This window comes from Streptomyces mesophilus, from assembly GCF_040300965.1.
In the GTDB taxonomy this organism is placed as follows: Bacteria; Actinomycetota; Actinomycetes; order Streptomycetales; family Streptomycetaceae; genus Streptomyces; species Streptomyces mesophilus_A.
In genome coordinates, this window is record NZ_JBEPEW010000034.1 from 1 (window position 1) to 57,671 (window position 57,671).

Genomic DNA, 57,671 nt, shown 5'->3' on the forward strand with positions numbered 1-57,671 from the left:
GCGCCTTGCTCGCCGCCCTCACCGAGGCCCTCGACGGTGACCGGCGGACCGCGCGGATCCTGGCGCCGCTGGTCGAGGACGTCACCTTCGACTGGGAGCCCCCGACCGCACGCCTCGACGAGCTGGACTTCATCGTCGCGTACGGCTTCGGCAACCGTCCGCCGGCCGGCGGCGGTGACCCCACGAAGGTGCTGTTCGAGCCGGGTCCCGTGAACGAGGAGCTCGCCGACACCGTGGCCCGGATCCGTGCGCGGCGCGACATACCGGTGTACGCACAGTGGGAGATCGCCCGGTTCCTGGAGTCCAAGTACCGGATGAAGAACGTCACTTCGATCGAGCCGGTGATCGCCCCCGACGGGACGATCACCTATCTCAGCACCGACGGTGTGGCCCAGCAGGTCGCCGAGGCCCGCAAGGACCTGCCGGGCGGGACGGGCACGGCGGGTGTCGTCGGCTTCCGTGACCATCACAAGCGCTGCGTCCTCACCACCGAGGGCCGCGGGATGCGCGCGTTCGCGCCGCGCGGATTCGACATGCCGCAGACGTACGATCCGCAGTCGGGCCAGGCCTGGACGCGCCGCCGTGACCTGTACCTGGTGAGCGACATGACCGCGCAGTGGACGATGCTGCAGCGCAAGCTGATCGCGGAGGCCTACCCCAACGGCTGATCCCCAGGCGGCTGCAACCGCTGGCCCATGACGTCTACTTCGACGGACGCAACCACACGGTGGTGTCTCCCGGCAGTCGGCCGTCCTCCAGTGGCCCGCTGCTCAGTACGACGTCCGTCCCCGCGGGCAGCTCGATCGGGTCGGTGCCCGCGTTGACCAGGCACCGCACCCCGGACGACCGTGCGAAGGACACGGTGTCCGGGCCGGAGTCGAGCCACTCCAGGGTCTCGGGCAGAGGCGCGAACAGCTCCGCGCGCAGCCGGAGCGCTTCGCGGTACAGCCGCAGGAACGAGTCGGGGTCGGCATCCTGGCGTTCGGCGCTCCACCGGGCCCACTCCGCGGGCAGCGGCAGCCAGGACGCTCCGCCCGCGGAGAAGCCGAGGGTCTCCCCCGCCGCCGTCCACGGCAGCGGGACCCGGCAGCCGTCCCGTCCGCGGTCGCGGCCTTCGGAACGTACGAAGGTGGGGTCCTGGATGAGGTGGTCGGGGAGGAACTGGACTTCGGGCAGGCCCAGTTCATCGCCCTGGTACAGGTACACCCCACCGGGCAGCGCAAGGGTCAGGAGTGCGGCCGCCCGGGCCCGGCGCCGGCCCAGGGTCACATCGCTCGGGTCGGCGAGCCGCTTGTCCCCCATGTCGAAGGAGGTGTCCGCCCGGCCGTAGCGGGTCACGTGGCGGATGGTGTCGTGGTTGGAGAGCACCCAGGTGGGTGGTGCGCCGACCGGCTCGTGCAGGGTGAGCGTCGAGTCGATGACATCGCGCAGCGCGGCGGCGTCCCAAGGGCAGCACAGGAAGTCGAAGTTGAAGGCCGAATGCAGTTCGTCGGGGCGCAGATAGCGCGCGGACTGCTCCGGGCTCGGCAGCCACACCTCGCCAACGAAGGTGCGCTCACCGTCGTAGGAGTCGAGGATCTTCCGCCACGCGCGGTACACGTCGTGCACCTCGTCGACGTCCTGATACGGCAGGTCGGTCGGGTCCGGGTCGGGGCCGGCGTCCGGAAGGCCGGGCTTCTTCACGAGCCCGTGGGCGACATCGATACGGAAGCCGTCGACCCCGCGCCTCAGCCAGAAGTGCAGGATGTCCTCGAACTCGGCCCGTACGTCCGGTTGTTCCCAGTTCAGATCGGGCTGCTCGGGCGCGAACATATGCAGATACCAGGGGCCCGGTGTGCCGTCGGCCTCGGTGATACGGGTCCAGGCGGGCCCGCCGAAGTACGACTGCCAGTCATTGGGCGGCAGTTCGCCGTGTGCCCCCTTGCCGGGGACGAACCAGAAGCGGTCCCGGGAGCCCGGTTCGTCGGCCACCGCCTGACGGAACCAGGGGTGCTGGTCGGAGCAGTGGTTGGGCACCAGGTCGACGATGACGCGCAGCCCGTGCCCGTGCGCCTCGTCGATCAGCGACTCGGCCTCAGCGAGCGTGCCGAAGACCGGGTCGATGTCCCGGTAGTCGGCCACGTCGTAGCCGCCGTCCGCCATGGGTGACACGTACCAGGGGTTGAACCACAGGGCGTCCACGCCGAGTTCGCGCAGATACGGGAGCTTCGCCCGCACTCCGGCCAGGTCTCCGATGCCGTCGCCGTTGCCGTCGGCGAAACTGCGGAGGTAGATCTGGTAGATCGCGGCGTGCCGCCACCAGGCGGGTGCGGGCGTCAAGGTCACAGGTGCTCCTCAGGAGGAAGGGCGGGTCCGGCCCGTCGGCCGGACCCGTCGTGAGTGCGAAGGTGGTGCTACCAGCCGGAGTTGCCGGATCCGCGGCTGATCTGGAAGCCGCCGGAGAGTGACAGCCCCCCGTCCTTGGTGCCGGTGACGGCGACCCCGGAGAAGGTGCCGGTTCCGGCCGCGTTGATCTCGATGCCGTACGCGCCGGTCTTCTCGATCCGCGTGTCCTCGACGGTGAGATCGCCGACGGTCTTCTGCCAGGACACGAGCAGTCCGCTGTACGTGGAGTCGAGGATGTCGTTGCTCTCGATCCGTACCGGTGTGGTGATGTCCGAGTGGTCGGCGTAGATCCAGATCGCGCCGAACTTCGACTGCCAGTTGGGTTCGTAACCGCCGGTCCGCTCAAGGGTGTTGCGGGCCACGGTCGTGGGTCCGGAGAAGGGCAGCGGTGCGGGCGGAAAGTTGCGGGTGCTGATCGCGATGCCGGCGGAGGCGTTCACGGTGTCGGACAGAAGGTTGTCCTCGACGCGGTTGCCGCTGCCGCCGTAGACCGCGGCGGTGTTGGCGAGCATCGGCAGCTGCACGGTGTTGAAGCGGAAGGCGCAGTCGGTGACGGCCTGCTGTTCGGAGAACATCGCGAGTCCGTCGTCGCCGGTGCCCCGGACGCTGCTCTGCGAGACCTCGCTGTTCTTCGTCCCCTTGTGCAGGTTCACGCCGTCGGCGAAGGTGTCGCGGATCCGCAGCCCGGTCGCGAGCAGACCGTCGGTCGGCGCGTCGATCCACAGCCCGACCTTGGCGTGCTCGATCCACACGTTCTGCACGGTGGATCCGCTGCCGAAGTCGCCCTCGATCGCCGTGTGGCCGCCCGCGTCGTCGCGGTAGGTGGCATCGCCGGCGAACATCAGGTCCTGGATCGTGCTGGTGCCGCCACGGCCGAAGAACCCGCCCTTGTTGTCCTTGCCGCGCACCACGGTGTGCCACTCCCCCGCGCCGCGCACGGCGACGCCGCTGAGGTTGATGTGGTCGGAGATGTTGTACGTGCCCTTCGGCAGCCACAGGCCCTTGCCCTGCGATGTGGCCGTGTTCAGCGCGGAGTTGAGGGCGGCGGTGTCGTCGCCGCCGTCGTCCGGGGTGACGCCGAGGCCGGTCGCCGAGACGTAACCGGCCGGCATCGCGTAGGCGGCGGGTGCGGTCTCCGTCTCGATCAGGTCGAGGGTGTACGAGGGTGCGGTGTCGCCCGCATCCTTCTGCAGCTTGAGTTTCGTACCGGCCGGGAAGTCGCCGATGACCGTCCGGGTCTCGTCGAAGAAGCGGTGCGCGGAGCCGCCGGACGGATCGTTGTCGTAGGGGTAGGCGCCGTACACCCAGCTGTAGGCGGAGGTGAGGTCGAGGTCGCGCAGGTGGGTGCCGTTGGCGTACAGGCTCAGGGGCCTGTCGATGCCGGTGCCGTCCGCGCTGTCGGGGATCGAGTAGCGCAGGGTCAGTGCGTTGGCGGGCTTGGTGAGCGTGAACTCGACGTACTCACCGGTGGCGTCGAGCACGACGGCCTTGCGGCCGGAGGCCTCAGACGACACCTGGAGGTAGGTACGGTCGGGGCCGATCGTCGAGGCGTTGGTCGTGGCCGACTCCGCCTCGTACGGGGTGTACGGGAGGGTCGCGCCGCGGCTCGCGTTGGCGGCGGCGGTCGGCAGGTCGAGGCCGTCGAGCTGGAAGGCGCCGTTGTCGCCGGATTCGGTGCGCAGGGTCACCGTGTTGAGACCGGCGCGCAGGGGGACGCCGGTGCTGACCGTCTGCCAGGAGCCGGAGGTGCCGGGCAGGGTGAGCTGCCGCAGGCGGGTGCCGTTGACCGTGAGGGAGACGGTGGCCTGACCCGCGTCCGGGGTGCGGTAGCGGATCTGGGCGGTGTGCTCGGTCGCCGCTGCGGAGGTCACCGAGAAGACCGCGCGGGAGCCGTGTCCGGTGAAGCGGTCCAGGTAGCCGGCGCCTTGGTAGCCGCTCACGGACGTGGACTTCTCCGGGCCGCCGGAGAAGAAGGCCTGCTCGGCCTCGTGGGTCAGGCTTCCGCCGCCGCCTTCGGAGGGCGTGGCGGGGGTGAGGCTGTCGAGGTTGATGTTGCCGCTGTCGTCGGCCGTGAAGGTGAGGGCCAGCGTGTTGGCCCCCTGCCGGTAGTCGACCGGCGCGTCGACCGTCGACCAGGTGCTCCAGTTCGCCGTGGCGGGCAGGCTCACCCGGCCTGCCCTGGCACCGTTCACGTACAGGCTGAGTGTCATCGTCGCCGTGGTGCCGTTGGCGTACCGGATCCTGGCGGAGCCTGATCCGGCGGTGGGCGAGCTGACGGTGAACGAGGTCGAGGCGCTGCCCTTGTTGCCGTCGGTGTAGCCGCCGACATAGCCGGTGCCGGTGTATCCGGAGTGCTCGCTCTCGGCCTTCGTACCGCCCGAGAGCGCGGCCGATTCGGCCTGGAGTACGTCGGCGGCATGCGCTGCCGGAGCCCCGTACAGGAAAAGTGCCGCGAGCAGGCTCAGCAGGAGTCCGGGGACGAGAAGCAGTGATCTTGGTCGTGCGGGGGTGTTTTCGGGCATGGCGGAGCGTCCTTCCGTGTGGGGGTGCACAGGACGGCTGAGGGGGTGGCTCGAGGTGGGCTCAGCCCTTGAGGCTGCCGGCCGTGAGACCGGCGATGATGTGGCGCTGGAAGATCAGGAAGAGCACGAGCAGCGGGATGCTGGCGATGACCATGCCCGCGAGCAGCTGGTTGGCGGGCAGGAACTCCGACAGCCGGCTCAGCGCCACCGTGATCGGCTGCTTCGCCGGATCAGGGAGCACGATCAGCGGCCAGAGGAAGTCCTTCCACACACCGACCACCGCGAAGATCGACACCACGGCGAGCACTGGGCGCGACAGCGGCAGGATCACCGACACCAGGACCCGCACCGGTCCTGCGCCGTCGATGCGTGCGGAGTCCATGAGCTCCTGCGGGATCTGGTCGAAGAACCGCTTCAGGATGAAGATGTTGAAGGCATTTGCCGCGGCCGGCAGCCAGATCGCCCACGGGGTGTTGATCAGATTCACATGGATCAGCGGGACGTCCGTGACCGTCAGATAGGTCGGGACGAGCAGCGCGGAGACCGGCAGCATCAGCGTCGCGAGCATCATGCCGAGGACGATGTTCCCGAGCACCGGCCGCAGTTTCGACAGCGCGTACGCGGCGGCGACATCGATGATCAGCTGGATCAGCCAGGCGCCGAGCGCCAGGATCAGGGTGTTGAGGAAGTGCTTGCCGAGCCCGGTGTTCGTCCAGGCTTCGGTGTACGCCTCCGGATGGAAGCTCCCAGGGAACAACGTCGGGCTCGGGTCGGCCAGTTCACGCGAGGACTTCAGGGCGCCGCTCGCCATCCAGTAAAGCGGGAAGACGAAGACGACCGTGAAACCGATGAGGGTGGCCGTGAGCACGAAGCGGTAAAGGAACTTCCCCGTACGCCGGTTGAGCTCGCTCGGCGCGATCAGGGTGCGTTCCGCGGTGTCGGACATCGTCGTTCCTCTCAGCCCTTGCTCCGGGCCATCAGCTTTTGCTCCGGGTCATCAGCCTTTGCTCCGGGTCAGCCGCAGATACACCAGCGAGAACAGTCCCAGCACCACGAAGAGCAGCATGCTCATGGCGCTCGCCAGGCCGAAGTCGTTGTAGACGAAGGCGTACCGGAACAGGAGCAGCAGAACGGTGACGGTCGCGTCGTTCGGACCGCCGCCGGTCAGGATGTACGGCTCGATGAACACCTGCATGGTGCCGAGCACTTGGAGCAGGAGCGTGATCATCAGAATGAAGCGCATCTGCGGCAGGGTCACGTGCCAGAGCCGCTGCCTGATCGAGGCTCCGTCGAGTTCGGCCGCCTCGTACAGCTGGCCGGGGATGCCGCCGAGCGCCGCCAGATAGATCAGCGTGGTGGTGCCCATGTTGGCCCAGGTGGAGACCAGGACCAGCGAGACCATCGCCAGGTTCTCGGACTCCAGCCACTGCTGGGCCGGCAGATGCAGCACCTCGAGGGCGCTGTTGAACAGGCCCGGGCCCGGATCGTAGAACCAGCGCCACAGGAGCATCGTGACGATCGGCGGCAGCATCACCGGCAGATAGACGGTCATCCGCAGATAGCCGCGCGCGCTGCGGAACTCGTTGAGCACGATCGCCGTCGCGAGCGGGGCCGCGAAGCCGAAGACCAGCGCGAGCGCGGTGAACCGGGCCGTGTTCTGCCAGGCGGTGACGAACAGCGGATCGTCGAAGAGCCTGCGGAAGTTGTCCAGGCCCACCCACTGGGCGGGTTGGGCGAACGTGACCTGCTGGAAGCCCAGCAGCCAGCCGCGCACGATCGGGTACCAGGAGAAGACGGCGAAGACGACGATGCCGGCGCCGAGGAAGGCGTACGCGACGAGGTTCTCGCGGATACGGCGGGCGCGGTGCGAGCGGGCCGCCTCGGGTGTGCCCGTGGGCTTGTGTTCCTTGGGCCTGCCGGAGGGCGCCGCCGTGGCGCCGGCGCCCTCCGGACGGGCCGTGGTCTTCATATCGGTGGTCGCCATCGGTCACTTGACCGTCGCGAGGAGCGCGTCGACCTTCTTCGACGCTTCCTTCAGGAGCTGGTCGATGTCCGCGTCCTTCTTGGTGAGCACGGACTGCATCACGCCGTCGAGCACGGTGTAGATCTGCTGGGCGTTCGGCGGCTCGACCTTCTGCTCCAGGCTGCCGTTGCGCTCGGTGAACGGCTTGAAGTTCTCGGTGGGCACATTGGCGTACTTGGCGTGCACCGCGTCGACCTTGGCCTGCACGTCGTCCGTGTACAGCCGGTCGAGAGGCAGACCGACCGGCACGTCATCGCTGATGATGCGTTTGTCGTTGAACTCGGTTCGGTCCGGGTTGAGGTACTTGAACTGCAGCCACTTCAGACCGGCCTTGATCTCCTCAGGGGAGGCCTTGGGGTTGAACATGAACCCGTTGCCGCCGCCGAGGGTCGCCTGTCCGGGCAGCGCGCCGACCCCGTACTCCTTGTACTGGCGCTCGAACTGCTTGACGATCGTGGGCACATTGTCGGGCCCGGCCATATACATGCCGAGCTTGCCGGCGCCCATCATCTTCTGGACGTCGGGGATCTCCAGGAGCTGGCGGCTGCCCATGCTGTCGTCGGTCCAGCGCATGTCGTGCAGCATCCGCAGCGCGTTGCGTGCGGCGTCACTGTCGAGGGCGGACTGCCACTTGCCGTTGCTGCCGTCCTTGACCGCCACGTCTCCGCCCATGGAGTAGATCCATGAAGTGAGGTGCCAGCCGCCCTGGTTGTTCTTGCTGTACTCCGCGTAGCCGACGGTGCCGTCGCCGAGCTCGCTGATCTTCTTGGCGGCGCTGCGCACCTCGTCCCAGGTGGTGGGCGGCTTGTCCGGGTCGAGTCCTGCCTTCGCGAACAGGTCGCGGTTGTAGACGAGTCCTAGCGAGTACTGCCCGTTGGGCAGCCCGTAGACCTTGCCGTCCTTGCCCTTGAACACGTCGAGGAACTCGGGCCGGATCTTGTCGAGATACGGGATGTCCTTCATGTACGGGGTGATGTCCGCGCCCTGGCGTCGCTCGATGAGTCCGGCGGGGTCGGTGAAGTACACGTAGTAGACGTCCTCGAGCTGACCGCCCGCGAGCTTGGCCGCAAAGGTCTTCGGATCCATCTGACCTTCGCGCGGATCGATCTTGATCTTGGGGTTGGCCTTCTCGAAGGCCTTCACATCGGCCTCGAAGATCTTGCGGTCGAGCGGCTGCGTCTTGGGCGGCATGTCGTTGACGGTGATGGTGACGACACCGTCCTTGCCCGCCCCCTCGCCCGAGGAGGAGCCGCCGCAGGCGGTCAGGCCGAGGGCCATCGCACCGACGAGGGCTATGCCGGCGCGTCGGCGCGCGTCGAAGCCGGACGTGAAAGTCATGGGTGTGCTGCCTTCCTGCTACCTGGGAAAGCGGATCGTTGCCGACTGTCCCGGTCGGCGCCCCAGCGTTGACGCAGAACGTAGAACCGCCTCACGCAAGAAGTCAACGCCTCTGCGCAAAATTCGAAGCAGTGGACCCGCGGACGATCAACTCGGTTTCGAAGAGGATGGGTTCGTCGTCGACCACATGGCCGTCCATCTGCGCCACCAGCGCGGTCACGGCCGCGTCCGCCATGGCCTGCACGGGCTGGCGCGAGGTGGTGAGCGGCGGATCGGTGGCGACCATGAACAGCGAGTCGTCGAAGCCGACGACGGAGAAATCCCTGGGGACGGCGAGGCCGAGCCGGCGAGCGCCGCGGATCGCACCGAGGGCGAGGGTGTCGCTTGCGCAAACCACCGCGGTGACACCCGCGTCGACGAGGCGCGGTACGGCGGTGGCGCCGCCTTCCATGGAGAACATCGCGTGGGCAACCCAGGGACGCCAGTCACTCTGGGGCACATCCTTCGCTTTCCAGAACGCCGCGTACCCGGCGAGCTTGCGGGCGCTCGGCACATGTCCGACCGGGCCGATGAGGAGGCCGATGCGCTCATGCCCGAGGGCCTCGAGATGGCGGGCCGCCTGGAGTGCGGCATGGGTGTCGTCGGCGGCGACCTGGGCCACTTCGCGGTTCTCGTCGGCCGCGTTGACCAGGACCATCGGCATACGGCGTTCGCGCAGCACACGGCCCTGTTCGGCGCCGGCGTCGGCGTAGCTGGAGCCGACGAAGACGATGCCGCCGGTGTTCTGCCCGAGCAGCATGTCGATGTAGTGCGATTCGGAGACACCGTCGGCGGTACGGGTGCACAACACGGGTATCAGACCACGCTTGTTGAGCCGCCCGGCGAGCGCTTCGGCGAACGCGGGGAACACCGGGTTCTGCAGTTCGGGCACCACCAGGCCGACCAGCGGTGCGCGCTCCCTGCGGCTGACGGCGGGGCGCTCGAATCCGAACACATCCAGGGCCGTGAGCACGAGGTCCCTGGTGGCCGGTGCGACCTCGGGGCTGCCGTTGAGCACACGGCTGACGGTCACTTCGCTGACGCCGGCGAAGGCGGCCACCTTGGAAAGTCGTTTCGTCATGCGCTGACCGTACAGCGCTCGACGCAAGACAGAATCAGTGTCGCGCAAATTATTTGCAACCAACTGACGAGCGGGGCGCCCCTCGGTCGAGGAGCGCCCCACGGATTCACTCCGCCCGGGCGAACACCAGGCTCACGTTGTGCCCGCCGAACCCGAACGCGTTCGTCAGGGCCGCACCCCAATCGCCCTCGCGCGGGCCGCCCTTGACGAGGTCGAGGCGGACCGCCGCATCCGGGGCGTCCAGGTTGCGGATCGCGGGGACGACGCCCTCGCGCAGACCGAGCACGGTAGCGACCGCGGCCACCGCGCCCGAAGCCCCGCAGAGATGACCGATCATCGACTTGGCCGCGGTCACGGCGACCTCGCCACCGAGCGCGGTCGCGATCGCCTCCGCCTCCACCACATCGCCCGACGGTGTCGAGGTGGCATGGGCCTGGACGACGCCGATGTCGGAGGGGGCGAGGCGCGCGGAATCGAGAGCGGCGCGCATCGCCTGCGTCTGCCCCTCGGCGTCCGAGGCCGTGATGTGCGCGGCACTCGACGAGACACCGGCGCCCGCCAGCCATCCGTGCACCCGCGCCGCACGGGCCCGGGCGAACGAGGCCCGCTCGAGGAGGACGATCCCCGCGCCCTCCCCCATCACGAATCCGCTGCGGCCCGCGTCGAAGGGCCGCGACACCGCCTCGGGATCCGCGTCCTGGGTGGAGAGGGCCTTCATCTGCGCGAAGGCAGAGAGCGTGAACGGGTGCAGACAGGCCTCCGCCCCGCCGGCGACCACGACATCGGCGCGCCCGGCCCTGATCAGATCGAGCCCCATCGCGATGGCCTCGGATCCCGAGGCGCACGCGCTGACCGGCGTATGCGCGCCGGCCTTCGCGCCGAGCTCCATGCTCACCCAGGCCGCGGGGCCGTTGGGCATCAGCATCGGGACGGCGTACGGGGAGAGCCGCCGCGCCCCGGAACGCTCGTACATGTCGTCCTGACCGAGCGTGGTGAGCACACCTCCCGTACCGGTACCGATGACCACCGCGAGCCGCGTGCCGTCGACCTCCGGCGCACCGGCGTGCTGCCAGGCCTCACGGGCGGCGAGCAAGGCGACCTGTTCACAGCGGTCGAGCTTGCGCGCCTGAACCCGGCCGAGCAGCTCGGCGGGGTCGCCGGGCAGTGGCGCCGCGACCCCGACGGGCACGTCGGCGGCCCACCCCTCTTCGATCCGCCGCACTCCCGAGGCACCCGCGAGCAGGCCCTCCCAGGTCGTACGGGCATCCATGCCCAGCGGAGTCAGCGCTCCGAGTCCCGTGACGGCCACCGCGTCGTCGTACATATCGCGCCCCTTCTCGGGTGTGAGTAGGAAGTCCACAAGATCTGGCCGCCTCTCGGCGCAGGATCTTGATCACCTGAAGGCGACACTTCCAGACAACAAGGGCACCTTTGGATGCCGGAAGCCGCAGAGCCTCAAGAACGGATCTTGTAGGGTTACGACAAGCGGCGAGGGGTGAGAACGATGCTTCGAGGGCGTGCGCGCGTAAGGGCTCGAACCAGCCAGTTCCGTTGGACGCACGAAGCGCCGCTCCACATGCCGGGAGCGGCGCCTTTCAATTCCCTTAAGGATGAGGCCGATTGACTTTCGGCCAACTCGAAGACCGGGCCTCCGGGTGGACTTTGACATATGCCAGAAGCACCACCGTATCGTGTCTTGCCAAATCCCTTACGGGGCCCACTGACCTGTGCGACAGTCATAACCGGCCCTTCCGTCAGACTTGGTCGTACCGCGCCTGTATCGGAGTACGAGATGCCGTCCCATATCTTCGCGGACCGCCCCGCCGCACAGCCGCCTGAGCGCGGCACGGTCGACGCGCTGATCCAGCAGACGCGCCGGCTGCGTGGCGAGGTCGACGCGGTGCGCCGGGACACGCTCACGGACGACGACGATGACCCGCAGGGCCGCTGGCAGCGCGCCCTGTGCGAGCTGGCCGTGCATCAACTCGACGACCTGGACGAGCACTTGGCGCAGCTGCGCGACGGCGCTCCCCTGGACACCGACGAGCAGGAGCTCCTCGAAGGCCTGGAGGCCGAGCTCACCCCGGGGCCGAGCCGCGGCTCGCTCCTCAGCAGGGTGGGCAGCGCCGAGTGGAACCTGCTCACCGACGAAGTCGTCTGGTCTGGCGAGCTCTACCAGATCTTCGGACGCTCCCCCGACCGTCCGCCGCTCACCCTGGACGAGCTGCCCACGTTCGTCTTCGCGGAGGACAGGGACCTCCTCACCCAGATGGTCACGGACTGTCTCATCGACGGCCGGCCCATCGACGGCGAGTTCCGCATCGTGCGCGAGGACGACAGCGTGCGCACCCTGCACATGATGGGCGAGCCCGTGCTCGACGCCGACGGCAGCACCGCCTCCATGTGGGCGGTGGTCAGAGACGTCAGCGAACTGCGGCGCAGCCAGTCGGCCCTGCGCGAGACCCGTGACTCGCTTCAGCGCCAGCGGCACATCGCGCAGACCGAGCACCGGCTCGCGGTCGAGCTGCAGGAGGCCGTGCTGCCGCCGTGGCGTGGCCCCCTGCGGTTCCCGCACGGCTCCCCCGACGCACTCGACCTGGCGGCCCACTTCCTGCCCTCCTCGCGCAGCGCGCTCATCGGCGGCGACTGGTACGACGCGCTGCAACTCCCCGACGGCGACACCCTGTTGAGCGTCGGAGACCTCACCGGCCACGGTGTGGCGGTCACTTCGGGCATGGCGATGCTGCTCGGCGCGGTGCGCGGCATGGCCGTCGCGGGCGCCGAGCCGGGCAAGCTGATGGGCTGGCTGAACCAGCTCCTCGACGCCTCCGCCCAGCCCGCCCTGGGCAGCGCGGTGTGCTGCCGCTACAACCCGCACACCCGTGTCCTCACCTGGTCGCAGGCCGGCCACCCTGCCCCGCTGCTGTTCCGCAACGGCACGGGCCGCGCCCTCGACGCCCCGGACGGCGTCCTGTTGGGCGCGACGGCGGGCGCGGTCTACGAGCAGGCGGGCGAGCAGCTGGAACCGGGCGACCTGTTGGTTCTGCACACGGACGGCCTCGCCCCGCACCGCGACGGCGAAGCCTCCCGCGACCGCCTCCTCTCCCTGGCCCCCCGTTTCGCCGCCGCCCGCACGGCGCAGGACTGCGTCCGCGCCGTGATGGAGGAGTTCGGCGAGCGTGGGGAACGGGAGGATGACGCTTGCGTGTTGGTGGGGATGGTGGGAAGCGGCTGACGGCCCGTCCCGGGTGACGGCTGGTCGGGGCGGTTGAGTAGGACTGGCCGGGATGGCCGGGCCGGACGGGCAGAGGTGAGGACGGTCTGCCGGTCAGGTGACGGCCGTCGGTTGGTCGGCAGGGGGAGGGCGAGGCGGGTCAATGACGGCCCGGCGGTTGGCCAGGGTCCCTGCGGGAGCCGGACCCACAAAGGGGCCGAACGTCCAGCACGTACCAGCCAAATCGGTCATTGCGCAGGACACACTTGGTCCCTTTCTCACCCCACCCGCCCGGATCGCCCTCGCCCCCTCATACCCGGGCCGTCCCTCCGCTCCCCTTGACCACCTTCGGCAACGCCAGCTGGATCTCCTCCCGGAGATCCTGGATCTTCGGGTAGCCCGAGTACTGAGCCGTCAGCCGGTACATCTCCCGCAGGCGGTCCCACGTGCGATGGGACGAGGTCTCGCCCATCGACATCAGCGCCAACCGCGCGTACCGGTCCGCCTGTTCGGGGTCGTCGGCGATGAAGCAGGCCGACGCCAGGGAGATGTAGTCGAAGATCTGGGAGCGCTGGCGGCCCTTGGCACGCAGCTTCAGCGCCTCCTTCGCGTGACGCTGCGCGATCGCGGCGGCCGAGGGGTCGTGGTCCGCGAGCGTGCGGTACGCCAGTGCCTGCATACCGTGCATGTCCGCCTCGTCGAACATCTGCATCCAGCTCGGCGGCGGTACGTCGCCCTTGTCCGAGACGAAGAGGTCCTCCGCCTCGCCGAGCGTGCGGCGCATGGCCTGGCCCTTGCCCATGGACGCCTGTGCCCAGGCCTCGATGGTGTAGAGCATGGCCTTCGTACGCGGCAGGACTTCCTCGCCCGAACCGGATTTCGCCAGGTTCATCAGGTCGAGGGCGTCGTCCGGCCGGCCCAGATGCACCATCTGGCGGGCCGCGCGTGACAGGGCTTCGCCGGCGCGCGGCTTGTCCCCGCCTTCGCGTGCCGCGTGGGCGGCGATGACGAAGTACTTCTGGGCCGTGGGCTCGAGGCCGACGTCGTGCGACATCCAGCCCGCGAGGACGGCCAGGTTGGCAGCGACGCCCCACAGGCGGCGCTGGAGGTGGTCGGGGTGGCGGTACGAGAGCATCCCGCCGACTTCGTTGAGTTGGCCCACCACTGCCTTGCGCTGCAGCCCGCCGCCGCGGGCCGCGTCCCAGGCGCGGAAGACCTCCACGGAACGCTCCAGCTCTTCGATCTCCTGGGACCCGATGGGGGCGGCCTCATAGCGGTCGTACCCAGCGGGGTCGGCGTGCAGGGGATCGTTGATACGGGGAGCGTCGGCGGAGAGGGCCGGATCGGTGTGCAGCCAGTCGTGCATGGCGCTGCTGAGTGCGGAGCCCGCGGCAAGCGCGGCGCCCGCGCCCACCAAGCCGCGTCGGTTGAGCATGAGGTCCATTCCCGTGAATTCGGTGAGGACCGCAGCCGTCCGCTCGGGCGCCCACGGCAGACCGTCGGGGTGTTCGACCTCGTGGCCGCTCTGCCGTTTCCCCGTGCGCCCGTGCCGGACCAGACCTAGGTCCTCGATGGTCACGACACGGCCGAGGCGCTCGGTGAACAGTGCCGCAAGTACCCGCGGCACGGGATCGCGCGGAATCTCTCCCATGTCGATCCAGCGACGCACTCGCGAAGTGTCGGTCGCCAGCTGCGGATGGCCCATGGCCGCCGCCTGCCGGTTGACCAGCCTCGCGAGCTCACCCTTGGACCAGCCGGCCAGGCCGAACAGGTCGCTGAGTCGGGCGTTTGGTTCGCTGCTCACGTCAAGCCCCCAGGTTCTCGGCTGAGTTGACAGTAACCCTCTGTCAGTTGCTGAGCGACTATTCGCCAGGGTTCGCCAGGGTGCGCCAGATGGTGTGCCATGTGCGACCGGGTGTCAGGTAGGAATGCGCCACCCCGACCCGGCGGCCGACCGCATTCCCCAGGGTGCGAACGGAAGTCGGGCCGGGCAGCGCACGTGACTCGTCGGCGCACGAAGGGATCTGTTTCGCCCATGTACACAGCATCGTCCTCCGTGTCCGCCCCGCCCCGGCCGTCCACCACACGGCAGGCCGGGGGCCCTTATCTCGCCCCCTCCCGCCCGGCGGCCCCCGTGTTGGGCACCGGTCGGACGCGGCGGGCTCCGGGGGCCGCAGGCTCAGCGGGGTTCGGCACTCAACCGCTCAGCGGGAGACTCGACTTGTCCGGCCCTCAGGGCGCCCAGTTGCGTACGGCTGTCGCCTCGGTGCACCGCATCTGCCCGGAGTTCAACCCCGTACAGGTGCTGCGCCGCAGCGGCCGCTCGGTTCTGCTCGTCGGCACGACGGGACGTATGACTGCGGTCGCGAAGTGCTTAGTTGACCACTCCCCCGCATGGTCGGAGCGCATCCGCCATGAAATAGCCACATACCGTTCGTTCGTGCGGCACCGTCCTCCGGTACGGGTGCCACGGCTGATCGCCGCCGATCCCGAGAATGGCACGCTGGTGATCGAGCGGATGCCCGGCCGGGTGGCGGCCCTGCAACGCCATCCGGCCGAGGCGCCGCCGCGCGCCGACATCAGGGCCGCGCTCGGGGCGATCTGCCGGCTGAACGCATGGCGGCCGCCGGCCGGCATGTTCGAGGCTCCGCTCGACTATGCGGCGCGGATCAACCGGTACCACGAGCTGGGGCTGCTCACGGACCGGGACTTGGGCGATCTGCAGAAGCTGCTGCACGGCATCGCGCAGTCGGCGGGCAGTGGTTCCATGGGCCAGTTCTGCCATGGTGACGCTCTGTTGTCGAATGTCCTTCTTTCGCCCGCGGGCCCGGTCCTCGTCGACTGGGAGCACGCCGGCTGGTATCTGCCGGGGTACGACCTGGCGACGCTGTGGGCGGTGCTCGCCGACGCACCGGTCGCGCGGCGCCAGATCAGTCAGCTCGCGCAGTCCGCGGGCCCGGCGGCCCGCGACGCCTTCCTGGTCAATCTGATGCTGGTGCTGACCAGGGAGATAAGGACGTACGAGATGGCGGTCCAGCGCACGATGCGCGAAGCGACCCCGGCGGCACCGGGCCCGGCCCATCCTGGTGCTGCGCCGTCCGGCGAGGAACAGCGGCTGCTGCTCAGGCGGTTGCACGACGACTGCGCCCTGGCCCGCAGGGCCGTGAGGGCTGCGGTCGGCACTCGCTGACGGGGAGCGAAGGCCCCTGGGTGCGCCAAGGGTTGGGCGCACCCAGGGGCCTTCGTCTGCGGTCCCGGCTCCCTTGATGATCAGGGGGAAGCAAGGGAGCCGGGACCGCGCGTCTCCATACGGCGCCAGGGGGCGGCAACTCCGTATGGAAGGACTCCAGGGCTACTCCGTATGGAAGGTCACCGAGTCCAGGTCGTACGGACCTGCCTGTGGCGAGGTGAAGACCAGGTACAGCTTGTGTGTCCCGGCCAACGCCTCCACCGGCACCTTGGCGGTGTCCTGGTAGATGTCCCAACCGCCCGTGTTCTGCACGGGAGTTGTGGCGAGCAGCTTGCCGTCCGGAGCGTCCGCGCGCAGTTCGATCGCGCCGACGCCGTACGGTGAGGACACCTTGTAGCTGACCGAGGCGATGCCCTCGACGCTCATCGGCTCGAAGGCCACCCAGTCGCCGTTGCTGATGTCACCGATGCGCTTGCCGTTCTCGGCACCGGCCTGCGAGACGATCCGGGTCCCCGACTGGTCGTCGTAGTACTCGGCCTGCTTGTGCTTCGGGTGCATCACCGAACGGCCGTAGCCGGTCAGCGCGCCGGCGCCATTGCCGCCCTTGTCCGTGTACTTGGCGTTCAGGACGTACGTGAGATCCGCGCCCTCGGGGTGACCGCCGAGGTCACCGGTGTCCACGGTGCCTTCGCAGCCGGGGATGTCGGTGGTCGGGTGCTCGTGGTCGTCATGGCCGAGCGCCGGGTTGACGGTGACCTTGGAGCAGTCGATCGCGCCGTCCTCCGGGTCGGTGACCGTCACCTTGTACGGGATCTTGTCGCCGAACTGGATGAGCTTGCCGTCGACGGGCGTCTCGATCTTCACGACGGGCGCGGTGTTGCCGGCCGTGATCGGGATGTTGGCGAAGCCCTCCTTGCCGGTGGAATCGGTCACCTTCAACTGGGCGTTGAAGTCACCTGCCGTGGTGTACGTGTGGGACGGGTTGGCCTCGGTCGAGTCGGCGGTGCCGTCCCCGTCGAAGTCCCAGGCGAAGGTGAGCGCGTCACCGTCCGGATCCTTGGAGCCCTCGCTGGAGAAGTCGACCTTCAACGGCGTGGGCCCGTTGGTGACGGAGGCCGTGGCCTTGGCGACCGGGCTGCGCTTGCCCTGGGCGTAGTCGATCCGGAAGAGACCGGAGTCGTTGTTGCCGCCACCGAACTCCGAGCCCCATTCGAGGACATAGAGCGAACCGTCGGGTCCGAAGGTCATGTCCATGGGCTTGGCGAACTTCATGGACGAGAACAGGTCGTTGATCTTGAGCAGCTTCCCGTCCTGGTCGAAGCGCATCTCCTTGACGTCGTTGCGCGCCCACTCGTAGAAGAAGTTCGCCCCGTCGTAGTACGCGGGGAACTTGGTCTCCGATGTGCTCTTGGCGTCGTAGCGGTAGACAGGACCGCTCATGGGCGCGGAGCCGCCGGCGCCCATCTCCGGGAACTCCTCGGACTCGCCGTATCCGTACCAGACTTCGGGGAGCTGGATCGGCGGCAGGTCCTTCAGGCCGGTGTTGTTCGGGGACGGGTTGGTGGGCCTGGTGCAGTCGAACTTGGCGCCGACTTCCTGGGTGTCCGGGTTGTACGGGGCGTAGGCCTGGTTGTTGCCGTGGCAGAACGGCCAGCCGAAGTTGCCCGGCTTCTTGATGACGTTGTACTCGACCAGTCCCTCGGGGCCGCGCTCGGTCGTCGGGGCGCCGCGGTCGGGTCCGTAGTCGGAGACATGGGCGTAGCCGGTCTTCGGGTCGACGGTGAAGCGGAACGGGTTGCGGAAGCCCATCGCGTAGATCTCGGGGCGGGTCTTGTCCGTGCCCGGGGCGAAGAGGTTGCCCTTAGGGATGGAGTAGCCGCCGCCGTCCTTGGGCTTGAGCCGCAGGATCTTGCCGCGCAGGTCGTTGGTGTTGGCCGAGGTGCGTGCGGCGTCCAGGCGCTCCTTGCCGGGCCGCCAGTCGATGGGCGAGTAGCCCTGCCAGTCGGGGTCGAGGTTCGGCGGGACGTCGTCGCCGGTCGACAGGTAGAGCGTGCGGTTCGGGCCGAACTCGACCGCGCCGCCGGTGTGTCCGGGCTCGGGGAAGGAGCGGTCACGGTAGGCGGGGACGTCGATCAGCTTCTTCTCGCTGGCGGCGTCGAGCTTGCCGTCCTTGATGGTGAAGCGCGACAGGCGGTTGATGTCCTCGGTCGCACCCGCGGGTGCGTAGTAGAGGTAGATCCAGCGGTTGGTGGCGAAGGACGGGTCGAGTTCCAGGCCGACGAGTCCGTCCTCGCCGCCGGTGTAGACATCGAGCTTGCCGGCCGTGGTGGTGGCGTGGCTCGCCGGGTCGAAGACCTTCACCTCGCCGCTGCGCTGGGCGTAGTAGACCTTGCCGTCCTTGGCGACGTCGAGCTCCATGGGGTCGGCGGTGTTGTCGTCGAGGGTGACCTTCTCGTACCCGTTCCAGACGGTGCCGCCGCAGTCGCCGGCCGCGGTGCCGGAGGCCCACTTGAGTCCGCCGATGACATGGTCGCGGAAGTACGCCTCGGTGTAGGAGGCCTTGTCGTGGCCCATGGCCGTGGCCCAGACCTTGCCGCCTTCGGTGTTGCGGCACCAGGAGATCGGGTGGTCGGCGCCCATCGCGTCGCCGCCGGGGTTGTACGTGGTCTCGTCGGCCGTGACGAGGACGTGCACATCACCGCGGGGGTTCTTGTCGAAGTTGTACCACTCCTCCGGGCGCTCCCAGCGCTGCGGAAGTCCCTTGGTGGAGGGGTGCACATGGTCGGCGACCTTCGCCGTGCCCTGGAGGACGCCGGGCGAGTGGGAGGGCATGTGCGCACCGGCGTTGATGGTCTCGTCCCACCACGGGAACTGGTCCTCGCCCTCGACGCCCATGTCGAGGGTGTTGTGGATGGCCACGACGCCCTTGCCGGAGCGTACGAACTTCTGCAGCCCCTCCTTCTCTGCGTCGGTGTCCCAGACCATGCCGGAGTTCTGCAGCATGACGATCGCGTCGAAGTCGTTCAGGGCCGGATCGGCGAAGATCTTGGAGTCGGCGCTCTTCACCAGCTCGAAATTGTTCTCGGCGGCCTCCTCCTCGAACATCTTGATGCCGGCGGGGATCGAGTCGTGGACGTAGCCCACGGCCTCGGTGAACAGGAGGGCCCGGAAGGCGGGTTCCTTCCGGTCGACGATCTCGGCGGCGGTCGCGGGCAGGACGCCCGAGACGAGCAGCAGTCCGCCGAGCCCTGCGATGAGGCCTCGGCGCATTCTTCGGGTGTCACGGACATGACATCCCATGGGGGATTCCTCTCTGTCGTAACGGCCATGCGGGGGTGCCGGATGTCAGAGCGGTGGTGCGGTGCCGGATGTCGGTGCGGTGCCGGATGTCGGTGCGGTCGTACGTGGGGGGCGGGTCAGGAGCGGCCGTATGTGGGCGGGTCAGGTGCGCTCGGCCAGGAGCCGGCGCAGGAAGCCGAGGCCGTCGGTGGCGATGGCGTCCTGGGTGGGGGCGAGCGGCCGCCAGACGGAGGCGGCCACCGCGATGGTCGCGTTGTGCGCGGTGAACGACTCGATGCAGAGCGGCCCGTGGAAGTCCACCTCGTCCAGGGCGTCGAGGAAGCCACCCCAGTCCAGATGGTCCGCCCCGGGCGCGCCCCGGTCGTTGGCGCACACCTGGACGTGGGCGATCCGCCCGGCCGCCGTACGGACGGCCGCGGCGAGGGAGCGTTCCTCGATGTTCTGGTGGTACGTGTCGAGCGCGACGCCGATGGACTGCGCCGGCAGTCCGTCCAGGCCCTCGAGGGTCTGCTGGACGGTGTTGAAGAGGCTGGTCTCGTACCGGTTGAGCGGCTCCACACCGATCCGGACGCCGGCCCGCTGGGCGTACTCGAGGACGGGGGCGATGTTCTCCCGCCACTCCTCGTACGCGGCCTCTCGCTCGCACCGGTCCATCCGCCAGGTCCGGCCGACCGCCGCGTAGACGGGCCCGGCCACCACGGGTGCGCTGATGGCGTGGGCCGCGTCGACGCAGCGGCGCAGATAGTCCTGGGTGTCCCGCACCGTTTGGGCGCTCGCGCGCACGAGGTCGCGGTCCGGCGGCATCACGGCGATCACCGCGGCCGGGCGCAGGCCCGTGGCCTCGAGGAGTCTGACGGCCGCGGCCGGCTCCCAGTCCTCGGCCTGCTCCAGCGGCAGTTCGACACAGTCGAAGCCCCAGCCGGCCAGGCGGGGCAGCACTTCGGCGAGTGCCGCCGGCCCGACCGGCGAGTGCCAGATCCACGGGTTGGCGCCGATCCTGCGTACGGAGGAACCGGAAGAGCTCACTTGCCGCCCCACTCCTTCGGGAAGCCCGGCAGGTCCTCGCAGCCGCACATGGCGTAGTGCAGCGGCGGCATGCCCTCCTGGAGGTAGTCGTCCAGGTTCTCCTCGGTGACGGTGGGCTGCGGGAGCTTCCACTCCTTGGGCACCTGCTTGCCCGCGAGGATGTCCAGGGCGGCGATGACGGGGGTGCGCCACTGGAAGGTGGGGTAGGTCGGGGCGATCGCGGTGAGCTTCTTGTCCTTCCAGGCCTTGAGGAAGTCCTGCTGGTCCTCGCCGGTGATCGGCGGGACGTCGACGCCGGCGTCCTCGAAGGCTTCGATGGCGGCGACGGAGGTGGCGCCCGCGTCCATCCATACGCCGTCGATCTGTCCGTGCCGGGAGATGGCGTCGGCGACGATCGACTTGGTCTTGGCGGTGTCCCCCTCGGTGAACTTGATGTCCACGACGTCGAGTTCACTCTTGTCGAAGGCGACCTTCGCGGCCGACCAGCGGTTCTCGAGGACGTCCACGCCGGGCGAGATCCGCAGGGCGAGGATCTTGCCCTTGGGCTTGACCTTCTCGACGAGGAAGTCGGCGGCGACCGAGCCGTACCCGTATCCGCCGATGGGGTTGATGAACGTGACGGGGCAGTCGGTCTGCACGCCGCGGTCGAAGACGATGACCGGGACCTTGGTGCAGGCGGCCTCGACGGCCGGGGTGAGGGTGGCGGTCGTGTTGGGCGAGACGATGAGCGCGTCGCAGCCCTTGCCGGTGAGCTCCTCGATGTCGGAGATCTGCTTGTCGTCCTTGCCCTGCGCGTCCAGGACGGTGAACTTGGTGATCTCCTTGTGGAGTTTCACCTCGGCCTGCATGTTCTTCAGGCCGACCTGGCGCCACGGGTTGAAGACACCGGCGTTGGAGAAGCACAGGTGGGTGCCCGCCAGACCGCCCTTCTTCTTGAACTCGGCGGTGTCGCGCATCTCGGGTTCGAGCATCTGCACCCAGGGCTTGTCCGCCGGGCCTTCGGGCGTGACGTCGGCGAGCTTGATCTGCCGGTCGTACTCGGCCTGTTCGAAGAACTTGGACTGTTCGGTGGCCTTGTCGTCCTGGCTCCCGGAGGCGGAGGCGCCGGGTGATTCGGGCGGTGCGTCGCTGGAGCAGGAGGCGAGCAGGGCGGCGGCGAACAGGGCCGCGCCCGGTGCGAGGAGTCTGTGCTTCCTGAGGGGTTTCATGAGGGTGTCCCTCCCGGGGAGTCGGTACGGCGGCGGATGCGGGACCAGTTGGCGGCGCCCAGACCGACGGCGGCGATGACGATCACGCCCTGGACGGTGGATTCGAGGGCTCCGGAGACGCCTTGGAGGTTGAGCAGGGTGAACAGGGCCTGCAGCGAGAACGCGCCGGCCATCGCGGCCACCACGGAGCCACGGCCGCCGCCGAGCACCACTCCGCCGAGCACGACGGCGGTGATGGCCTCGAACTCCAGGCCGCGTCCGGCTTGTGCGGACACACCGGAGAAGCCGCCGACAAGGATGGCGGCGAGCGCGGCGGCCACCCCGGAGAGTACGAAGGCGAGGACCCGGACGCGGTGCACGCGCACACCGGAGAGCGCCGCGGTGCGCTCGCTGTCGCCCGTGGCGATCAGGGTGCGGCCGAAGTCGCGGCGCATCAGCCACACCGCGAACGCGCCGACCGCGAGGCAGACGAGTACGGCCCAAGGGAGCCAGCCGAAGGCCGAGTTGCGGCCGAGCGCGCGGAAGTCCTCGGGCAGGACGCCTGTCGGTGAGCCGCCGGTCCAGTAGAAGACGGCACCTTCGAGGATCAGCATCATGCCGAGCGTGGTGATGAAGGAGGGGACGCGAAGAGCTGTGGTGATGAGCCCGTTGGCGAGGCCCACGAGCGCGCCGCCGATGACAAGGGCGAGGCTGATGACGAGCCAGTGGGAGTCGGTGAAGGAGCCGTAGAGCTCGGCCGCGACGACGACTGAGGCGGTGACGATGGCGCCGACGGACAGGTCGAACTCGCCGCTGACGATGACCAGGTACTGGCCGGCGGCCAGGATCACCAGGGGGGCGGCGCGTTTGACGAAGGCGAGGAAGCGGTCGAGTTCGTAGAAGCTCGGGTCGGTGATCGCGATCGCCAGGAGGAGCACTACGAGGAGGGCGTAGACGGGGATGCCGGTACCGAGGGCGGCGACAAGGCGCTTGTACGGCGCGGGGGTCGATGTCGCGGTGGTCGATGTCGTGGTCGTCATGCGGTCCTCCTTCCGCGCCGGGCGTACAGGGCGACGGCGGCGATGATCACGACGCCGCGTACGACGTTCTTGAAGAAGGGGTCCACGGAGAGCTGGTTGAAGACGCTGTCCAGGACGGCGAGGATCAGCACGCCGCCGAGCGTCCCCGCCACTCCCCCGCGCCCGCCGGCGAGCGCCGTGCCGCCGAGCACGACGGCCGCGATCGACTCGAGGTCGTAGCGCGCTTCGGTGCCGGCCCAGGGGGCGCCCGCGCCGAGCCGGGAGGCGAGGAAGAGGGCGGCGGCGCCCACGCACAGGGAGCAGATGATGTGGGCGATGACCACGGTGCGGCGGGTGCGGACGCCGGAGAGCCGGGCCGCGTGTTCGTCGCCGCCGGTGGCGTACATGTGATGGCCGAGCCTGGTGCGTTTGGTGAGGAACCAGGCCGCGGCCGCGACGGCGGCGAGCAGGAAGATCGAGACCGGGATCGGTCCGATGCGGTCGTAGCCGAGGTGCCGGAAGGATGCGGGGACCTGTCCCGCGGGGCCGGTGTAGTTGTCCTCGATCCAGCCGCGCAGGATGAACGCCGTACCGAGGGTGGCGATGAACGCGTTGACCTTGAGCCCGGTGACGATCAGGCCGTTGGCGAGACCCACCGCGATGGACAGGGCGAGTACGGCGAGGATGCCGGTGACGACGCTGCCGTCCTGCATCGTCTCGGCCGCCACGAGGGTGCCGAGACTGATCAGGTACGCGACGGAGAGGTCCAGGGAGCCGGTGAGGATCACCGCGCTCTGGCCGACCGCGACGAGGCCGAGTGCCACGCAGTTGGACAGGATCGTGGTCAGGTTGGCGCGGACGAAGAAGCTGCCCCCGTCGATGGTGACGATCAGCCAGCCGAGCACGATCACCACGGCGGCCGCGAGCCAGACGCCGACCGCCGGGTCGGTGAGCTTCGTGCGGCGCCGGGCCGGCTCGGGCTTGAGCACGGACGGGGCCAGTGCCGTCGGGGTCATGCGGCGTCGGTCCCTTCTTCGGCGGGGCCCGTGGCGAGGCGCATGATGTCCTCCTCCGAGGCGCCGGCGGGGAGTTCACCGGCGAGCCGGCCGTCGCTCATGACGAGGATGCGGTCGCTCATGCCGATGAGTTCGGGCAGTTCGGACGAGATGATCAGGACGGCGAGTCCTTCCTCGGCGAGTTCGCGTACGAGCGTGTGGATGGCGGCCTTGGCGCCCACGTCCACGCCGCGGGTGGGTTCGTCGAAGAGCAGCACCTTGGGTCCCGCGGCGAGCCACTTGGCGATGACGACCTTCTGCTGGTTGCCGCCGGACAGGAACTGCACCTGCTGGTCCGGGCCGCCGCGTGCTTGGAGCCGTACGCGTTCCAGGAGGTCCGCCAGGTCGCGTGCGGCCGTGGCGCGCTGCTGGCCGGGTACTGCGCGGGTGACGAGCAGGGCGTTGTCGCGTACGGACTGGCGCAGGGCGAGCCCTTCGCCCTTGCGGTCCTCGGTGACGAGCGCGATGCCGGCGCGGATCGCCTCGCGGGGGTTGCCGGGTCTCAACTTCCGTCCGCCGACGGTCATGTCACCGGAGCCGAACGGTGCGGCGCCGAACAAGGCGCGGGCCAGGGAGGTCCGTCCCGAGCCCTGCAGTCCGGCGATCCCGGTGACCTGGCCCGCGCGCAGTTCGAGGTCGATGCCCTTGAGCCGCTTGTTCGTGCCGCCCCGCAGGGCGAGTGCCACCTCACCGGCCGCGTCCGACGAGGCGCGCGGCGGGTAGTACGCGCTGAGGTCGCGGCCGACCATCGCGCGCACGATCGCGTCCGTGTCGGTCGAGGCGGTGGCGACGGTCGTGATGTGCCGTCCGTCCTTCAACACCGTGATGCGGTCGGAGAGTTCGAAGACTTCGCGCAGCCGGTGCGAGATGTACAGGATGCCCAGGCCGCGGCCGGCCAGCCGCCGTACGAGGTCGTGCAGGAGCCGTGCCTCGTGGTCGGCGAGCGGGGCCGTCGGCTCGTCCATCACAAGGACCCGGACCTCGGAGGCGAGCGCCTTGACGATCTCGACCGTCTGCCGGCGGGCCACGGACAGCTCGCGGATGTGCGTCCGCGGTGAGATACCGGTTTCTCCGAGCTCGGCGAGCAGTTCACCGGTGCGCCGCTCCATGGCGCGGCGGTCCACGAGGCCGAAGCGGGTGGGTTCGCGGCCGAGGAAGACGTTCTCGGCGACGGTGCGGTGCTCCAGGAGCGCGAACTCCTGGTGGATGATGCCGACCCCGGCAGCCTGCGCCTGCTGGGGGTGGCTGAACGCGTGGGCGGTGCCGTCGAGTTCGATGGTGCCGGAGTCGGGGATGTGCTCCCCGGCGAGCACCTTCATCAATGTGGACTTGCCCGCGCCGTTCTCGCCCACGAGCGCGTGCACCTCACCGGCGGCGAGGTCGAGGCCGACGTCGTGGAGCACGCGGACCCCGAGAAAGCTCTTGGACACGTTCCGCATGGTCAGCAGCGGGACTGCTCCGCCCGGTGAGTGCGGTGACTCGCGTGTGGCCGGCATGCGCGGGGCTCCTTCGGCAGACAGCGTTTTCTGCACACCATCGCGGAGCAATGTCCTGGCACCGCTTTTTCCTGTCAAGGGTCCAAGCACCGTTCTGCACAAGCTTCTTGACGGAGACTTAGGTCGATCGCCGAACAGACTGAGCCTTGTACGCAGCAGAAGTGGCCCTCTATGGTGACGGCATGCCGACGGCCCCCGATGTGTCCTCCGCCTCCGCGGGCGATGTGCTCGCGCTCATCCGCTCCGGCTCGGTGGAGACCCGGGCCGATATCGCTCGCCTGACGGGTCTGGCTCGCTCCACGGTGTCGCAGCGCGTGGACGCGCTCATCGCGCACGGCTTCGTCGACGAGGACAACGCGGACGGCGGCTCCACCGGCGGGCGGCCGCCGCGCCGCCTTCAGCTGCGTACCGGCGAACACGCCGTCGCGGGCGTGGACCTGGGCGCCTCGCACTGCCGGGTCGCCCTGCTCGATCTCACCGGCGCGACCCTCGCCCAGCGCGAGGACCCGCTGTCGATCGCGGACGGACCGCAGGCGGTGCTCGGGCATGTCGAGAAGACCCTGCACGCGCTGCTCAAGGAGGCGGACCACGCCCCGCAGTCACTACAGGCGATCGGGGTCGGCGTGCCCGGCCCGGTGGAGTTCACCACGGGCCGTCCGGTCGATCCGCCGATCATGCCGGGCTGGCATCAGTACCCGATTCCGGAGTTCTTCGCCGACCGCTTCGGCGTGCGCGCGCTCGTCGACAACGACGTGAACGTCATGGCGCTCGCCGAGCAGCGTCTCGCCTTCCCGGAGACCCGCTATCTGCTGTACATCAAGGTCGGCACGGGCATCGGCTGCGGGATCATCGCCGACGGCCGCCTGCACCGCGGGGCGCAGGGCAGCGCCGGCGACATCGGCCATATCCGCGTGGCCGACGACACCGAACCCTGCCGCTGCGGCAACTCCGGCTGCCTGGAGGCCGTCGCGGGCGGCGCGGCCCTCGCCCGCAGGCTCGCCGAGCTCGGTCTGGACGCGGCGAGCGGCAGTGATGTCGTACGCCTGGTGAAGTCCGGCAATCGCGACGCCGTACGGATGGTCCGCGAGGCCGGACGGGCCGTGGGCGAGGTCCTGGCCGGTCTGGTGAACTTCTTCAACCCGGACACGGTGGTGGTCGGCGGCGCGCTCGCGGCTGTGCACGACCAGCTGCTCGCCGGGGTACGCGAGGCGGTCTACCGGCGTTCGCATCCGCTGGCCACGCATGTGCTGCGGATCGAGCCGAGCCGTACGGGAGAGAACGCTGCCGCCATCGGCGCGGGCATCCTTGCGATCGAACACGCCCTCTCACCCGATCAGGTGGACCGCACCCTCGCTGCCGCCGCCGGCTGACCATATGCCGAGACGCCCGGCCCACCGAAGGACCCGTCATTCTTCCTGCTCACCAGGGCGCATTGGTCCATTCCACTGACGCATCGCAGGCCGCCGTGCCACCGCGCCGGAAACCGCCGAACCCCGCGCTGACATGGGAAATCCCCTTTGCTGTCGCATGATTGACGGATCGTCGGGCAAGCGATACCACTGACCTCGCCCGGCCCCGTACACCCCACGCGCGCCCTTGGCGCCCCACCGTCCCGGAGGCTGCTTTGCGACGACGACCCGATGCTGCACGGACTTCTGCCCCTCGCAGACGGCTGACCGGAACGGCGGGTGCCCTCGCAACGGCCGCGCTGCTGCTGCCCCTCGTGGCGGCGGCCCCGTCCGGCGAGCAGAGCACGGCACCGTCCGCCCGGCTGCAGGGGGCGTTCAGCGCGGCGGCCGCCGAGTACCAGGTGCCGCAGAGCGTGCTGCTCGGCGTGTCGTATCTGCAGTCCCGCTGGGACGGACACGCCGGAGCGCCGAGTGTCGCCGGTGGCTACGGCCCCATGCACCTGACGGACGCGGCGACCGCGCTCAAGGCCGAGGCCCCGCATCACAGCCACGGCGACGAGGACGCGCGCGGGGACTCCTCCCGCCCCGCGCGCGTCCCCGAGGCCAAGCTGCCGGACGCCTCCGAACTGCCCGCGCGGCTCAGGACGTTGACCCGTGCCGCGGAGCTGACGGGCATCTCCGCCGATGAGCTGCGCACCGACCCGGCGGCGAATCTGCGCGGCGGCGCGGCGCTGCTCGCCGAGGCGCAGAAGAAGGCCGGCAAGCCGCTCAGCGAGGACCCCGCCGACTGGTACGCGGCCGTCGCCGCCTACTCGGGCGCCGACGACGAGGCCACGGCCGCCTCGTACGCGAACGAGGTCTTCGCCGTGATCCGCGACGGCGCCACGCGCACCACGGACGCGGGCCAGCGGGTCGCCCTGGAGGCCACACCGGCCGCCGCGCCGGACGCCGAGCAGCTCGAAGGGCTCGGGCTCCGCCGCGCCGCGAAGGGCGGGACCGACTGTCCGCCGACCATCGCCTGCGAGTGGATCCCGGCTCCGTACGAGGAGTTCGGCGAGGGCGACTACGGCAACCACGACAAGGCCAACCGGCCCGAGGACCAGTCGATCGACTACATCGTGGTCCATGACACCGAGGGCCGCTGGGACACGGTGCTCAAGCTGGTCCAGGACCCCACGTACGTCTCCTGGCAGTACTCGCTGCGCGCGACCGACGGGCATATCGCACAGCATCTGAAGCTCAAGGACGTGGGCTGGCACGCGGGCAACTGGTACATCAACAGCAAGTCGATCGGCCTGGAGCACGAGGGTTTCCTCACGCAGCCCGACACCTGGTACACGGAGGCGATGTACCGGACCTCGGCGCGCCTGGTGAAGTACCTCTCCAAGCGCTACGGCATTCCGCTGGACCGTCAGCACATCCTCGGCCACGACACGGTGCCCGGGCCGACCGCGGCCAACGTCCCGGGGATGCACACGGACCCCGGCCCGTACTGGGACTGGCAGCACTACTTCACGCTGCTCGGCAAGCCGTTCCACCGCAGCGCGGGACCGTCGGGCGGCCTGGTGACGATCCTGCCCGAGTACGACGAGCACAGCCCCGAGTTCACGGGGTGCACGAAGGCGGGCGAGAAGTGTCCGGCGCACGGGTCGAGTGCGGTGCGGGTGTACACCGAGCCGCGTGAGGACGCTCCGCTGATCAAGGACATCGGTCTGCGTCCGGGCGGCGGCCCGTCGACGACCGGCGTGAACGACCTCGGCTCGCGGGTGTCGACCGGCCAGCGCTACGCGGTCGCGGAACGCAAGGGCGACTGGACGGCGATCTGGTACCTAGGGCAGAAGGCCTGGTTCAAGAACCCGAAGAAGCAGCCCACGGCGGTGGACGCGGCAGGCCTCGTGGTCACACCCAAGGCGGGGCGCACGGACGTGCCGGTGTACGGCCGCGCCTACCCGGAGGCGGCTGCGTACGAGGGGACGGGCGTCGCACCGCAGCCGGTGTCGGCACTGCCCTACAAGCTGCTCGCGGGGCAGGAGTACGCGGCGGGTGACAAGACACCCGGTGAGTACTACTTCGCGCCGGTGTTCGACACCAGCGGGCACAAGGTGGTGCGCGGCAAGGACGAGTACTACGAGATCCAGTTCGGTCACCGCGTGGCGTTCGTGCGGGCGGCGGATGTGGACGTGAAGCCCAGCAGCTGAGGCAGCAGCGAAAGAAAGGGGGGCCGTGGCACTCGCCACGGCCCCCCTTTTCTTTCGCTGCTAGTCGAGTACGTACCGCTCCCCCGCCCGCGCCTTTAAGGTCCGCTCGCCGCCGTCCAACAGGCTGCTGCGGACGGTCAGTTCGCGGGTTCGGGAGGCGTGCAGCACGATACGGGTGGGCTTGCCGCCGGCCCAGGTGATGTCGACGGTGACGCCGCCGCGCGCCCGCAGTCCTCGTACGGAGCCTTCGGGCCAGGAGGCCGGCAGCGCGGGCAGGATGTCGATCACGTCGTGCTGGCTCTGCAGCAGCATCTCCACCACGCCCGAGGTCGCCCCGAAGTTGCCGTCGATCTGGAACGGCGGGTGGGTGTCCCAGAGGTTGGGCAGGGTCGAGTGCTCCAGCTGTTCGGCCAGCATGGTGTGGGCGTGGTCGCCGTCCCGCAGCCGCGCCCAGAAGTTGATCTTCCAGGCCTTGGACCAGCCCGTGCCGCCGTCGCCGCGTGCCGTCAGGGACACTTTCGCGGCCTCGGCCCACGTGCTGCCCGGCGCTATCTGGCGGCCGGGGTGCAGGGCGTACAGGTGGGAGACGTGGCGGTGTTCGTCGGCCGGGTCGTCCAGGTCGGTCTTCCACTCCTGGAGCTGCCCCCATGAGCCGATGCGCAGGCCGGGGTCCAACTTCTCCAGTGCGGCGGCCAGTTCGTCGCGGAAGGCGCGGTCGTCGCCGAGGGTGCGGGCGGCTTCGAGGGTGTTGGTGAACAGTTCGTGCACGATCTGCTGGGACATCGAGGCGCCGGCGGTGAAGTCCCCGTGCTCGGGCGAGTAACTGGGCGAGACCACCGCCGTGTTGTCGCGCGGGTCGGTGTGCAGGTTGGCCAGCCAGAAGCGTGCCGCCTCCTTGAGCACCGGATAGGCGGTGGTGCGCAGATAGTCCGTGGAGCCGCCGAAGCGGTAGTGCTCGTACATCTGCGAGGTGAGCCAGGCGGCGGCCTCGGGGAACCAGAAGGCCGTCGCCCAGTCGTGCACGCCCGTGAAGCCGTAGGTGTTGGTCTCGTTGTGCACCACCCAGCCGTCCGAGCCGAACATCTCGCGTGCGGTGTTCCGGCCGGGCGGGACCAGCGCCCGCACGAAGCGGTCGTACGGGGCGGTGGTCTCGGCGAGGTTCGCGGCCTCGGCCGGCCAGTAGTTCATCTGCAGGTTGATGTTGACGTGGTAGTCGGAGCTCCAGGGCGGGGTGGTGCTGTGGTTCCAGACGCCCTGGAGGTTCGCGGGGAGCGATCCGGGGCGGGAGGAGGCGATGAGGAGGTAGCGGCCGTACTGGAAGAAGAGAGTCTCAAGGGCCCGGTCGGCCGCGCTCGCCCCGCCCGTGTACTGCGTCAGAAGCTGGTCCGTGGGGACCTGGGGCGGCCCGGCCGCAAGGTCGAGGGAAACACGGCCGAAGAGGGCGCGGTGGTCCTCGATGTGGCGGGCACGCAGCGCCGCGTGGCCCCGGCCGGCGGCCCGCTCGAGGGTGCGGCGGACGCGCTGCGCCGGGTCCTGTCCTCGATAGGTGGGGTGTACGTCCGCGTAGTCGGTACCGGCCGCGAGGACGAACCAGGCGCTGTCCGCTCCGGTGACGGTGAGGGCGCCGTCGGGGCCCGCGGTGACGGTGCCACCGCTCGTGCGCACGGTGAGCCCGGCCTCGAACTTCAGACCGTTGTCCGCGAGCGCGCCGCGGACGGTGAGTGTGCTCCCGTCGGAGCTTGCCGCGTAGTCGGCGCGCGGCGAGGTGTGGCGCAGGGTGAAGGCGACCTTGCCCGGCCGGTCGGCGGCAAGGCGTCCGACGATCACTCCATCGGGGTACGAGGCGAAGAACTCCCTTTCATGGCGCACCTGTTGATGGGTGTACGTGACGGTCGCGACGCCCGTGGCCAGGTCCAGCGCCCGGCTGTACGACGCGTCCGGCACCGTGGGGGCGTCCGGGATGTCGAGGTACAGGTCGCCGAAGGTCTGGTAGGCACCGAAGCCTCGCTTGGGCTGGCCGAGCTTCGCCGCGACGGTCTCCGGGTCGAGCCGGCCCTGTGCGTCGAGCAGGCGCCGCACCTCGGCGAGGGCTCCGGGGCGCGGCTCGCGCCAGTCGCCGTGGTCGTATCCCTGCCGCGAACCGGGGCCGCCGGTCCACAGGGTCTTCTCGTTGAACTGGAGCCGCTCGCTCGCGAGCGTGCCGAAGACCATCGCACCGAGCGCGCCGTTGCCGATGGGCAGGGCCTCGCGCTCCCAGTCGGCGGCGGGGGCCGTGTACCAGAGCCGCAATTGATCGGATGCTTGTGGGGCGGCGTGGGCCTCACCGGCCAGGGCACCGGTGGCCGCCGCTGCCACTCCGCTTCCCAGTACTAACGCACCGGCCCCGCCAACCGCTGATTTCACGGTGGTTCTTCGCGATATGCCGGAAGACGCCGATGCGGGCGTGGAAGGTGTTTCAGGCATGGATGACATGCCCCCGGACGCTAGAGGTCCGATGACTCGGCTACAAGGGTGCGTGCAGCATCAGCTGCCCCGCGGGGCACGGTGCTACGGGAACGGCTCGGGCTCAGCCCTGCTGGAACAGCTCCGCGGGCAGCGGCTTGAGCAGCGCGTACAGGTCGTCGGTGATGGGGCGGTCCCAGGCGGCGATGGTCACCAGGACCTTGTCGCTGCGGTCGAACTGGACGCAGGAGATACGGCTCTCGGAGAGCTTGAGGCGGCGCACGATCAGCAGGTTGTCCCCCTGCATCACCGGCATGTCCTCGGTCGAGACGACCTCGACCTCCTCCTCGTTCTCCAGCGCGAGCAGCAGCTGGGCGACCTCGAAGGGCACCTGCTTCTCACCCAGGTCACGGGCCGGGGAGCCCTCGGGGAGATTGCCGATCACCATCGCGGGGCCGCGGCCGCCGAACAGGTCGTAGCGCAGGAAGACGCCCTGGCAGCTGCCGTCGGGAGCGGGCAGCAGGCCCGCACCGAGATTGCCCGGCCAGTCTCCCGGGTCCATGGCGAGGACGTCGAAGTCCGGCCCGGCGGGGATGGGAGCGCTGCGGCGGCGGAGGAAGGACATGCGCCCATGGTACGTGGCCGCGGACCGTTCCCGACGCCGGGGACCGGGCCGCTGCCCAGCCCCCGCAAGGGTGCGGTGGAACTGATCTTGCACCTGCTCACGCCCGGTCCGTGGGCAGCTCTCCCAGGGCCGCGCCCAGACCGCCGAGGTCGGTGCCGACCTTGCGGAACACGACTGACAGAAGCCGCCCGGCGGCCGGCTCGTCCAGGCCGAGCTCCTTGCCGATGTCCGCCGTGGACGCTCCCCGCACGGCGAGCGCGGCGGCCGTCCGCTCGCGGGCGGTGAGGGTGTCGGTCCCGGTGCTGTGCAGCCGCCGGGGGCGCTGCCCCATCGCGGCGAGCTCGTCGCGTGCCTGCTCGACGAGGCCGTCGGCGCCGCATTGCGCCGCGGCGTCGAGGCCGCGGTACAGATGGTCGGCGGCTTCCGCGGTCCTGCCGATGCGGCGCAGTTCCGCGCCCAGGTCGACCAGCGAACAGGCCAGCTCGTGGCCGGCCGGTGAGCGTTCGAGGTGGGCGAGGGATTCCTCGAGGAGCTTGGCGCGCTCGCCGGGCGGGCCCACCTGGGCGTGGATCCGCAGGGCCTGTCCGATCGCGGATGCGGTCCCGTACTGCCGCGCGCGCTGAACGGCTTCCTGCGCGAGCGAGGTGGCGCGCGCCGGGGTGTCATGGGACTCGGCGCGCGCGAGGTGCAGCAGCCAGGGGCACCAGGCGGGGTTGCGTATGCCGCGCGGGTCCAGGCGCCGTCCGGCCGCGGAGAGTTCGACGGCCGCTTCGCGCACCTTGCCGCGCGCGAGGAGGAGTTCTCCGTACACGGTCTGCGAGTCGGGGAACGTCACGGCGGCCGGGAACGGCGGTCCGAATCCGTGCTCCTCGCCGATATGTGCGGCCTCGGTGATGCGGCCGCGGGCGAGGAGGATCTCGACGAGGATGCTGACCGCGTACCAGTGCGCGGGCGTACGGCGGCCGACGCGTTCGGCCAGGCGCAGTCCGGCGCGTGCGAAGTCCTCCGCCTCGGCGAGCCGTCCGCGGCGCAGCCGGACATAGCCGAGCAGGGTGTAGCCGAAGGAAAGATGGCCGCCGCGCCAGCCCTGCTGTTCGAAGTCCGCGATCCCTGCCGCGAACAGCTCTTCGGCGCGGCCCGGCCGGTCGGCGTAGAGGAAGGCGAGGGCGACGAGGACGGGCACCTCGAAGCCGCGGTCCTCCTCGGCGGCCCAGCCCAGACCGCCGGCAAGGGCGCGTTCGGCGTGGTGGACGGCGGTCTCGGCGGGTTCGCCGCGCAGGGTGGCGTCCCAGGCGCGCAGCCCGATGATGTACCGCTCGGTGAGATCGCGTCCGGTCAGCCGGTCGGCGAGCCGGGCCAACCTCCTGGAGCGGGCAGGCGAGTTGGGTTCGTCGGAGCGGAATGCGTCCCACATGAACTGCTCGGCCTGCATCCGCAGCCGCACGCGTGCGTCCTCGGCGAGCTGGATCTCGTGGCCGAGGGTCGCGGAGGCCTCGGCCAGCCGGTCGGAGTGGGCGAGGACCTGGGAGAGCCGGATGACGATGCCGTGCCGCAGCTCGGGGTCCGCGATCCGTTCGGCGAGAGCGGCCCGAAGGTGGTTGACGGTGGTGGCTGGTTCGGTGAGCAGCGAGGCGCAGCCCAACTCGTAGAGGACACCGGCCCGTTCCTCGCACGGCGGCGGCTCGCGCAGGGCGCGGGCGAGATAGCGGCGGCCGGCGTCGGGGGCGCCGGCCCGCTGGACCTCGCGGGCGGCGACGCGCAGTTGCTCGACCACCCAGGGGTCGTCGTCGGGGTGGGTCTCCAGGAGATGGCGTGCGGCGGCGGCCGCGCCGAGCCCTTCGTTGATGACCGCCCAGGCGGCCTGGCCGTGCAGGGCGACGCGGACTCCGCCGGGGATGGCACGGTAGACGGCAGTGGCGATCAGCGGGTGCACGAACTCCAGGGTGTCGGCGCCGGTGAGGATACGGGCGCCGCGCAGCCGGTCGGCGCAGTCCCCGGCTTCCTCACCGCCGAGTCCGGCGACGGATGCGGCCAGGTGCGGGGAGATCTCGGTGCCGAGCACCGCGCAGGCCCAGGCGAAGCGCACGGTGGAGGTGCCGAGCCGCTCCAGACGGGCGATGAGACCGCTGCCCTTGACGGCGGCGGCCAGGTCGCGCAGCAGATGGGCGCCGGCCTCGTTGGGTTCGAGACCGCGGTCGCACACCTTCGCGGTGACCTCGACCGCCTCGAAGGGGTTGCCCGCGGTGACGGCCCAGGTCTCTCGGCAGAACGCGTCGTCGGCATGCGCGCCCACGGACTCGCGGACGAGCCGGGCGATGGCGGGTGCGCTGAGCGGTTCGAGGTCGATGGGCCGCTGTCCGGCGCGCCCCGGCAGGCCCCTGAACTCGTCCGCGTAGTCAGGGAGTTCCTCGGGCCGGTAGGCCACGACGAGAAGCATCGGGAGCTGTTCGGCGCGGGGCGCGAAGGCGGCGAGCCAGCTCAGGGACTCGCGGTCGGCCCAGTGCGCGTCGTCCAGGACGAGCACCATCGGCGCCCGCTGTACGGCGAGGTGGGTGAGCACCCAGTCGAGACCGTCGCGCAGACCCTGGGGGTCGGGCGGGGCGCCCTCGGCCGGGGCGCACAGGCCGAGGGCGGGGCCGACGATGTCGTACCAACTGCCCAGCGTCGCACGGAGTTCGTCCTGCGAGGCCCCGGCGAGCAGCGGCTGGACGAGCTGGCGGGCGACGTGGAAGGCGACATGCTGCTCCTGTTCGCCGCCGCGCGCGGCGAGCACGGTGCAGCCCCTGGCGTGCGCACGCCGGCGCACTTCGCCGATCAGGGTGGTCTTGCCGAGCCCGGCGCGCCCGGAGAAGGCGAGCAGGGCGCCGCTCGGGCGGTCCAGCGGGTCGACGCCTTCGGGGACGAGACCGGCCAGCTCGGCCAAGGCCTCGTCCGCGGCGGTGAGTTGGTCCTCGCGCTCGTACAGCGTGCGCCGCAGCCGCGCGCCACCGGTCTTGGGACCCGACGGCCCCGACGGTATGCCCTGGTTCATGCCGCACCCCCTGCCCCGGTGGTGCGCGGGCGCGGGGAGCCGGTGCACGCCGTGGCTTCAAGGGACCTCAGGGTACGCCTGTACGGGGGCATGGTGCCCTGCTGTTCGGGGAGTTGGACCGGGAACGCGCGGGAGGCCCCCGTACGGCTCAGGGCGTGACGATCGGAAAGACGGGGTCAGGCGCGTCCAGGACGGAAAGGAGGCGCTTGAGAAGGGCCGGGGCTCCGGTCATCGTGATGCCGTCCGTGCCCTTCCCGGCGAGCAGGGCGAGCAGCTGCGGTTTGGTCATGGTCATCGTCAGGCCGGCGTCCTCTGCCGCGTCGGCGGAGGTGGTCCAGGTGAGCAGGCCGTTCGCGAGGCGGAGGTGCCAGTAGGTGTCGCCGATGTGCCAGTCGACGGCGAGGCGCAGGTCCCAGGCCTTCGGGCCGTTGACCCGTACGGCCATCGAATCGATCAACTGGCCGACGGTCAGGGCCATATACATGTCGGGGCCGAGGGTGGCGCTGGTGGCCGGCTTGATGCCCTCCTTCAGCTCCTGCGCGGCCATGAGGTAGAAGTTCCGCCACACGGCGTTCTCCATGCCGTGCCCGAGCCGGGTGTAGAGGCCGGCGAGCTCGCGCTTGGCGTCGCGGTCGCCCGGGTCGTTGAAGACCGCGTGGTTGAGCAGGGTGACCGCGAAGCGCAGATCGCCGCGCTCGGCGTAGCGACGGGCCTGGCGGCGGGCCGCGCGCTGTCCACCGAGACACTCCACCCACCGCTTCGCCTCCTCGACGGGCGGGTGCTGCCACAGGTGTGCGGGGTTGGCGTCGAACCAGCCCATGTACCGCTGGTAGATCCCCTTGACGTTGTGGCTGATCGAACCGTAGTAGCCGCGATTGGCCCACACCTGGTCCAGCTGCGGCGGCAGTTTCAGGGTCTCGGCGATCTCGGGGCCCGTACGGCCCTGGTTGATCAGGCGTACGGTCTGGTCGTGCAGGTATCCGTACAGGTCGCGCTGGTGGGTGAGCAGCGCGACGATCGACGCGTCGCCCCAGGTCGGCCAGTGGTGGGAGGCGAAGGCGACATCGGCCTTTCCGGCGTACAGGCCGATGGACTCGGTGAGGTAGCCGGCCCAGGCGTGGGCGTCGCGGACCTGGGCGCCGCGCAGCGTGATGATGTTGTGCATGGTGTGGGTGGCGTTCTCCGCCATGCACACGGCGCGCAGGTCGGGGAAGAGGAAGTTCATCTCCGCCTGGCTCTCGGTGCCGGGCGTCATCTGGAACTCGATGCGCACACCGTCGAGGGTGACCTCCTGCCCGGTGGCGGTGATGTACCGGGTCGGCGGGATCAGGCCGACGGTGCCGAGTGAGACGTTGAGGCCCAGTCCGCAGCCCACCTGCGCCTTGACGCCGATGGGGAGTTGGGCCCCGTACATGTAGGCCGAGCGGCGGGCCATGGCGGGACCGGCGTACACATTCTCGCTGACCGCGTGCTCCATGAAGCCCTCCGGCGCGAGGATCTCCACGCCCTCGGTGCCGTCGGGCAGCACTCCGCGGCAGCCGCCGAAGTGGTCGACGTGGGGATGCGTGTAGATCATCGCCTTGACCGGGCGGGCACCCTTCGGGTCGCGGTGCTCACGGTAGAGCCGGAGCGCGGCGGCGGCGGTCTCCGCGGAGATCAGCGGGTCGATGACGATGAGTCCCGTATCGCCTTCGACGATCGTCATGTTGGACAGGTCCAGGCCGCGGACCTGGTAGATCCGGTCGGTCACGCGGTACAGGCCCTGGCGCGAGAGCAGCCGCGCCTGGCGCCACAGGCTCGCGTCCACGGAGTCGGGCTCGCTCTTCTGCTCGCCAATGAAGCGGTACGCATCCGGGTCCCATGCGACCTTCCCCGCGGCGGTCTTGATGGGCCCCCCGGCGAAGGCCGCGATGAATCCGCGGTCCGCGTCGGCGAAGTCGCCCTCGTCCTCGTACGGCAGGCCTTCGGTGTCCGTCGGCGCGGACGGCAGTGTCCCCCGCGTCTCCGAAACCGCCACCGCGGTCTGCGGGTTGAGCGCGACGGCGGCCGCTGCGGCACCTGCCGCAGCGGCGACGAATCCGCGCCGGTCCATCGACGTCATGGCGCCTCACCTTTGGTGGTCGGTCCGGTACGGGACGCAGCGGTCGACGCCCCTCGGGGGCCACTATTGCAGTCGGACTGCAATAGGAGTCAAGGGTTGGGCGGGTGGGGAGTGCGATACGTGGCGTGATGAGCGCCAGGTGTCTCGGGCAGCGGGTGCAGCCACTATTACGGGGCGCCGAAGAAGAAGCAGATCGCCGTCTGCCGCTCCGATGCCTTCTGGGACACCTGCACGGAGCACGGCATCCGCTGGTGGTGACTGGCCGGCAGGTCAGAACCCCGTGATTCTCGGGTGGAGCGCGAGGACGACGCCGAAGCATCGGATGGAACGCGTCGGGGCCTGCGCCGATCCAGGCGCTCCTACGAGCCCAACAGCGCCCTCAGCGTCCGGGACAGCGCGGTGCGCGCCGTCGCCACATCAAGTCCCCGGCGCGCCCGCAAGTGGTCCCAGGCGGCCCAACCCGACGCGGCCTCCAGGGAGTCGAGGAGGCCTCCGGGACGGCGGGCGGCGGACACGCGTGCCAGTTCGGGGGCGAAGGTGCGGGCCAGGTCGTCGCGGAACCAGGTGTCGCCTTCGGCCATCACCTTGCGCAGACCCGGTGATTCCGGCTCGAGTTGCAGTCCCACCTTGCGGATGGGCGACATCACTTCGTACATGGCGCCGCGCTGCTCGAGCAGCGCCCGCACCTTGCGGCGCACCGGCCACTCGGTCGGCACATCGACGGCGAGGGCACGCCACCGCTCGGCCTGCTGTTCGGCCGCGGTGACGTACAGCGCCTCGCGGTCCGCGAAATGGACGAATACGGTCCGCTCCGAGACGCCGGCCCGCTCGGCGATGGCTTTGCGGGTGGGCTCGCGCTCCCCCTCGGCGACCAGATCGAGCAGCGCCTCCACGAGCACGGCGCGTGTACGCTCCGGGTCGCGCCATCGGCGGCGTCCTGCCGGCGGCGTCGAGCTGCCCGGGTCGTTGTCCTCTGCTGCGGTCACGCGTCCCATCGTGGCAGAGCCGCGCGACCGGTCCGCAGCCATGTGCGGGTCAGCGGACCCGGTCGTAGACGAGGGCGAGTTCGCCGGTCTTCCCGGTCTCCTGGCTGGTCAGCTCCCAGGTCGACGCGGGCAGGCCGTCCTCGAAGAGCCGCTCGCCGCCGCCGGTGATCTCGGGGCAGATCATGAGGTAGAGCCGGTCGACGAGATCGGCGGCGAGCAGCGGCTTGAGGATGCTGGGTGCGGTGTTGACCAGGATGTCGCCCTCGCCGGAGGACTTGAGCTCACGGATCACGTCCACGGCCGGTCCGTCGACCACGCGGGTGCGGTCCCAGGGCGCTTCTGTCAGCGTCCTCGAGAACACCACCTTCTCGGCCCCGATCAGCCACTGCGCGTATCCGCGGTCGCGCGGATCGGCGTTCTCGTCCTCCGCGACCGTCGACCAGTAGCCGACGAACCCCTGCGCGTTGCCCCGGCCGAGGACGGCCGTGGTCTTGCCCTGCCAGATACGGGTGAGATGGTCGCGGGCGACCTCGGTGACGGCGTAGGGGACGATCGCGCCCATGTCGCCGGGCCCTCCGGCCCCGTGGTAGCGGCCGTCGAGCGTGAGGCCGATGTTGGCGGTCACCTTGCGTGCGGTCGGCTTGTTCATGGGTCTTTCCCTTCCTTGGGTCACTGTCTCGTGGTGGCGCTGCGATGGCCGGCTCTTCTTTCCCGTACGGGGAGTTGAGCCGTGGACGCGGTCGAGCCGAAGGTCGAAGAAGTGGTCGCGCTAGCCGAGGACGCGGTCGAGCTGGTCGAGCACCTGCCCCCAGCCGGTCTCGATGCCGGCGATGAACTCCGCCGCGTCGACGACGGTGTCGGTGAGGTGGAGGCCGAGGCGCAGGCGCGTCGCGCCGTCGGCCTCGGTGAGTGTCAGGTCGTACTGGGCGGAGAAGGAGACGCCTCCCGCGGCGTCGCGCACCGCGAGGTCGAAGACGAGGCGCTCGGGTTCCTGCGCCGCGTGCACCCGGCCGGCCGAGCGGTACGTGCCCTCCGCGTCGCGGTAGTCGAGGACCGCTCGACCGCCGGCCTCGGGTTCGAGGAGGCAGTCGGTGATCGTCATGGACGGCGGGGCCCACCAGGAGCCGAGCAGCTCCGGCTCGGTCCAGTGCCGCCAGACCAGGGCGCGGTCCGCTTCGAGGCGGCGCTCGAACACAAAGGTCCGCCCGTCCGCCCAGCGCTCCCCGCCCTCGTGGGCGGCGGCCGACTCCGCCTCGATGGCGGCCTGGTAGCGGGCCAGGACATCGAGCTCGCCCTGCTGCCCGCCCGCCGCCGCGACCAGCGACTGCAGCCTCCGCCCGAAGGCTTCGAGAGGTGCGGCCTCGATCGCGTACACACGCCGCTGACCCAGCGGGTGGACAGTGGCGAGCCCGGCGCGGACGAGGGTCTGCAGGTGCTTGGTGGTCTGCGGCTGCCGCAGTCCGGTCAGCTCGGCCAGTTCACCGACGGACCGGGGACGCCCGGCAAGCAACTCGACGATGCGCCAGCGTGCGGCGTCGCCGAGTGCGGATGCGATGTGCTCCATGCCCCGAAGTATTCTCCAGGTCGAATATACCTGTCAAGGAATATCTCGGAGCAACTGACTTGCCGGCTGCGGTACTTACGCGCCGATGCCCGTCCGCTCGCCCTCACCACCGACCTCACCCGGCAGGAACAGCCGCATCCGCACTTCATCCTCGGGCTCGACGGTGACGGGGATTCCCCAGTGCTCGCTCAGGGCGCGCCCGACTTCGATCAGCCGGAGGCGCTCGGGCGGGGTGTGGGCGGGGTACGAGACGCGGCCGCGGTCGGCGAGCTCGTTGCCGAGCTCCGTGAACAGCGTCCGGCGTACGCGCCGCTCCTCGTCGGGGGTGAGCGGGGTCGTCCCACCTCCGTCACCCACGGGACGGACGTTGTACAGGTCTCGGATCACGGAAGCTCCCGATTCACGGCTGGACTGAGCGGTGCCTTTCATGATGCCTGGCCACGCGCGCACGGTTGCCGCAGGAGGGTTTGCACCACTCCTGGCGGGGGTGCTCCTTGAGGAAGTAGCGCACACAGCGCGGGGCGTGACAGGCGCGGAGCTTGGCGCGGTCGGGGCCGGCGAGGAAGGCGATCGCCGCTCGCGCGAGCACGGCGGTCAGCAGTGCGGCCGGCTCCGCAGGCGCCGCGGGGCGCAGCTCGGCCAGCGGCTCCGCGTCCCAGGTGAAGACCGGCACGACCGGGACCCGGGCCGCCGCTCCGTTCAGCCGGGCCAGCGCCTCGGGCTCCGGCAGCAGGCGGCGCGCGTCGGCGGGGCTGGGCTCTCCCGGGCGTACGGCCTTGGCGAAGAGCGCGCGGACGGCGGCCCGCAGCTCCCGTACGGAGGCGAGGGTGGCCGGGTCCGCGGTGAACTCCCCGATGTCCGGCAGATGTTGACGCACCCAGGCCGTCAGCCCGGCGGGTTCGGTGAGGTCGTCGGCGACGCCTCCGTGGCCGTCGTGGCGGATGGTGAGGGTGAGGTCGAGGACCAGCTGACTGTCCGGCATGGCTCTAATGCTAACGTCCCCATGAACCGTTAACGCTGGAGGTATGGGTGGCCGAGGATCTGCGTCAGCTGCTGCGGGGCATTGAGGTGTTCGCCGATGAACTCCCCGCGTTCGACCCGTCCACCGCACCGGCGACACCCGAGGCGCTCTTCACCGAGTGGCTGCTGCACGCCCTGGACTCCGGGGTGCGCGTGCCGCATGCGATGTCGCTGTCGACGGCGGGGGCGGACGGCAATCCGACGGCGCGGGTGCTGATCCTCAAGAACGTCGATGCCGAAGGCTGGCAGTTCGCCTCGGACAGCGGCGGGGTCAAGGGCCGCGATCTGGCCGAGCGCCCCTTTGCCGCGCTCACCTTCTACTGGCCCGAACTCGCCCGCCAGGTCCGCGTGCGCGGTCCGGTCGTCGCGGCGGGGCGGGAGGCCTCCCGTGCCGACTTCCTCGCGCGGGGCATCGGCGCCCGCGCCGAGTCCCTGCTCGGGCGGCAGTCACAACCGCTGAGCGATCTCGCCGAACGGGACAGCGCGGTGGCCGCGTCCCTCGCCCGCGTCGAGCGGGAGCCCGATCTCGTGGCCGAGGGCTGGCAACTGCTCACGGTGCGGGCCGAGTCGGTGGAGTTCTGGCAGGGCGACAAGGGCCGCCGCCACACCCGCCTGACGTATCTCGCCACCGAGGACGGCGGCTGGCAGCGGCGGTTGCTGTGGCCGTGACCCATGTCGACCACTGGCGCGCCGGACTCACGGAGATCCCCGAGGACGTCTGGCGGCCCGAGGTGGAGGTGCTGCAGCTCGCGGACAACGCGCTCACCGAACTCCCCGCCCGGATCGGCACCCTGCGACGGCTCCACACCCTGGACCTCGGGCACAACCGGCTGACCGAGATCCCCACGGAGATCGGCGAGCTGCCGGGCCTTGCGCGCTTCCTCTATCTGCACGACAACCGGCTCGCCACCCTGCCCGCCTCAGTGGGCCGCCTGAGCCGGCTGCGTTATCTCAATGTCGGCGAGAACCGGCTCACCGAACTCCCCGCCACCCTGGGCGGCCTGACCTCCCTGATCGAGCTGCGCGCGCAGCACAACCGGCTGACCGTCCTGCCGGACGGTCTAGGTCACCTCGGCGCGCTGCGTGAACTGTGGCTGCGCGGCAATCTCCTCGCCGAACTGCCGGACAGCACAGGGCGCTTGACCGAGCTGCGGGAGGTCGAGCTGCGCGAGAACCGGTTCGCGGAGGTCCCCGCCGGTCTCCGGGACCTACCGCGCCTACGGAAGGTCGATCTCCGTTCCAACCAGGTCCGCGATCTCCCGTACTGGATGAGCGAGCTGCCCGCCCTGGAGAAGCTGGACCTGCGCTGGAACCCGCTGGGCGGGGACTGCGCGGTCGTGGACACGCTGGAGCGGCGGGGGTGCGTCGTCCTGCGGTGAGCCCGGGACACCGAGCGCCGGCCGCCGGATGGACTCACCCCCTGGCTCAGGCGCGGCAGCGCAGCAGCTCGAGCGGCGGGTTGACGAACAGGTCCGCCCAGAACTCTTCGCCGTACTCACGGATACCGGCGTCGGAGATGTGCAGCGGCACCCACTCCAGATCGCGGAAACCGCCCGCGGTCAGGGCGTTCTCGTACACCTCGCGGCGCGGGCGGGTGCTCACGAAACTCACCGGGTGGTTCTCCAGGTGCGCGGTCAGGCGCACCCGCGGCCCCATCTCGATCTCCTCGCCGGTCAGTTCGCTGCGGAAGCCGTACTTGTCGATGGAGGGCCCGTCGAAACGGAAGTCGGGTGATTGGTTGAGGAGGTAGAACGCGCCGCCCGGCTTCAGGCTCCGGTGCACATTGCGGCACATCCGCTCCATGGCGGCGCCGTCCTCGGCGTAGTTGAGCAGCTGTACGCCGACGGCGAGGTCGAACTTCCGGTCAAGCTCCCGCAGTTCGGCCGCGTCGCCCACCTCGTAGCGCACGCCGAGCGGCGCGGCCTCCTCCAGTCGCTGCGCCACGGCGACCATCTCGCCGGAGATGTCGATGCCGAGCACGTCCGCGGCACCGCGCCGCTTGAACTCCCGGCTGTAGAAGCCGGTCCCGGACGCGAGGTCCAGGACCGACTTGCCCCGCACGTCCCCGACCAGGGCCAGGACGCTGGGCACCTCTCCGTACTGCGCCAGCGGCAGCGCCTTGAAGCCCTCGAAGGCCTCACCGATCCCGTCGTACAGCTGCGTGCTCTGCGTGCTCATCTCTTGGGCCCCCGCACATCGTCGGTCGCGGCGTGTGCCGCTCGGTGTGAGGAGTACATCGCCCGCCGGGACGCGGCAGCCAGGAGTCGAAGGCATGAAGAGGTCACCGGACCGGGGCCCGGTCTTCGTAGGGATCTACAGGAGACAGCGCCCTGCCGGACTGGCGGTACACACGGCCGCCCGCCCCCTTGGCTCACCTAAGTGAGGTCGAACTCGCCGTCCCGTGCCCCCAATACGAACGCCCGCCACTCGGCGGGCGTGAAGATCAGGGACGGGCCCTCGGGGCGGCCGCCGTTGCGCATCGCGATGAAGCCCTCGACGAAGGCGATCTGCACATCTCCCTGATTGCGGGTGCCCGACTGCCAGTCCGCGCGGCTCAGATCGAGTTCGGGCTTCTCCCAGCCCTCGAAGGGGTGCTGTCGGGTGGTGGTGGTGCTTTCGGCCACGTCCCTGCTCCTCCCGGTATGTCGTCCGCCCGCCAGCCTAGCTTTCGGCGGAGGTGCCGGACAGGCCACGGAAGGAGTACGGCCTGTCCGGCATGGTCCACGTCGGCGCTAGGGCCCGTCCGCCACCGTTCACGTCAGCTCTGCGGCGGCTGCGAGCTCACCGGCGGCCTCAGCTCTGCGGTGGCTCGGATCCCACCAGCCACATGGCGAAGAACTGCGAACCGCCGCCGTACGCATGGCCCATCGCCTTGCGCGCGCCGTCGACCTGGTGCTCGCCGGCCTGACCGCGCACCTGCAGTGCGGCCTCGGCGAACCGGATCATCCCGGAGGCGCCGATGGGGTTGGTGGAGAGCACCCCGCCCGACGGATTGATGGGCAGATCGCCGTCGAGTTCCGTGACGCCGGCCTCGGTGAGCTTCCAGCCCTCGCCCTCCTCGGCGAAGCCCAGGTTCTCCAGCCACATGGGCTCGTACCAGGAGAACGGCACGTAGATCTCGGCGAGGTCGATCTCGCGACGCGGATCCTTGATGCCGGCCTGCTGGTAGACATCGGCGGCGCAGTCCTTGCCCGCCTTCGGCGAGACGAAGTCCTTGCCCGCGAACATGGTGGGCTCCGAACGCATCGCCCCGCCGTGCACCCACGCCGGTGCGTGCGGTGAACGGGCCGCGCCCTCACGGTCGGTGAGGATCATGGCGCACGCGCCGTCGGAGGACGGGCAGGTCTCGGAGTAGCGGACCGGGTCCCAGAGCATCGGGGACGCCTGCACCTTCTCCAGGGTGATGTCTTTCTCGTGGAGATGCGCGTACGGGTTCTTCAGCGCGTTGCGCCGGTCCTTGTACGCCACGAGGGAGCCGATGTGGTCGGGCGCCCCGGTGCGCCGCATGTATGCGCGGACGTGCGGCGCGAAGAAGCCCCCGGCGCCCGCGAGCAGCGGCTGCTGGAACGGGACCGGCAGGGACAGGCCCCACATGGCATTCGATTCGGACTGCTTCTCGAAGGCCAGGGTGAGCACGGTCTTGTGCACGCGGGAGGCCACGAGCTTCGAGGCGACCAGCGCGGTCGAACCGCCCACCGAGCCCGCGGTGTGCACCCGCAGCATCGGCTTGCCCACCGCGCCGAGCGCGTCGGCGAGGTAGAGCTCCGGCATCATGACGCCCTCGAAGAAGTCGGGCGCCTTGCCGATCACGACGGCGTCGATGTCGGCCCAGGTCAACTGGGCGTCCTGCAAGGCCCGTTGGGCAGCTTCCCGGACGAGCCCGGCGATCGAGACGTCCTTGCGGGCGGCGACATGCTTGGTCTGGCCGATACCGACGACGGCCACGGGTTCTTTCGCGACGCTCACTGGGCGTCCCCTTCCAGTACGGCGACCAGGTTCTGCTGCAGACAGGGGCCGGACGTCGCATGGGCGAGCGCGCGGTCGGACTCGCCGCGGTGGATACGTGCCGCCGCCTCACCGATGCGCAGCAGGCCCGCGGCCATGACCGTGTTGGCGGCCAGCGCGCCGCCGGACGGGTTGACGTTCACGTCGTCGCCGAGCTTGAGCGCCTTGCGCAGCACGACCTCCTGCGAGGTGAACGGTGCGTGCAACTCGGCGGTGTCCACGGGCCGTTCGAAGGCACCGGCGCGTTCGGCGGCGAGCCGCGTCGACGGTGAGTCGGTCAGGTCCCGTACGCCGAGGCTGTGCGCCTCGATGCGGTGGTCCATGCCGCGGATCCACGCGGGCCGCGCGCACAGTTCACGCGCCTTGTCCCCGGCGGCCAGCACCACGGCGACGGCGCCGTCGCTGATGGGCGGACAGTCTCCCTTGCGCAGCGGCTGCACCACGTAGTCGCCTTGCGGAACCGAACTCCTCAGCAGGGCATGCGGGTTGTCCGCAGCCGACTCGCGGCTGCGGGCTGCTATCCCCGCGAGCGCCGGCTCGTCGGTCTCCCCGGAGTCGATGAGCGCCTGCGCCTGCAGCGCGGCGAGCGCGACCGCGTCCGGCCACAAGGGAGCCACGTAGTACGGGTCGAGCTGTCGGGTGAGCACATCGCGTACGGAGCCGGGTGAGGACTTCCCGTACGAGTAGACGAGCGCGGTGTCCGCCTCGCCGGTCAGGAGCTTCACCCAGGCCTCGTACATCGCCCAGGCGCCGTCCATCTCCACATGGGACTCGGAGATCGGCGGCCAGGCGCCGACGCCGTCGAGGGTCATGGTGAAGGAGAAGGCGCGGCCCGCGAGATAGTCGGAGGAGCCGGAGCAGGTGAACCCGATGTCGCTGGCGTTCAGTCCGGTCTGCTCCTTGACCTGGTGCAGGACCGGCATGAGCATCTCGACCTCGGACTGCTCGTCCGAGTGGCGCACCTGGTCGCTCTGCGCGAAGGCGACGATCGCTACCTCTCGCATCTACACCAGCTCCTTGTACGTGTCGTAGTCCGCGTCCGGCTCGCCGGTGGGCCGGTAGTGGTCGGGATAGCGCCCGCCCTCGGTCCACACGGGTTCGACCCGCAGGCCCATGCGCACCTGGTCGTACGGGATCCCGGCGATACGGCCGTGCAGGGCGAGGTCGGCGCCGTCGAGGGCGATGTGCGCGTAGACATAGGGCAGTTCGATGTCGAGGTTCTTGGCCTTGACGTTGACGATGCAGAACGTGGTGACGGTGCCGCTCGGCCCGACCTCGACCTCTTCGCGGGTGGCGACTCCGCAGGTGGGGCAGGCGCCGCGGGGCGGGATGTACACCTTGGAACAGGACGGGCAGCGCTCGCCGACCATCTTCCGTTCGGCGACCGAGGTGATGTACGCGGACGCCGCGCGGCCTGGCGAGTACGTGTAGTCGAGGCGGGCGGGCGCGACGATGCCGCTCACCTTGTCCTCGAACTCCCCGTCGTGCGGGGCGGCTTCGGAAGTCTCCTCGCCTTCGTACGGTTCGAAGCAGGCGATGTCCGTGATGGCCCCGGTACGTTCCTCGGCCCAGCGGATCCGCACCCGCATGCCGGTGTGCACGGCGTCCGGGCCGTCGACGTCGAGGGCGTGCAGGAGGGCGGTGTCGGCGCCGTCGAGCTTGACCAGGATCCAGGCGAAGGGCTTGCCGAGCGGCTGGCCCCGGCGGTGCTCGGGGTTCCAGGCCCAGGTGGTGACGGTGCCGGTGGCGCCGACCTCGACGAGATCGCGCAGTTCGTCGGCGGTCACCGGGTCGTATTCGACGGGTGGCACGAGGATCTTGTCGTCACTGGTCTTCACCCCGAGGACCGTGCGTTCGCGCAGTCCGGTGAGGAAGGCGCTCTGCACCGGACCGAGGGAGCGGGTGAAGGGGAACTCGACGACCAAGGGGGCTTTGAGGAGTTCGGGCACGTGCGTGTCTCCTTGTTTCCGTGGGCGTTTGCGGGACCTCGGCTCAGGCGCGCTTGTAGACGGCCGGGCGCTTCTCGGCGAAGGCCTTCGGCCCTTCCTTGGCGTCCTCGGTGGCGAAGATCGGCCAGCCGCGCTCGAGTTCGGACTTGAGGCCCTCGGTCTCGGTCATCTCGGCGGTGTCGTACACGGAGGCCTTGACCGCCTCGACGGCGAGCGGGCCGCAGGCGTTGACCATGTCGGCGATCTCCAGGGCCTTGTCGAGGGCCTTGCCCTCCGGCACTACATTGCCGATCAGGCCGATGGACAGGGCTTCCTGTGCGCTGTAGTGGCGCCCGGTGAGCAACATCTCCAAGGCGTGCGTGCGCGGAATCTGCCGCTGCAACCGGACCGTCGACCCGCCGATCGGGAAGAGCGCCCGCTTGACCTCGCTCAGTCCGAAGGTCGCACTCTCGCCCGCCACGCGGATGTCGGTGCCCTGCAGGATCTCCGTGCCGCCGGCGACGCAGTAGCCCTCGACGGCGGCGATCACGGGCTTCCTCGGCCGGTGATGACGCAGCATCGCCTTCCAGTGCAGATCCGGGTCCTCCTTCATCCGCTCCCGGTACTGCTGCCCGTCCATGCCCTTGCCCGCGAGGGCCTTGAGGTCCATGCCCGCGCAGAAGTCGCCGCCTGCGCCGGTCAGCACGATGGAGCGGATCGAGTCGTCCGCGTCGGCCTCGAGCCATCCGTCGTAGAGGCCGACGAGCAGCGGCAGCGACAGTGCGTTCTTGGCCTCGGGCCGGTTCAGTGTGAGTACCAGCGTCGCGCCTTTGCGCTCCACGGTGAGGTGTTCGGTCCCGCCCATGTGGTGCCTCCCGTCTCAAGACTTCAGCCCTGCCTCGCCCTGGTGCAGGGCCCGTCCGGGGCCGGACTTGACGGTTCGGCCTCAAGACCTAGAACAGGTTGCAGTAGGCGGAGGTCCAGTTCAATAGTTTTCTGACAGCCAGTCAGATTTCTTCGGCGGCACCCCTTCCCAGTTGTCCGGCGCGAGGGTCTAATGACCGCCGAGTAGCCCATTGCCAGGTGCTGTCCGGGGTCAGGAGGAACGGTGGAGTACAACCTTGCCGACCTGTTCGAGTCGATCGTCGACGTGGTCCCGGATCGCGAGGCGCTGGTCTACGTCGACCACCCGGGTACGGGGGCCGAGCGCCGGCTCACGTACCGCGAACTGGACGAGGCGGCCAACCGCATCGCCCACCACTTGGTCGCCTCGGGCCTGAAGCCCGGGGAGCACTTGGGCCTGCACCTCTACAACGGCATCGAGTACGTGCAGACCATGCTCGCCGCCCTCAAGGCCCGCCTCGTACCGGTGAATGTCAACTACCGCTACGTGGAAGAGGAGTTGGTGTACCTCTACCGGGACGCCGACCTCGCCGCACTGGTCTTCGACGCGGAGTTCACGGAGCGGGTGGCCTCCGCGCTGCCCAAGACGGAGAAGCTGCGTCATCTCGTACGCGTGGGAGAGCCGCCCGCGGACGCGCCTGCGCTCGGCCTGACGGAGTTCACGGCCGCGGAGGCCGCCGGCTCGACCGAGCGGGGCTTCGGTCCGCGCTCGGCGGACGACCTGTTCATCATCTACACCGGCGGCACGACCGGGATGCCCAAGGGCGTGATGTGGCGCCAGGAGGACCTGTTCTTCGCGGGACTCTTCGGCGGGGCGCCGTCCGGCGAGCCGGTCAAACGGCCCGAGGAGCTCGCCGAGCGGGTGGCGGCCGGCAGCGCGGGCCTGACCTTCTTCCCCACCCCGCCCCTGATGCACGGCACCTCCACGCTCACCACCTTCGTGGCCTTCGACTACGGCCAGCGGGTCGTCCTGCACCGCAAGTACGCCCCCGAGGAGGTGCTGCGCACCATCGAGAAGGAGAAGGTGTTCAGCGTCTCGCTCGTCGGTGACGCGATGCTCCGCCCGCTGGTGGACGCGCTGCGCGGGCCCTGCAAGGGCACGGACATGTCCTCCCTGTTCAGCCTCTCCTCCTCCGGCGCGATCATGTCGGACACGGTCCGCGCGGAGTTCCAGGAGCTGGTCCCGAATGTCATGCTCCTCAACAACTTCGGCTCCTCGGAATCCGGATCCAACGGGCGCGCAACCGCCGACTCGGGGCCTGAGAAGGGCTTCCGTATCGAGGTCAACGAGCGGACGCAGGTGGTCGATCCGGCCACGTACGAGCCGGTGGCCGTGGGTGAGGTGGGCCGTCTGGCCCAGCGCGGCCACGTACCGCTCGGCTACTACAACGACCCGGTGAAGACCGCCGAGACCTTCTTCCAGAAGGACGACCAGCGCTGGGTGCTGCTCGGCGACATGGCCACGGTGGACGAGAGCGGCATCGTCACCGTCCTCGGCCGCGGCTCGCAGTGCATCAACACAGGCGGCGAGAAGGTCTACCCGGAAGAGGTCGAGCAGGCCCTCAAGTCCCACCCGGACGTCTACGACGCCCTGGTCGCGGGCGTCCCGGACCCGAAGTGGGGCAACCATGTGGCGGCCGTGGTCCAACTCAAGGACGGCGCCGCGGCGTTGACCCTGGACGACATCCAGTCCCACTGCCGCACCCACGTGGCGGGCTACAAGATCCCCCGCCAGCTGGTGGTCACGGACCACATCCAGCGCTCGCCGAGCGGCAAGGCGGACTATCGGTGGGCCAAGGCGTTGGCGGAGAAGGACGCTGGTCTGTAGCGCACTGACGCGCTCGTACGGGGAAGGGGTCCGCCGGGCGGGCCCCTTCTGCCGTATGCGAGGGTCGTCCCCGGGATCCGTATGCGGGAAGGGCGCGGGGTGGACTGGCCGGCATTCGAGGGCGAACTGACGGCGGGTGTCGTCGAGAAGGTGACCGAAGCCGCCGGCACCGGCGGCCGGCTGTACGCGGCCGTTCTCGGCGAGCTCTACGCCGAGACCGATGGCGTGATCAGGCTGCCCATGCTGGGCGCCAACTCCGAAGAGGCGCTGGCGGGCGACGAAGACGTCCGCTGGTGCCTGGCCGACTGGGACACCGTGTGGCACCCCTGGCTGCCCGAGGAACGCTGGGAGTTCTGGGAGCGGACCCTCACCGAGGAGGCCTGCCGGAGCTCGGTGCGGCACTGGGAGCGGACCTTCGCCCGGTACCTGACCACGCTCACCCGGGTGTGCAAGCGGGCCCGTGAGCAACTCCGCGCGAAGGGTGTGACCCACCAGCGCTTCGTCGTGGTCGTGCTGACCGATGACGATGCGGAGGAGGGACTGCTGCGGCGGGTCCTCGGCGGCCGGGAAATGCACCGACTGTTTCCCGCGTACGACGAGGCGGCGGCCTGGACCGCCGAAATGGAGGCGCTGACGCCTCGGGAACGCGCCGTCCACTACCTACGGGCGCTCAGCGACCGGGACGGTCCGGTCGCGTGCGAGGAACTCGAGAAGGACCTGTGCGCGTTGGGGCAGGACGCGGCGCCGGCCCTGATCGACGCCTTGGCCCAGGGCCCGGACCGGTGGCAGGCGGCGAAACTGCTCGCCGACATCGGGGATGCCTCCGAAGAGGTGATCCAGGCACTTTCCGCCGCCCTGCGGAACACCACCGGGCCTGACCAGAGCTGGGCCGCGGTGGCGCTGTCCCGGCTCGGCGGGCTCGATGTGGTGCTGTCCGCCGGCGCCTTGGCGGACGATGTGGTCGTGTCGGCGGTGGCGGCACCGTTCACCTCCTTCCGTGATCACGCCGTATCGCCTCCGCCGCTGGACTACCGGCCGCTGACGCATTTCCTCGACACCCGGCCCGAGCTGAGCGAGGCGCTCCACACGGAACTGCGTCCGGGTTCGAGTTTCTGCACCCTGCGGGCCGAGGAAGTGGGCGCGGCCGTCGATGCCTTGAGGTCCTCCCATGCGGTGGTTCGCCGCCACGCGGTCTGTGTCCTTGCCGAGCGGTCGCTCGGCGCCGCAGTGGGCCGCCGAGTCATTCCGCTGCTGACCGATGTCATGGCCGACGATCCCGACGCCACCACGCGCCGCCTGGCGGTCCTGTCCCTGCACTGGTGGAAGCACGACGCGCACCTCAGGCAGGCTCTGCACGATCCCGACCCCGGGGTGCGGGCCGCCGCGCAGCACTGTCTCGACGAGAACTGAACGAGAACTGAGCGAGAAGGAGTCACCGTGAAGCGCATCGGTCTGATCGGCGTCGGTGAGATCGGCCGGGCCCTCGTCGAGGGCTTGTGCGAGGGCGTCGGCGAAGCGCCGGAGGTGTTTCTGTCGCCGCGAGGCGCCGGGACAGCGGCGGAGCTGGCCGGGTGCCACAGGACCGTGCGTGTCTGCGCCGACAACCAAGCGGTGGTGGACAGTTCGGAGATCGTCCTGATCGCCGTGCGCCGCGAGCAGCGGCACGAAGCGCTCGCCGGGCTGCGCGTGGACGGCGACAAGACCGTGGTCAACGTGATGGCCGGAGTCCGCAACGATGAGCTGCGCAAGTCGCTCGGCGGTGAGGCCCCGATCGTACGGGCCATTCCCCTGCCCACCGTGCGGGAGCGCCGCTCGGTCACGGTGACCTGCCCGTCGCACCCGCTGGTGGACGCTCTGTTCGAGGAGCTGGGCGGCGCGCTTCCCGTCGCCGACGAGGCGGCCTTCGACGTCTTCTCCGCGCTGACGGGGACCCTCACCACGCACTACTCGTATCTCGCCGCACTGACGACGTGGGCCACGGGGCATGGGATCGGTGGCGACGAGGCGGAACGCTACGTACGCAGCCTCTTCCAGGGCGTCGGCCGTTCACTCGGCGACGAGGCCCGTACCCTGCACCAGCTCGCCGCCGACCACGAGACTCCGGGCGGCAACAACGAGCGGATCCGCACCACTTGGTTCGACGCGGCCAACAGCGCGGCTCTCACCACAGCGCTGGACGGGTTGCTCGGCGACCTCGGCTAGTGCCGTGACCGCATAGTTCGCCGGGTTGGTCGTCATGGCGGTCGGATGTGCGGTGACGTCCGATCCGACCGCTGGAGGAGCGGTGGCCGAGCCTGCCCGTGTGCGCAGAGGGACCGCCAGGAGAAGGACGGCGCCGAAGGAGAAGGACTCAGGCGGCGGACGGCTCGATCTGCCCCGCGAAGACGATGACCTGGTCGATGAGGCTCCGCCGGAGATGGACGACGTCCGTTCCCGCCAGGCGGGGGCCTCCATCCGGCGTCGTGAAGACCCACTCGTACCGGGCCCACTCGCCCGGCATGTCCACCGCCGAACAGCGCACCATCGTGCCGGTCCCCGCGGGGTGGCGCCGGATGTCCAGCACGAACCGCTCGACCGCCTCGATCCCCTCACTGCGGCCCAACGGTCCCCAGAAGACCACGTCCGAGGTGAGGGCCTGGGAGAGCAGCGCAGTCACATAGCTGTCGTCCGAGGCGTTGAACGCGGAGATGAAAGTGTCGATCGCGGACCGCGCGGTCTCTTCCTGCTCTTCCTGCATGCACCAGTAATACCAGTCGCCTCGCGGACCGTGCTCGCCCCCTGAGCCGTCTCCCGACCATGGTGAACCAGCCCGGTCACAGCACTAGCCGGGCTCCGCGCTCGTTTCCGCGGGCTCGACGCCCGGTGCCTCGACGGGTGCCGGGCTCACCGCACTGGACGCGCGCCCCGCCCACAGCACCGCCGCGATCAGGAGCGCCCCCGCCCCGACCAGCCACGGCAGCGGCCCCGGTGGCAGGGAGCCGGCCGCGAGGGCGCCGAGGGCACCGACGAGTTGGAGGGCAAGGGACTGTACGGAAAGGGCCGTCGCACGGCCCTCGTTGGTGACGCGTCGGTGCAGCAGCTCGTTCTGGTTGGGGCTTGCGGCGCCCAGGCCTATGTAGACCAGGCAGTAGCCCAGGACGGCCACCACGACAGGGAAGGCGCCGTCCGTCGTGGACGTCACGGCGAGCGCCACAAGGCCGCCTCCCGCGACGGTCAGGCAGACCATCACCGCGCGTGAACCGCTGCCCGTGAGCCGTGCCGCGAGCGGCGCGAAATGGCTGCCGACGCCCGAGCAGACGAACCCTGTGCAGGCGAGGGCCGCGAACAGCACAGCGCCCGACTCGGGCGCTCCGGTCAGGGCCGCGGCACGGCCCGGTGTGAGCAGTTCGAGGGCGCACAGGGCCGCACCCACCGCGGCCGCGGTGAGCAGCACCCGCCGCACGATCCGGTCGCTGCCGCCGAGCCGCAGCCCGCTGACCACGGTGGCGGGGACACCCCGCAGCGTCGCGCCCAGTGTCGTACGGGGCCGGGGCTTCTCGGGCAGCGACGTCATCACGTACACGGCGAACACCAGCGACAGCACGGACGCGATCAGCGCCGGAACGGACAGCGCGAGGATCTGCCCGCCGGTCGCGTCGCTCAACCGCTCCCCCAGGTCGGGCCCGAGGCCGAGCAGCCACGGCAGCGCACCGCCGAGCAGGGTGCCCACGGCGAGCGCCGCCGAGGTGGCAGTGGAGCCGCGTGCGAGTCCGGTGCGCAGGTCGGCGTCCGGGCCCGAGTGGGTCTGCACGGTCTCCACGTACCAGGCCTCGGCGGGCCCGCTGTGCAGCGCGCGGCCGACGCCCTTGAGCGCCATGCCGAGAGCGAGCATCCAGGCGCTGGTGCCCAAACCCACGAACGCGAACGCCAGGCAATCGAAGACTCCGGCCGCGGCCAGTACGGCACGGCGCCCGATGACGTCGGACAGTCCGCCCGTGGGGAGTTCGAGGAGCGCCACGGTGAGCGAGTGCGCCGCGAAGAACCCCGCGATCGCGGCCAAGCCCATTCCGCGCTCGGTGAACAGCAGGATCCCGGGGGCGACGGACAGCCCCGCGGGCAGCCAGAACAGCACACAGACGGTGACGTACCGGCGGCGCGCCACCGCCGGGCTGAGCAGTTCGGTCACGGGAGCCCCCAGGTCGACATGCGGGGGCGGACGGCGTCCCCCTCGCCGAAGAACGGCAAGGCTATGCCAGGGCGCGGGCCGGCAGAAGATCGCGTGCACGACTTCCTGCCCGGCCACTCGCCCGTCCGCACTGCCGGGGTACGGGCCGCTCAGATCCGGAAGATGCGCACCACATGCGGCGTATCGGCGAGGGTGTGCGGCGCGAAGGCGTGGTAGGCCCACACATGCACCCAGGCGTTCCCTGTCCGCAGGGTCAGGACCGACTTCATCATTCCGGGCGCGAAGTAGGTGAGCAGCAGGAAGCTCACCGACAGGAATGCGTCGCCTGGTGTGGTGAACAGGGTCCAGGCGTCCCACAGATGGAAGACGGTATAGGCAAGTCCGCCCAGGACGACGGTGGTTGCTGTCGAGCCGGTGAGCTTGAGCAGCCGCGGCAGCAGGATCGCGTAGAGGAAGACCATCGCGGGCAGGACCGTGCCGGCGAAGTAGAGGGCGAACGCGGCAGGTACGCCGAGGAGCAGTTGGCGTCCGCCGAGGTCGAAGAGCTCGGGCCTGAGCACCGCGAACTGCACCGCCGACTCGACCACGAGGATCACGGCGATCAGCAGGGCGTCGGCCCGGCGGTCGGACGAGCGCAGGTTCAGGTCCTCGGCGCTGTAGCGGCGGCGGAAGAACAGCAGCGGCAGGACGGCGTACACCACCAGGTTGTAGAGAGCCCAGGTGACGGCCTCGGCCGCGCCGACATGTTCATGGGTCCCGTAGAGCGTGCCCGCGAGGTGGAAGCCGAACGGATGCCAGCCGAGCGAGCGCGCCAGTGCGAAGCCGAGGGCGAGGCCGCTCGCTCCGTAAGCGAGCAGAAGCAGGGTCTCCTTCAGGGCGAGGGAGCGCTCGGGTGCCCGCGCGGCCACGTCGGGACGGGTGCGCCGACGGGTCAGGAGGACCGTGACCGCGATGAGGAGCAGCACTTCGGCGAGGGCGACGTTGGCCTCCACCAGGCGTCCGCCGGGCGTGCTTTCGGCGGTGGACGGCCAGTCGAAAGGCAGCCGGTCGTCGGCGACGGCCAGGACGAGCACGTTCACGGTCAGCCAGCCGGCCGCGACCGCCCACAGGACGGGAGAGCGCTGGAGCACCCAGCGTGGCGGGCGGCTGAATTCCGGAGAGTTGGAGCGGGTGGGCTGCATCTGCGCCTCCGCGGGCTCTTCGGCGCGAGTGCACCGGAGCAGTTAACGTAGCACGACTGTGTTATAAAAAGTCCATGCCGAAAGTGGTCGATCCCCAACTGCGCCGCACAGAGCTGGCCGAGGCCGTATGGCGCGTGATCCGGCGTGACTCCCTCGAACACGCCTCGGTGCGCAACGTCGCGCAGGAGGCCGGTCTTTCGACGGGTTCGCTGCGGCACTACTTCAGCAGCCAGTCCGAGTTGATGGTCTTCGCCATGCGTATGGTCATCGACCGGATCGAGCAGCGGATCGAGCGGCGGACTGCCGCGCTCGGCGCGGAGTGCGATCCCCTGCGGCGCGCAGACACCGTCCTCGCCGAGTTGCTGCCGCTGGACGCCGAACGCCGGGCGGAGAACGAGGTATGGCTCGCCTTCACCGCCCGCTCCATGACCGATCCGACGCTGCGCGCTCTGCGCGAGGAGAGCTACGACAGGCTCCGCGCCGGCTGTCGCGGCCTGGTGACCGGACTCATCGGGCCCGGCCGTGACCCGGAGTTGGAGTCGGCCAGGCTGCATGCGCTGGTGGACGGCCTGGCCGTGCACGCGGCGATGCGGCCGGACGCCGCCACCGCGGAATCGATGCGAGCTGTGATCGCCGCCCATCTGTCGGAGCTGCGTACGGAGGTCTGAACGGCCGGGTGGCTTCCTTTCGGCCCGGCGGGCGTCAGACGCCAAACTCCCGTACAGCCGCGAGGAATTCGCGCGGGCTCTCCTCGTGTACGAGGTGTCCGGCGTCGATCGTGACGAGGCGGGCGTTCGGCAGCGCGGTGGCCATCGCGGCGATCTGGTCCTGGGGGACGTGGCTCTTGGGGCCGCCCGCGATCACGAGCGTGGGCGTCGTGATGTCTGCATACCCGGCGCGCCAGGCCGGATCGGGGTCGTTGAGGTCCCGATCGGTGTCGGGCACGATCGGCCAGTCGAAGTCGAGGTCGCCCTCGGGGCGTTCGGCCGGTCCGCGGTGCGGGTCGAGGGGCACCATGGCAGGGGCCTCCTCGATGACGAGGCGGCCGACAAGGTCCGGCTGCTGCTGTGCGAGCAGCCAGGCGGCGGCCCCGCCCATCGAGTGGCCGATCACCGTGGCGCCGGCGAGGCCCAGTTCTTCGATGAAAGCGCGCAGATCGTCACGGAAGCCGGCGAACGAGTACGTGCCAGGCCAGTCGCTGAGGCCGTGCCCGGTGAGGTCGAGCGCGTACACGCGGTGGTCGGCGGCGAGTTCGCCTGCGATGTCCGTCCAGTCGCGGCGATCGGCGCCGCGGCCATGGACGAGGATGACGGGCGGCGCGGTCTCCGGGCCGCTCACTGTGTAGGCCAGGCGCCCGCGTGGGGTGCGTGCGCTGTGCACGGACGGGTCGAAGAAGGCGGCGACCGTACGGCGGAAGGCACCCGGATCGTCCAGCCAGGGGAAGTGCCCGGCGCCGGGCTGCACGTCGAACTGCGCCCTGTGCAGGACCTTGTCCAACTCACGGGCGACCTGCGGGCGCGGACCACCGTCCAGCTCCCCGCTCAGGACCAGTACGTCCGCCTCCAGCGACGCGAGTGCGCCCCGGGTCGCCGGCGGATCGAAGGCACCCTCCGACCCGTACTGCAGCGCGGCCTCCATGTTGATCTGCACGGGGCTGTCGGCCGCATGCGCCTGCGCCCGGTCGTCCCACCGCCCGTAGAAGAAGGCCTGGAAGGGCCCTTCCGCCTCCTCGCCGCGCATCCGGGCCTCGAAGACGGGCCACGCCTCCTCGAACCACGGCTCACCGGTCCGCAGGCGCGCGGCATCGAGCCGCTGTTCGGGAGTGACCTTGATGCCGACGGCCCACAGTGTCGGCGTGATCAGCGCGAGCTGCCGCACCCGCGCCGGGTGGGCGGCCGCGTACAGGAGCGCGAGGTTCGAACCCGCCGAGTGAGCGAGCAGGTCGACGCGTTCGAGGCCGAGATGCACCCGTAGTGCCTCGATGTCCCCCACCTGCCGGTCGCAGCGATACGTGGCGGGGTCGGCCGGTGCGTCCGAGTCGCCCGTGCCCCGCAGGTCCAGGAACACCAACTGCCGGTGCGCGTCCAGCCCACCGAGGTCGCCGAGGTAGGCACTGGCGCGCATCGCTCCGCCCGGCACGCAGACCAGCGGCTCGCCGGTGCCCGCCGTGCGGTAGGCGAGGCGGGTTCCGTCGGGGGCTGTGAAGGTCGGCATGGCGTGATCTTCACAGCGTGGCCGTCGCCCTGGCAAGACAATTCACCAGCGGTGAACGCACCCGCCCGCGGATGCCCCGGAGGGTCTTGAGAGACTGCCGCTGTGTATGCATCGACGCAGGTGGGCGAGCGCTTGGCGCTACGGGCCGCCGAACCGGACGACCTCGAGACCATCGCCGAACTGCGCGCCGTCGTCATGCGCCCGGACCTCGAACGCCTCGGCCGCTTCGACGCCCACCGGGTCCGTCAGCGCTTCCGCGACGCCTACATCCCTGAGCACACCTCCGTCATCCTCAGCGACAACGTCTTCGCCGGATGCGTGGCCGTGCGCCCCGCCGACGACTGCCGGTGGCTGGAGCACTTCTACCTCCATCCCGACCTGCAGGGCCGCGGCGTCGGCACCGCAATCCTGCGCACCGTCCTCGCGGCGGCCGACGCGACCGACACGCTCGTGCGCCTCAACGTCCTGCAGGGCAGCCCCGCCCGGCGCCTGTACGAACGGCACGGTTTCGTCCTGGAATCCGAGGATCCGGTGGATGTGTTCATGGTGCGGCACCCGACCGGGGGATGAGACCGCCTACAGCACGCGCAGTGCCTCTTCGGTGTCGCGCTCGCGTCGGGCCAGAGCGTGCAGGACGGCCTGATCGCCATGACGTTCGCGGGCTGCCGCGATCAACACATCGACCGCGATGGACAGTGCGGCTTCGGGCGCCGGGCAACGCACACCCGCACTCAGCGCCAGATCGTCCAGATGAACAGCCAGTTCTACGCACCGGGTCCCAAGATAGCCGTCCAGCAGCATCTCCTCCCCCGGCCGATGAAGCACGGCCACCCGCCGATCGGCCGGCTCCTTGCCCAATCGGTCCGCAAGCCGTCGCCACACGATCTGCGCCTGCTCGGCGACAGCCGTGGGACCGGCTGCTGCAGTTTCCTCACTCCGCGCCCGCACACCGACGTTGAGCGCCGAGTCGGGGACGGAGGTGCCCACGAGCCTGGCGTAGTAGTGCACCGGGGACACCGGTTCCGCGCTGCCCACCTCGCCGTCGAGGAACCACTCGACCTGAAGGACGCTGCGCGCAAGGTGGCCGGCCAGTCCGCCCACGGACATCCCGGGCAGCACGGACTCCTTGTCCCAGCAGCGGGCCACCTCTTCAGCGGCCAGGAGTTGCACCGCACATTCCGCAGCCTGCAGGTACG

The 57,671-nt window shown here is 70.1% G+C and carries 46 protein-coding genes (1 of these 46 running past the window's edge); 12 read left to right on the forward strand and 34 right to left on the reverse strand.

Annotation, left to right across the window (positions count from 1 at the left end):
* The coding region (locus tag ABT367_RS15055) for a hypothetical protein (protein ID WP_352253329.1) at positions 1-668 on the forward strand (668 nt) is incomplete at its 5' end.
* A 34-nt stretch (positions 669-702) separates the two neighbouring features.
* On the opposite strand, the gene ABT367_RS15060 is transcribed toward ABT367_RS15055, so the two are convergent.
* The 7 genes from ABT367_RS15060 to ABT367_RS15090 form a co-directional block, all read right to left on the reverse strand.
* Positions 703-2,319, reverse strand: coding sequence for a glycoside hydrolase family 13 protein (locus ABT367_RS15060; RefSeq protein WP_434975470.1), 1,617 nt, complete (start codon positions 2,317-2,319; stop codon positions 703-705).
* A 74-nt stretch (positions 2,320-2,393) separates the two neighbouring features.
* Entirely contained in the window at positions 2,394-4,907 is a 2,514-nt protein-coding gene (locus ABT367_RS15065) for a CBM35 domain-containing protein (protein WP_352253333.1), read from the reverse strand.
* A gap of 61 nt (positions 4,908-4,968) precedes the next feature.
* Positions 4,969-5,853 carry a carbohydrate ABC transporter permease gene (locus ABT367_RS15070; protein ID WP_352253335.1) on the reverse strand — a complete coding sequence of 295 codons (885 nt, stop codon included), beginning with the start codon at positions 5,851-5,853 and terminating at the stop codon, positions 4,969-4,971.
* Positions 5,854-5,904: 51 nt separating this feature from the next.
* Positions 5,905-6,876: a carbohydrate ABC transporter permease gene (locus tag ABT367_RS15075; RefSeq protein ID WP_434975471.1), complete on the reverse strand. Its 972-nt coding sequence runs from the start codon at positions 6,874-6,876 to the stop codon at positions 5,905-5,907.
* A gap of 18 nt (positions 6,877-6,894) precedes the next feature.
* Positions 6,895-8,268, reverse strand: a complete 1,374-nt coding sequence (locus ABT367_RS15080; RefSeq protein WP_352253339.1) for an ABC transporter substrate-binding protein — start codon at positions 8,266-8,268, stop codon at positions 6,895-6,897.
* Between the two features lie 103 nt (positions 8,269-8,371).
* Positions 8,372-9,388, reverse strand: coding sequence for a LacI family DNA-binding transcriptional regulator (locus ABT367_RS15085; RefSeq protein WP_352253341.1), 1,017 nt, complete (start codon positions 9,386-9,388; stop codon positions 8,372-8,374).
* Between the two features lie 106 nt (positions 9,389-9,494).
* The gene (locus tag ABT367_RS15090; protein WP_352253343.1) at positions 9,495-10,712 is read right to left on the reverse strand and encodes a beta-ketoacyl-[acyl-carrier-protein] synthase family protein; all 1,218 of its coding nucleotides are present in this window, start codon (positions 10,710-10,712) and stop codon (positions 9,495-9,497) included.
* A 468-nt stretch (positions 10,713-11,180) separates the two neighbouring features.
* On the opposite strand from ABT367_RS15090, the gene ABT367_RS15095 reads away from it, so the two are divergent.
* Complete coding sequence (locus ABT367_RS15095; RefSeq protein WP_352253345.1) at positions 11,181-12,623, forward strand: PP2C family protein-serine/threonine phosphatase; 1,443 nt, start codon at positions 11,181-11,183, stop codon at positions 12,621-12,623.
* A gap of 289 nt (positions 12,624-12,912) precedes the next feature.
* Here ABT367_RS15095 and ABT367_RS15100 read toward each other — a convergent pair whose 3' ends face one another.
* Positions 12,913-14,406, reverse strand: coding sequence for a DNA-binding protein NsdB (locus ABT367_RS15100; RefSeq protein ID WP_352253347.1), 1,494 nt, complete (start codon positions 14,404-14,406; stop codon positions 12,913-12,915).
* 231 nt (positions 14,407-14,637) lie between these two features.
* Here ABT367_RS15100 and ABT367_RS15105 point away from each other — a divergent pair, with 231 nt between their 5' ends.
* A complete protein-coding gene (locus tag ABT367_RS15105; protein ID WP_352253349.1) occupies positions 14,638-15,792 on the forward strand; it encodes an aminoglycoside phosphotransferase family protein in 1,155 nt (384 codons plus the stop codon).
* Positions 15,793-15,954: 162 nt separating this feature from the next.
* Here ABT367_RS15105 and ABT367_RS15110 read toward each other — a convergent pair whose 3' ends face one another.
* The 6 genes from ABT367_RS15110 to ABT367_RS15135 form a co-directional block, all read right to left on the reverse strand.
* Complete coding sequence (locus ABT367_RS15110; protein WP_352253351.1) at positions 15,955-19,062, reverse strand: ThuA domain-containing protein; 3,108 nt, start codon at positions 19,060-19,062, stop codon at positions 15,955-15,957.
* A 171-nt stretch (positions 19,063-19,233) separates the two neighbouring features.
* A complete protein-coding gene (locus ABT367_RS15115) occupies positions 19,234-20,118 on the reverse strand; it encodes a sugar phosphate isomerase/epimerase family protein (RefSeq protein WP_352253353.1) in 885 nt (294 codons plus the stop codon).
* A complete protein-coding gene (locus tag ABT367_RS15120; protein WP_352253355.1) occupies positions 20,115-21,326 on the reverse strand; it encodes an ABC transporter substrate-binding protein in 1,212 nt (403 codons plus the stop codon). Before ABT367_RS15120 ends, ABT367_RS15115 begins: the two co-directional genes overlap by 4 nt.
* Entirely contained in the window at positions 21,323-22,345 is a 1,023-nt protein-coding gene (locus tag ABT367_RS15125; RefSeq protein ID WP_352253357.1) for an ABC transporter permease, read from the reverse strand. Before ABT367_RS15125 ends, ABT367_RS15120 begins: the two co-directional genes overlap by 4 nt.
* Complete coding sequence (locus ABT367_RS15130) at positions 22,342-23,340, reverse strand: ABC transporter permease (protein WP_352253359.1); 999 nt, start codon at positions 23,338-23,340, stop codon at positions 22,342-22,344. Before ABT367_RS15130 ends, ABT367_RS15125 begins: the two co-directional genes overlap by 4 nt.
* Positions 23,337-24,827, reverse strand: coding sequence for a sugar ABC transporter ATP-binding protein (locus ABT367_RS15135; RefSeq protein WP_352253430.1), 1,491 nt, complete (start codon positions 24,825-24,827; stop codon positions 23,337-23,339). The genes ABT367_RS15130 and ABT367_RS15135 overlap by 4 nt, the downstream gene beginning before the upstream one ends.
* A 230-nt stretch (positions 24,828-25,057) precedes the next feature.
* Between ABT367_RS15135 and ABT367_RS15140 the strand changes: the two genes are divergently transcribed.
* Positions 25,058-26,245, forward strand: coding sequence for an ROK family transcriptional regulator (locus tag ABT367_RS15140; RefSeq protein WP_352253361.1), 1,188 nt, complete (start codon positions 25,058-25,060; stop codon positions 26,243-26,245).
* A gap of 254 nt (positions 26,246-26,499) precedes the next feature.
* Positions 26,500-28,482 carry an N-acetylmuramoyl-L-alanine amidase gene (locus ABT367_RS15145; RefSeq protein ID WP_434975468.1) on the forward strand — a complete coding sequence of 661 codons (1,983 nt, stop codon included), beginning with the start codon at positions 26,500-26,502 and terminating at the stop codon, positions 28,480-28,482.
* A 60-nt stretch (positions 28,483-28,542) separates the two neighbouring features.
* Here the strand turns inward: ABT367_RS15145 and ABT367_RS15150 are convergent, their stop codons facing one another.
* The 9 genes from ABT367_RS15150 to ABT367_RS15190 all read right to left on the reverse strand — a co-directional run bounded on the left by ABT367_RS15150 (position 28,543) and on the right by ABT367_RS15190 (position 40,213).
* Positions 28,543-30,885, reverse strand: a complete 2,343-nt coding sequence (locus ABT367_RS15150) for a glycoside hydrolase family 95 protein (protein WP_434975469.1) — start codon at positions 30,883-30,885, stop codon at positions 28,543-28,545.
* A gap of 163 nt (positions 30,886-31,048) precedes the next feature.
* Entirely contained in the window at positions 31,049-31,549 is a 501-nt protein-coding gene (locus ABT367_RS15155; protein WP_352253365.1) for a hypothetical protein, read from the reverse strand.
* Between the two features lie 97 nt (positions 31,550-31,646).
* Positions 31,647-34,580 carry an ATP-binding protein gene (locus ABT367_RS15160; protein ID WP_352253367.1) on the reverse strand — a complete coding sequence of 978 codons (2,934 nt, stop codon included), beginning with the start codon at positions 34,578-34,580 and terminating at the stop codon, positions 31,647-31,649.
* A gap of 148 nt (positions 34,581-34,728) precedes the next feature.
* Positions 34,729-36,681 (reverse strand): alkyl/aryl-sulfatase, encoded by a 1,953-nt coding sequence (locus ABT367_RS15165; RefSeq protein WP_352253369.1) that lies wholly within the window; start codon positions 36,679-36,681, stop codon positions 34,729-34,731.
* 359 nt (positions 36,682-37,040) lie between these two features.
* Positions 37,041-37,667, reverse strand: coding sequence for a TetR/AcrR family transcriptional regulator (locus ABT367_RS15170; RefSeq protein WP_352253371.1), 627 nt, complete (start codon positions 37,665-37,667; stop codon positions 37,041-37,043).
* 49 nt (positions 37,668-37,716) lie between these two features.
* Positions 37,717-38,316, reverse strand: coding sequence for a dihydrofolate reductase family protein (locus ABT367_RS15175; protein ID WP_352253373.1), 600 nt, complete (start codon positions 38,314-38,316; stop codon positions 37,717-37,719).
* A gap of 120 nt (positions 38,317-38,436) precedes the next feature.
* Complete coding sequence (locus tag ABT367_RS15180; RefSeq protein ID WP_352253375.1) at positions 38,437-39,231, reverse strand: metalloregulator ArsR/SmtB family transcription factor; 795 nt, start codon at positions 39,229-39,231, stop codon at positions 38,437-38,439.
* Positions 39,232-39,306: 75 nt separating this feature from the next.
* Positions 39,307-39,618: a hypothetical protein gene (locus ABT367_RS15185; protein ID WP_352253377.1), complete on the reverse strand. Its 312-nt coding sequence runs from the start codon at positions 39,616-39,618 to the stop codon at positions 39,307-39,309.
* A gap of 13 nt (positions 39,619-39,631) precedes the next feature.
* Positions 39,632-40,213 carry a CGNR zinc finger domain-containing protein gene (locus ABT367_RS15190; RefSeq protein WP_352253379.1) on the reverse strand — a complete coding sequence of 194 codons (582 nt, stop codon included), beginning with the start codon at positions 40,211-40,213 and terminating at the stop codon, positions 39,632-39,634.
* Positions 40,214-40,260: 47 nt separating this feature from the next.
* Here ABT367_RS15190 and ABT367_RS15195 point away from each other — a divergent pair, with 47 nt between their 5' ends.
* Both ABT367_RS15195 and ABT367_RS15200 read left to right on the forward strand, forming a co-directional pair.
* Complete coding sequence (locus ABT367_RS15195) at positions 40,261-40,920, forward strand: pyridoxine/pyridoxamine 5'-phosphate oxidase (protein ID WP_352253381.1); 660 nt, start codon at positions 40,261-40,263, stop codon at positions 40,918-40,920.
* Positions 40,917-41,630, forward strand: a complete 714-nt coding sequence (locus tag ABT367_RS15200; RefSeq protein ID WP_352253383.1) for a leucine-rich repeat domain-containing protein — start codon at positions 40,917-40,919, stop codon at positions 41,628-41,630. Before ABT367_RS15195 ends, ABT367_RS15200 begins: the two co-directional genes overlap by 4 nt.
* A 46-nt stretch (positions 41,631-41,676) precedes the next feature.
* On the opposite strand, the gene ABT367_RS15205 is transcribed toward ABT367_RS15200, so the two are convergent.
* The 6 genes from ABT367_RS15205 to ABT367_RS15230 all read right to left on the reverse strand — a co-directional run bounded on the left by ABT367_RS15205 (position 41,677) and on the right by ABT367_RS15230 (position 47,049).
* Positions 41,677-42,429, reverse strand: coding sequence for a class I SAM-dependent methyltransferase (locus ABT367_RS15205; RefSeq protein WP_352253385.1), 753 nt, complete (start codon positions 42,427-42,429; stop codon positions 41,677-41,679).
* 197 nt (positions 42,430-42,626) lie between these two features.
* Positions 42,627-42,875 (reverse strand): DUF397 domain-containing protein, encoded by a 249-nt coding sequence (locus ABT367_RS15210; RefSeq protein WP_352253387.1) that lies wholly within the window; start codon positions 42,873-42,875, stop codon positions 42,627-42,629.
* A gap of 169 nt (positions 42,876-43,044) precedes the next feature.
* Positions 43,045-44,217, reverse strand: coding sequence for a thiolase domain-containing protein (locus ABT367_RS15215; protein ID WP_352253389.1), 1,173 nt, complete (start codon positions 44,215-44,217; stop codon positions 43,045-43,047).
* Entirely contained in the window at positions 44,214-45,260 is a 1,047-nt protein-coding gene (locus ABT367_RS15220) for a thiolase domain-containing protein (RefSeq protein ID WP_352253391.1), read from the reverse strand. Before ABT367_RS15220 ends, ABT367_RS15215 begins: the two co-directional genes overlap by 4 nt.
* Entirely contained in the window at positions 45,261-46,205 is a 945-nt protein-coding gene (locus ABT367_RS15225; protein WP_352253393.1) for a Zn-ribbon domain-containing OB-fold protein, read from the reverse strand.
* Between the two features lie 43 nt (positions 46,206-46,248).
* Positions 46,249-47,049 carry a crotonase/enoyl-CoA hydratase family protein gene (locus tag ABT367_RS15230; RefSeq protein WP_352253395.1) on the reverse strand — a complete coding sequence of 267 codons (801 nt, stop codon included), beginning with the start codon at positions 47,047-47,049 and terminating at the stop codon, positions 46,249-46,251.
* A gap of 243 nt (positions 47,050-47,292) precedes the next feature.
* Between ABT367_RS15230 and ABT367_RS15235 the strand changes: the two genes are divergently transcribed.
* The 3 genes from ABT367_RS15235 (at position 47,293) to ABT367_RS15245 (ending at position 51,117) form a co-directional block, all read left to right on the forward strand.
* Entirely contained in the window at positions 47,293-48,915 is a 1,623-nt protein-coding gene (locus tag ABT367_RS15235) for an acyl-CoA synthetase (RefSeq protein WP_352253397.1), read from the forward strand.
* A gap of 99 nt (positions 48,916-49,014) precedes the next feature.
* Positions 49,015-50,325 (forward strand): HEAT repeat domain-containing protein, encoded by a 1,311-nt coding sequence (locus ABT367_RS15240; protein ID WP_352253399.1) that lies wholly within the window; start codon positions 49,015-49,017, stop codon positions 50,323-50,325.
* 27 nt (positions 50,326-50,352) lie between these two features.
* Positions 50,353-51,117 carry an NAD(P)-binding domain-containing protein gene (locus ABT367_RS15245; protein ID WP_352253401.1) on the forward strand — a complete coding sequence of 255 codons (765 nt, stop codon included), beginning with the start codon at positions 50,353-50,355 and terminating at the stop codon, positions 51,115-51,117.
* A gap of 148 nt (positions 51,118-51,265) precedes the next feature.
* Here the strand turns inward: ABT367_RS15245 and ABT367_RS15250 are convergent, their stop codons facing one another.
* The 3 genes from ABT367_RS15250 to ABT367_RS15260 all read right to left on the reverse strand — a co-directional run bounded on the left by ABT367_RS15250 (position 51,266) and on the right by ABT367_RS15260 (position 54,261).
* Positions 51,266-51,652, reverse strand: a complete 387-nt coding sequence (locus ABT367_RS15250) for a nuclear transport factor 2 family protein (protein WP_352253403.1) — start codon at positions 51,650-51,652, stop codon at positions 51,266-51,268.
* An 84-nt stretch (positions 51,653-51,736) separates the two neighbouring features.
* Positions 51,737-53,080, reverse strand: coding sequence for an MFS transporter (locus tag ABT367_RS15255; RefSeq protein WP_352253405.1), 1,344 nt, complete (start codon positions 53,078-53,080; stop codon positions 51,737-51,739).
* 149 nt (positions 53,081-53,229) lie between these two features.
* Positions 53,230-54,261: a hypothetical protein gene (locus tag ABT367_RS15260; protein WP_352253407.1), complete on the reverse strand. Its 1,032-nt coding sequence runs from the start codon at positions 54,259-54,261 to the stop codon at positions 53,230-53,232.
* A gap of 74 nt (positions 54,262-54,335) precedes the next feature.
* Here ABT367_RS15260 and ABT367_RS15265 point away from each other — a divergent pair, with 74 nt between their 5' ends.
* Positions 54,336-54,929 carry a TetR/AcrR family transcriptional regulator gene (locus ABT367_RS15265; RefSeq protein ID WP_352253409.1) on the forward strand — a complete coding sequence of 198 codons (594 nt, stop codon included), beginning with the start codon at positions 54,336-54,338 and terminating at the stop codon, positions 54,927-54,929.
* Between the two features lie 34 nt (positions 54,930-54,963).
* Here ABT367_RS15265 and ABT367_RS15270 read toward each other — a convergent pair whose 3' ends face one another.
* Complete coding sequence (locus ABT367_RS15270; protein ID WP_352253411.1) at positions 54,964-56,475, reverse strand: alpha/beta fold hydrolase; 1,512 nt, start codon at positions 56,473-56,475, stop codon at positions 54,964-54,966.
* A 102-nt stretch (positions 56,476-56,577) separates the two neighbouring features.
* Here ABT367_RS15270 and ABT367_RS15275 point away from each other — a divergent pair, with 102 nt between their 5' ends.
* A complete protein-coding gene (locus ABT367_RS15275; RefSeq protein ID WP_352253413.1) occupies positions 56,578-57,045 on the forward strand; it encodes a GNAT family N-acetyltransferase in 468 nt (155 codons plus the stop codon).
* A gap of 6 nt (positions 57,046-57,051) precedes the next feature.
* Here ABT367_RS15275 and ABT367_RS15280 read toward each other — a convergent pair whose 3' ends face one another.
* Positions 57,052-57,671, reverse strand: the 3' portion of a protein-coding gene (locus ABT367_RS15280) for a maleylpyruvate isomerase N-terminal domain-containing protein (protein ID WP_352253415.1). It continues 22 nt past the right edge of the window; only the last 620 of its 642 coding nucleotides appear in the window; its start codon lies beyond the right edge, outside the window; the stop codon is at positions 57,052-57,054.

Excerpts from the sequence above, each read along its gene's own strand:
- ABT367_RS15085 (WP_352253341.1), bottom strand. The coding sequence starts at position 9,388 with ATGACGAAACGACTTTCCAAGGTGGCCGCCTTCGCCGGCGTCAGCGAA.
- ABT367_RS15260 (WP_352253407.1), bottom strand. The coding sequence starts at position 54,261 with ATGCAGCCCACCCGCTCCAACTCTCCGGAATTCAGCCGCCCGCCACGC.
- ABT367_RS15075 (WP_434975471.1), bottom strand. The coding sequence starts at position 6,876 with ATGAAGACCACGGCCCGTCCGGAGGGCGCCGGCGCCACGGCGGCGCCC.
- ABT367_RS15165 (WP_352253369.1), bottom strand. The coding sequence starts at position 36,681 with ATGACGTCGATGGACCGGCGCGGATTCGTCGCCGCTGCGGCAGGTGCC.
- ABT367_RS15265 (WP_352253409.1), top strand. The coding sequence starts at position 54,336 with ATGCCGAAAGTGGTCGATCCCCAACTGCGCCGCACAGAGCTGGCCGAG.
- ABT367_RS15120 (WP_352253355.1), bottom strand. The coding sequence starts at position 21,326 with ATGAAACCCCTCAGGAAGCACAGACTCCTCGCACCGGGCGCGGCCCTG.
- ABT367_RS15155 (WP_352253365.1), bottom strand. The coding sequence starts at position 31,549 with ATGTCCTTCCTCCGCCGCCGCAGCGCTCCCATCCCCGCCGGGCCGGAC.
- ABT367_RS15110 (WP_352253351.1), bottom strand. The coding sequence starts at position 19,062 with ATGCGCCGAGGCCTCATCGCAGGGCTCGGCGGACTGCTGCTCGTCTCG.
- ABT367_RS15065 (WP_352253333.1), bottom strand. The coding sequence starts at position 4,907 with ATGCCCGAAAACACCCCCGCACGACCAAGATCACTGCTTCTCGTCCCC.
- ABT367_RS15070 (WP_352253335.1), bottom strand. The coding sequence starts at position 5,853 with ATGTCCGACACCGCGGAACGCACCCTGATCGCGCCGAGCGAGCTCAAC.
- ABT367_RS15160 (WP_352253367.1), bottom strand. The coding sequence starts at position 34,580 with ATGAACCAGGGCATACCGTCGGGGCCGTCGGGTCCCAAGACCGGTGGC.
- ABT367_RS15130 (WP_352253359.1), bottom strand. The coding sequence starts at position 23,340 with ATGACCCCGACGGCACTGGCCCCGTCCGTGCTCAAGCCCGAGCCGGCC.
- ABT367_RS15180 (WP_352253375.1), bottom strand. The coding sequence starts at position 39,231 with ATGGAGCACATCGCATCCGCACTCGGCGACGCCGCACGCTGGCGCATC.
- ABT367_RS15230 (WP_352253395.1), bottom strand. The coding sequence starts at position 47,049 with ATGGGCGGGACCGAACACCTCACCGTGGAGCGCAAAGGCGCGACGCTG.
- ABT367_RS15140 (WP_352253361.1), top strand. The coding sequence starts at position 25,058 with ATGCCGACGGCCCCCGATGTGTCCTCCGCCTCCGCGGGCGATGTGCTC.
- ABT367_RS15220 (WP_352253391.1), bottom strand. The coding sequence starts at position 45,260 with ATGCGAGAGGTAGCGATCGTCGCCTTCGCGCAGAGCGACCAGGTGCGC.
- ABT367_RS15125 (WP_352253357.1), bottom strand. The coding sequence starts at position 22,345 with ATGACGACCACGACATCGACCACCGCGACATCGACCCCCGCGCCGTAC.
- ABT367_RS15205 (WP_352253385.1), bottom strand. The coding sequence starts at position 42,429 with ATGAGCACGCAGAGCACGCAGCTGTACGACGGGATCGGTGAGGCCTTC.
- ABT367_RS15105 (WP_352253349.1), top strand. The coding sequence starts at position 14,638 with ATGTACACAGCATCGTCCTCCGTGTCCGCCCCGCCCCGGCCGTCCACC.
- ABT367_RS15090 (WP_352253343.1), bottom strand. The coding sequence starts at position 10,712 with ATGTACGACGACGCGGTGGCCGTCACGGGACTCGGAGCGCTGACTCCG.
- ABT367_RS15270 (WP_352253411.1), bottom strand. The coding sequence starts at position 56,475 with ATGCCGACCTTCACAGCCCCCGACGGAACCCGCCTCGCCTACCGCACG.
- ABT367_RS15080 (WP_352253339.1), bottom strand. The coding sequence starts at position 8,268 with ATGACTTTCACGTCCGGCTTCGACGCGCGCCGACGCGCCGGCATAGCC.
- ABT367_RS15190 (WP_352253379.1), bottom strand. The coding sequence starts at position 40,213 with ATGCCGGACAGTCAGCTGGTCCTCGACCTCACCCTCACCATCCGCCAC.
- ABT367_RS15175 (WP_352253373.1), bottom strand. The coding sequence starts at position 38,316 with ATGAACAAGCCGACCGCACGCAAGGTGACCGCCAACATCGGCCTCACG.
- ABT367_RS15095 (WP_352253345.1), top strand. The coding sequence starts at position 11,181 with ATGCCGTCCCATATCTTCGCGGACCGCCCCGCCGCACAGCCGCCTGAG.
- ABT367_RS15250 (WP_352253403.1), bottom strand. The coding sequence starts at position 51,652 with ATGCAGGAAGAGCAGGAAGAGACCGCGCGGTCCGCGATCGACACTTTC.